The 57671-nt window shown below is 49.9% G+C and carries 46 protein-coding genes, 1 tRNA gene and 1 pseudogene (2 of these 48 running past the window's edge); 34 read left to right on the forward strand and 14 right to left on the reverse strand.

The genetic code is table 11. The annotated features are described in order from the left end of the window. A protein-coding gene (locus GILYN3_RS00415) for a TonB-dependent receptor domain-containing protein (protein ID WP_049721021.1) crosses the window boundary here: on the reverse strand, positions 1-873 show its 5' end (the start). The gene continues 2820 nt to the left of window position 1, outside the view; the window shows 873 of its 3693 coding nt (coding positions 1-873); the start codon lies at positions 871-873; its stop codon lies off the left edge, out of view. A gap of 450 nt (positions 874-1323) precedes the next feature. Here GILYN3_RS00415 and GILYN3_RS00420 point away from each other — a divergent pair, with 450 nt between their 5' ends. The 4 genes from GILYN3_RS00420 (at position 1324) to GILYN3_RS00435 (ending at position 8553) form a co-directional block, all read left to right on the forward strand. Beyond that, entirely contained in the window at positions 1324-4782 is a 3459-nt protein-coding gene (locus GILYN3_RS00420; protein WP_049721022.1) for a HEAT repeat domain-containing protein, read from the forward strand. Between the two features lie 84 nt (positions 4783-4866). Continuing rightward, a complete protein-coding gene (locus tag GILYN3_RS00425; protein WP_049721023.1) occupies positions 4867-5457 on the forward strand; it encodes a putative glycoside hydrolase in 591 nt (196 codons plus the stop codon). Between the two features lie 29 nt (positions 5458-5486). Further along, positions 5487-6185 carry a 3-keto-disaccharide hydrolase gene (locus GILYN3_RS00430; RefSeq protein WP_049721024.1) on the forward strand — a complete coding sequence of 233 codons (699 nt, stop codon included), beginning with the start codon at positions 5487-5489 and terminating at the stop codon, positions 6183-6185. A gap of 1 nt (position 6186) precedes the next feature. Then, positions 6187-8553, forward strand: coding sequence for a PVC-type heme-binding CxxCH protein (locus GILYN3_RS00435; RefSeq protein ID WP_049721025.1), 2367 nt, complete (start codon positions 6187-6189; stop codon positions 8551-8553). A 46-nt stretch (positions 8554-8599) separates the two neighbouring features. Here GILYN3_RS00435 and GILYN3_RS00440 read toward each other — a convergent pair whose 3' ends face one another. After that, complete coding sequence (locus GILYN3_RS00440) at positions 8600-10930, reverse strand: beta-galactosidase (RefSeq protein WP_049721026.1); 2331 nt, start codon at positions 10928-10930, stop codon at positions 8600-8602. A 406-nt stretch (positions 10931-11336) separates the two neighbouring features. On the opposite strand from GILYN3_RS00440, the gene GILYN3_RS00445 reads away from it, so the two are divergent. Continuing rightward, positions 11337-12863 (forward strand): carbohydrate-binding protein, encoded by a 1527-nt coding sequence (locus GILYN3_RS00445; RefSeq protein ID WP_084004971.1) that lies wholly within the window; start codon positions 11337-11339, stop codon positions 12861-12863. Positions 12864-13628: 765 nt separating this feature from the next. Here GILYN3_RS00445 and GILYN3_RS00450 read toward each other — a convergent pair. Next, the gene (locus GILYN3_RS00450; protein WP_049721028.1) at positions 13629-15383 is read right to left on the reverse strand and encodes a carbohydrate-binding protein; all 1755 of its coding nucleotides are present in this window, start codon (positions 15381-15383) and stop codon (positions 13629-13631) included. Between the two features lie 398 nt (positions 15384-15781). Between GILYN3_RS00450 and GILYN3_RS16410 the strand changes: the two genes are divergently transcribed. After that, positions 15782-15988: a helix-turn-helix domain-containing protein gene (locus GILYN3_RS16410; protein WP_084004972.1), complete on the forward strand. Its 207-nt coding sequence runs from the start codon at positions 15782-15784 to the stop codon at positions 15986-15988. A gap of 135 nt (positions 15989-16123) precedes the next feature. Here GILYN3_RS16410 and GILYN3_RS00455 read toward each other — a convergent pair. After that, a tRNA-Leu gene (locus GILYN3_RS00455) sits at positions 16124-16210 on the reverse strand. A 237-nt stretch (positions 16211-16447) separates the two neighbouring features. On the opposite strand from GILYN3_RS00455, the gene GILYN3_RS00460 reads away from it, so the two are divergent. The 6 genes from GILYN3_RS00460 (at position 16448) to GILYN3_RS00485 (ending at position 23522) form a co-directional block, all read left to right on the forward strand. Beyond that, positions 16448-17422: a hypothetical protein gene (locus GILYN3_RS00460; protein ID WP_049721029.1), complete on the forward strand. Its 975-nt coding sequence runs from the start codon at positions 16448-16450 to the stop codon at positions 17420-17422. 95 nt (positions 17423-17517) lie between these two features. Further along, positions 17518-18117, forward strand: coding sequence for an HAD-IA family hydrolase (locus tag GILYN3_RS00465; protein ID WP_049721030.1), 600 nt, complete (start codon positions 17518-17520; stop codon positions 18115-18117). Positions 18118-18447: 330 nt separating this feature from the next. Continuing rightward, the gene (locus GILYN3_RS00470; RefSeq protein WP_049721031.1) at positions 18448-19305 is read left to right on the forward strand and encodes an MOSC domain-containing protein; all 858 of its coding nucleotides are present in this window, start codon (positions 18448-18450) and stop codon (positions 19303-19305) included. A gap of 102 nt (positions 19306-19407) precedes the next feature. After that, positions 19408-19659 carry a DUF1244 domain-containing protein gene (locus GILYN3_RS00475; RefSeq protein ID WP_049721032.1) on the forward strand — a complete coding sequence of 84 codons (252 nt, stop codon included), beginning with the start codon at positions 19408-19410 and terminating at the stop codon, positions 19657-19659. A 752-nt stretch (positions 19660-20411) separates the two neighbouring features. Continuing rightward, positions 20412-21944, forward strand: a complete 1533-nt coding sequence (locus GILYN3_RS00480; protein ID WP_049721033.1) for an alpha-N-arabinofuranosidase — start codon at positions 20412-20414, stop codon at positions 21942-21944. 192 nt (positions 21945-22136) lie between these two features. Further along, positions 22137-23522 (forward strand): ADP-ribosylglycohydrolase family protein, encoded by a 1386-nt coding sequence (locus tag GILYN3_RS00485; RefSeq protein ID WP_049721034.1) that lies wholly within the window; start codon positions 22137-22139, stop codon positions 23520-23522. Positions 23523-23601: 79 nt separating this feature from the next. Here GILYN3_RS00485 and GILYN3_RS16785 read toward each other — a convergent pair whose 3' ends face one another. Then, positions 23602-25452 (reverse strand): lytic polysaccharide monooxygenase, encoded by a 1851-nt coding sequence (locus GILYN3_RS16785; RefSeq protein WP_049721035.1) that lies wholly within the window; start codon positions 25450-25452, stop codon positions 23602-23604. 651 nt (positions 25453-26103) lie between these two features. Here GILYN3_RS16785 and GILYN3_RS16580 point away from each other — a divergent pair. Further along, the gene (locus GILYN3_RS16580) at positions 26104-26280 is read left to right on the forward strand and encodes a hypothetical protein (protein WP_157484822.1); all 177 of its coding nucleotides are present in this window, start codon (positions 26104-26106) and stop codon (positions 26278-26280) included. A gap of 11 nt (positions 26281-26291) precedes the next feature. Here GILYN3_RS16580 and GILYN3_RS00495 read toward each other — a convergent pair whose 3' ends face one another. Next, positions 26292-27446 (reverse strand): MFS transporter, encoded by a 1155-nt coding sequence (locus tag GILYN3_RS00495; RefSeq protein WP_049721036.1) that lies wholly within the window; start codon positions 27444-27446, stop codon positions 26292-26294. 230 nt (positions 27447-27676) lie between these two features. Here GILYN3_RS00495 and GILYN3_RS00500 point away from each other — a divergent pair, with 230 nt between their 5' ends. After that, positions 27677-29473, forward strand: a complete 1797-nt coding sequence (locus GILYN3_RS00500; protein WP_232305484.1) for an adenylyl cyclase — start codon at positions 27677-27679, stop codon at positions 29471-29473. 199 nt (positions 29474-29672) lie between these two features. Here the strand turns inward: GILYN3_RS00500 and GILYN3_RS16965 are convergent. Further along, positions 29673-30803 (reverse strand): annotated as a pseudogene (locus GILYN3_RS16965) (methyl-accepting chemotaxis protein); the annotation flags it as partial. Between the two features lie 534 nt (positions 30804-31337). Here GILYN3_RS16965 and trhA point away from each other — a divergent pair. Further along, a complete protein-coding gene (gene trhA / locus GILYN3_RS00510) occupies positions 31338-31964 on the forward strand; it encodes a PAQR family membrane homeostasis protein TrhA (protein WP_049721038.1) in 627 nt (208 codons plus the stop codon). Positions 31965-32032: 68 nt separating this feature from the next. Here trhA and GILYN3_RS00515 read toward each other — a convergent pair whose 3' ends face one another. The 5 genes from GILYN3_RS00515 to GILYN3_RS00535 all read right to left on the reverse strand — a co-directional run bounded on the left by GILYN3_RS00515 (position 32033) and on the right by GILYN3_RS00535 (position 39012). Then, positions 32033-33208 (reverse strand): DUF6607 family protein, encoded by a 1176-nt coding sequence (locus GILYN3_RS00515; RefSeq protein WP_049721039.1) that lies wholly within the window; start codon positions 33206-33208, stop codon positions 32033-32035. A gap of 68 nt (positions 33209-33276) precedes the next feature. Further along, positions 33277-35682, reverse strand: a complete 2406-nt coding sequence (locus tag GILYN3_RS00520; RefSeq protein ID WP_049721040.1) for a TonB-dependent hemoglobin/transferrin/lactoferrin family receptor — start codon at positions 35680-35682, stop codon at positions 33277-33279. A 31-nt stretch (positions 35683-35713) separates the two neighbouring features. Continuing rightward, a complete protein-coding gene (locus GILYN3_RS00525; protein WP_198147250.1) occupies positions 35714-37120 on the reverse strand; it encodes a DUF2271 domain-containing protein in 1407 nt (468 codons plus the stop codon). A 134-nt stretch (positions 37121-37254) separates the two neighbouring features. Beyond that, positions 37255-38193 carry an EF-hand domain-containing protein gene (locus GILYN3_RS00530; RefSeq protein ID WP_049721042.1) on the reverse strand — a complete coding sequence of 313 codons (939 nt, stop codon included), beginning with the start codon at positions 38191-38193 and terminating at the stop codon, positions 37255-37257. A 27-nt stretch (positions 38194-38220) separates the two neighbouring features. Beyond that, positions 38221-39012 (reverse strand): DUF4198 domain-containing protein, encoded by a 792-nt coding sequence (locus tag GILYN3_RS00535; RefSeq protein ID WP_084004975.1) that lies wholly within the window; start codon positions 39010-39012, stop codon positions 38221-38223. 146 nt (positions 39013-39158) lie between these two features. On the opposite strand from GILYN3_RS00535, the gene GILYN3_RS00540 reads away from it, so the two are divergent. Genes GILYN3_RS00540 through GILYN3_RS00565 form a run of 6 tightly spaced genes read left to right on the forward strand, consistent with a single transcriptional unit; the run spans position 39159 to position 44033 of the window. Further along, a complete protein-coding gene (locus GILYN3_RS00540; protein WP_084004976.1) occupies positions 39159-39950 on the forward strand; it encodes a DUF3450 family protein in 792 nt (263 codons plus the stop codon). Then, positions 39950-41296: a MotA/TolQ/ExbB proton channel family protein gene (locus GILYN3_RS00545; RefSeq protein ID WP_049721044.1), complete on the forward strand. Its 1347-nt coding sequence runs from the start codon at positions 39950-39952 to the stop codon at positions 41294-41296. The genes GILYN3_RS00540 and GILYN3_RS00545 overlap by 1 nt, the downstream gene beginning before the upstream one ends. Further along, positions 41293-41667, forward strand: a complete 375-nt coding sequence (locus GILYN3_RS00550) for a MotA/TolQ/ExbB proton channel family protein (protein WP_049721045.1) — start codon at positions 41293-41295, stop codon at positions 41665-41667. The genes GILYN3_RS00545 and GILYN3_RS00550 overlap by 4 nt, the downstream gene beginning before the upstream one ends. Beyond that, positions 41664-42068 (forward strand): ExbD/TolR family protein, encoded by a 405-nt coding sequence (locus GILYN3_RS00555; RefSeq protein WP_049721046.1) that lies wholly within the window; start codon positions 41664-41666, stop codon positions 42066-42068. Before GILYN3_RS00550 ends, GILYN3_RS00555 begins: the two co-directional genes overlap by 4 nt. Then, complete coding sequence (locus GILYN3_RS00560; RefSeq protein WP_049721047.1) at positions 42043-42714, forward strand: energy transducer TonB family protein; 672 nt, start codon at positions 42043-42045, stop codon at positions 42712-42714. Before GILYN3_RS00555 ends, GILYN3_RS00560 begins: the two co-directional genes overlap by 26 nt. Continuing rightward, positions 42711-44033, forward strand: coding sequence for a tetratricopeptide repeat protein (locus GILYN3_RS00565; RefSeq protein ID WP_049721048.1), 1323 nt, complete (start codon positions 42711-42713; stop codon positions 44031-44033). The genes GILYN3_RS00560 and GILYN3_RS00565 overlap by 4 nt, the downstream gene beginning before the upstream one ends. 14 nt (positions 44034-44047) lie before the next feature. Here the strand turns inward: GILYN3_RS00565 and glpK are convergent, their stop codons facing one another. Next, positions 44048-45532 carry a glycerol kinase GlpK gene (gene glpK / locus GILYN3_RS00570; RefSeq protein ID WP_049721049.1) on the reverse strand — a complete coding sequence of 495 codons (1485 nt, stop codon included), beginning with the start codon at positions 45530-45532 and terminating at the stop codon, positions 44048-44050. 264 nt (positions 45533-45796) lie between these two features. Between glpK and rnr the strand changes: the two genes are divergently transcribed. The 13 genes from rnr to dapB all read left to right on the forward strand — a co-directional run bounded on the left by rnr (position 45797) and on the right by dapB (position 57415). Further along, on the forward strand, positions 45797-48397 hold the full coding sequence (rnr, locus tag GILYN3_RS00575; RefSeq protein ID WP_049722494.1) for a ribonuclease R: 2601 nt from the start codon (positions 45797-45799) through the stop codon (positions 48395-48397). Positions 48398-48469: 72 nt separating this feature from the next. Further along, positions 48470-49219, forward strand: coding sequence for a 23S rRNA (guanosine(2251)-2'-O)-methyltransferase RlmB (rlmB, locus tag GILYN3_RS00580; protein WP_049721050.1), 750 nt, complete (start codon positions 48470-48472; stop codon positions 49217-49219). A gap of 69 nt (positions 49220-49288) precedes the next feature. Then, positions 49289-49765 (forward strand): transcriptional regulator NrdR, encoded by a 477-nt coding sequence (nrdR, locus tag GILYN3_RS00585; protein WP_049721051.1) that lies wholly within the window; start codon positions 49289-49291, stop codon positions 49763-49765. A gap of 35 nt (positions 49766-49800) precedes the next feature. Continuing rightward, a complete protein-coding gene (ribD, locus tag GILYN3_RS00590) occupies positions 49801-50955 on the forward strand; it encodes a bifunctional diaminohydroxyphosphoribosylaminopyrimidine deaminase/5-amino-6-(5-phosphoribosylamino)uracil reductase RibD (protein WP_049722495.1) in 1155 nt (384 codons plus the stop codon). A 12-nt stretch (positions 50956-50967) separates the two neighbouring features. Continuing rightward, positions 50968-51627, forward strand: coding sequence for a riboflavin synthase (locus tag GILYN3_RS00595; protein ID WP_049721052.1), 660 nt, complete (start codon positions 50968-50970; stop codon positions 51625-51627). Next, positions 51627-52745 (forward strand): bifunctional 3,4-dihydroxy-2-butanone-4-phosphate synthase/GTP cyclohydrolase II, encoded by a 1119-nt coding sequence (gene ribBA / locus GILYN3_RS00600; protein ID WP_049721053.1) that lies wholly within the window; start codon positions 51627-51629, stop codon positions 52743-52745. The genes GILYN3_RS00595 and ribBA overlap by 1 nt, the downstream gene beginning before the upstream one ends. A gap of 30 nt (positions 52746-52775) precedes the next feature. Beyond that, on the forward strand, positions 52776-53243 hold the full coding sequence (gene ribH, locus GILYN3_RS00605) for a 6,7-dimethyl-8-ribityllumazine synthase (RefSeq protein WP_049721054.1): 468 nt from the start codon (positions 52776-52778) through the stop codon (positions 53241-53243). Further along, a complete protein-coding gene (gene nusB / locus GILYN3_RS00610) occupies positions 53243-53704 on the forward strand; it encodes a transcription antitermination factor NusB (RefSeq protein ID WP_049721055.1) in 462 nt (153 codons plus the stop codon). The genes ribH and nusB overlap by 1 nt, the downstream gene beginning before the upstream one ends. Before the next feature lie 23 nt (positions 53705-53727). Further along, positions 53728-54729, forward strand: coding sequence for a thiamine-phosphate kinase (gene thiL / locus GILYN3_RS00615; RefSeq protein ID WP_049721056.1), 1002 nt, complete (start codon positions 53728-53730; stop codon positions 54727-54729). Position 54730: 1 nt separating this feature from the next. Beyond that, positions 54731-55228 (forward strand): phosphatidylglycerophosphatase A family protein, encoded by a 498-nt coding sequence (locus GILYN3_RS00620; RefSeq protein WP_049721057.1) that lies wholly within the window; start codon positions 54731-54733, stop codon positions 55226-55228. Between the two features lie 35 nt (positions 55229-55263). Then, the gene (locus tag GILYN3_RS00625; protein WP_049721058.1) at positions 55264-55905 is read left to right on the forward strand and encodes a retropepsin-like aspartic protease family protein; all 642 of its coding nucleotides are present in this window, start codon (positions 55264-55266) and stop codon (positions 55903-55905) included. 79 nt (positions 55906-55984) lie between these two features. After that, entirely contained in the window at positions 55985-56590 is a 606-nt protein-coding gene (gene ribA / locus GILYN3_RS00630) for a GTP cyclohydrolase II (protein ID WP_084004977.1), read from the forward strand. Between the two features lie 18 nt (positions 56591-56608). Beyond that, positions 56609-57415 carry a 4-hydroxy-tetrahydrodipicolinate reductase gene (gene dapB, locus GILYN3_RS00635; protein WP_049721060.1) on the forward strand — a complete coding sequence of 269 codons (807 nt, stop codon included), beginning with the start codon at positions 56609-56611 and terminating at the stop codon, positions 57413-57415. 18 nt (positions 57416-57433) lie between these two features. Here the strand turns inward: dapB and GILYN3_RS00640 are convergent, their stop codons facing one another. Beyond that, a protein-coding gene (locus GILYN3_RS00640) for an LTA synthase family protein (protein ID WP_049721061.1) crosses the window boundary here: on the reverse strand, positions 57434-57671 show its end. It continues 1244 nt past the right edge of the window; the window shows 238 of its 1482 coding nt (coding positions 1245-1482); the start codon falls outside the window, past its right edge; the stop codon is at positions 57434-57436.

Raw genomic sequence — 57671 nt, forward strand, 5'->3', positions numbered from 1 at the left:
TTCGGTAGAATCGGTCGGTGCCCATTGTAAGCCAAGTGTTGCACCATATCGCTCGCTTGAGTTGTCAAACAGTTCGTAGTTGATACCCGCTTGTTCGATGGCTCGAATACCAGAGATGATATTGCCGTTTTGATCACGTGCAATATTGACATCTTTTGCCTCGAAGTTTTGTACTCGATATTGATCTTTACGGTAGTCGTTAGTCTCGGTGTAAGCCGTTAATGCTAGCCCTAAGGTGTCGTCTAGAAACTTTTTGGTGCCCGCAAGTTGTAGCTTGTAGTTGTCTTTTTCGCTGAAGTCATTGTAGCGACCTTGGATGGTCGCGCTGAACTCATCAGTGGGTTTATCTAAGGGGCGCACAGTTACCAGATTAATGGTGGCACCCAAAGAGCCTTCGTCTTGATCGGCGCTAGGCGTTTTAATAACTTCCAGTTTCGATAATATGTCCGATGAATAAGCGCTCAAGTCAACGGCTTGGCTGAAGTCAGTAGAGGTGAGCTGCTGACCGTTTAAAGTGATGTTGTTTTGGTTTGCGCCGGCACCACGTACGGTGATTGTAGAGCCTTCACCATCTCGACTGACTACCGATACGCCAGTAACTCGACCCAGAGCATCCGCGATATTCTGATCGGTGTTTTTACCCATATCCTCCGCGTTGATGGTGTCCATGATTTGCTGGGAATCACGTTTGTTCTCTAGCGACCTTTGTAGTGCCCCGCGAATACCGGTTACAACAATCTCTTCTAGCATGTCGGGGCTAACTGAATCTGGATCGACATCGGTTGATTGCTGCGCAAATGAGCTCATGCCCTGCGTCGCGAGTATCGCGGCGGTTAAGGCAGTTAACTTAAAGCGAGTATTGGTTCTCGACATTGTGAACTTCTCCGTATTTGTAAATATTATTTTTATCTCTTCCGGCGCTAGAGCGGCGACCGGCTGCTTGAAACAAGAAGGTCGAAACTGAGCGAAGGCCCTACTTCAATATCCTCTTAGCCTAATATTCGTGCAAACATCATTCATTGTCAATAGAAAATTGTATACAATACAGGGGGTCGAAACCCTTGTTTTTTGCCAATAGATCGGTCAATTACAAAGCCAAATAAGAATATGCTTGGATATGATTTTCTTTTCTTAAATTGATGATTGTTGACAATTGTGTGGCTGTGTGCAAATGTGGATGGGAGAGAGTTGTCGCTTAAAAACGGTCTGGTGTTGCTGGGCTTGAGCTTACCCATAAAGTCCTGTCGACTATTCAATCCTTGATTAAAAATATAACTATATAAGCACTTGCACTAAATCGAGAATAATAAAGAGATAAGTATTATGAATTTACCCTTAGTGCGGATCCCCCCGTCGCTATTATCATTGCTGGTTATTGGCGCTTTAGCCGGTTGCGCTGATGATGAGCCGTTAAGCTCAGAGCCTAGTGCAGTCGTATTGCCAGCGGTTCAGCCCGAAGTTAAACAATTGGTGGTAAGTTCAGCTCAAGCTGATGCGCGGGCTAGCCAGCTGGAGCGTGACCTTGCGCCTAAGTTGGCCGATGGTATTGGCATTCGCCTGTGGGCAAGTGAGGCCTTGTTAGAAGACCCGGTGGCGCTCAGTATGGATAATCAGGGTAATGCATGGGTGGCCGTTACCAATCGAAGTAATAACTCTGAGTTTGATATTCGCGGTTGGCCACATTGGCATAGCGACACGTTGTCTTTTACCAGTGTAGATGATCGACGCACTTTTTTGCGGGATTATTTTGCCACCGAGAAAAATCTTGATGCGGAGTCGATGCCGGACCGGAATGGTGATGGCAAGCATGACTGGCGCGACCTGACGGTTGCCAAAGAGGCGATATTTAAAGTCTTTGATGGCGACGGCGATGGGCTGGCGGATACTTCACAGGTAGTGCTAGAAGATTTCTCATCCCTTGTCAGTGATGTCCTAGGTGGCGTTTATTACGATAATACCAGCGACTCCGTGTACTTAACGGTGGCCCCGAACGCTTGGCATGCCCAAGATACCAGTGGCGATGGCTACCTAGATGAAAAAACCTCGTTAGCAGAAGGCTTTGGGGTGCATATCGGCTTTAGCGGCCACAATATGTCTGGCGTGACCAAAGGTCCAGATGGGCGTCTTTATTACGGTGTTGGCGATATAGGAGCAACCATTACCGACGCGGCCGGCAAGCAATACAATCATGCTCATGAAGGCGTGATTGTGCGCAGCGAGCCAGACGGCAGTAATTTTGAGATATTTGCGACCGGTCTGCGCAATACCCACGAGTTTACTTTTGATAAGTACGGCAACTTGATTAGCTCGGATAACGACGGTGACCACGCCGGTGAGTTTGAGCGCTTGGTGTATTTGATTGATGGTTCAGATACCGGCTGGCGAACCCACTGGCAGTTTGGCAAATACACCGATCCGCAAAATAACACTTACAAAGTTTGGACGGACGAGGGCTATCATAAAGCTCGTTTTGCCGAGCAATCGGCGCTGATATTGCCGCCGATCAAACCCTTTTATAGTGGCCCTACCGGTATGGTCTACAACCCCGGCACGGCCCTCAATGAAGCCTGGCAGGATTATTTCTTTCTCGTGCAGTTTACCGGTACGCCAGGTAACTCGGGCATTAACGCATTTACTCTTGAGCCAGATGGTGCCGGCTTTAAGCTGGGGCAGGACAAACCCTTTATGCGTGGCATTCAAGGTACGGGGCTGGATGTGGGCCCAGATGGTGCGCTCTATACCGCCGATTGGGTTGATGGTTGGCAAATTAACGATACGGGGCGTATCTGGAGGCTGGATACTGACTCGCCTCATGCCAAGCGAGCGGAAACCCAACAGTTATTGCAGCAATCATTTAATCGTTTGTCGGCCGAACAATTGCTTACCTTTTTATCTCATGCCGATCAGCGCGTGCGCACAAAGGCGCAGTTTGAGCTGGTAGCGCAAGGCGACAGCCAAAGCTTAATAACCGCGCTGAGCAGCAAGCATCAGTTGGGCCGCATCCACGGGGTTTGGGGGCTGGGACAATTGGCTCGACAGCGGCCGGAGGTTGCGGAGCATTTATTGCCTTTGCTGCAAGACGTTGATGCAGAGGTTCGGGTGCAGGCCGCTAAAGTGCTGGGTGATACTCCATACCCAGCAGCAGAGCGTGCCCTACGCAGTAACCTAAAGCATCCCAATGCGCGAGTGCAGATGTTTGCCGCGCAGGCGTTAGGGCGTATTGGCGCAGTTGAATCGTTTAGTGCGATCGTGGCGATGCTGCAGGAAAATAATGATAGGGATGTATATCTGCGTCAGGCTGGAGCCATAGCTCTGGCGCGTTTAGGGCAAGAGCAAAAATTGATCGAGCTGGCCGGTCATCCGTCGGTGGCGGTCCGAGTAGCCGCCGTTATTGCATTAAATCGGTTGGCAAGCCCTGGCCTTGCGACATTTTTGCAAGATAACAATGAGTACGTGGTAACCAACGCAGCTCGTGCTATTAATGACGATGCGCTGATCCTGCCAGCGTTGCCCGCTTTAGCCGGCTTACTGTCTAGCCCGCCATTTACTAACGAGCCATTACTGCGCAGAGCCATAAACGCTAATGCGTTTATGGCCGATACGCAAAGTGCCCAGCGTCTGGTGGCGTTTGCGGCCGATGTCAGTTACCCCGCGGTTGTACGCGCCGAAGCACTCAATGCGTTAAGCGTTTGGCAAGCACCCTCGGTGTACGATCGGGTCAGTGGTATTTATCGGGGCGAGCGCAGCTCAGATACGGCCGAGGCGATACAGGCACTGCGACCGGAATATGCCGCGCTGCTTGCGGCACAAGAGCCCCAAGTTCGTGAGGCAGCCGCCAACGCTGTGGGCCGCTTAGGGATCCGCGATGCAGGTCAAGCATTGAGCGTATTGATGCAGTCAGACAGTCAGGCCAGTGTGCGTCGCGCGGCACTTGAAAGCTTACACCGTTTAACGTTCGAAAAGTTAACGGCTGCGGTATTTTTAGCGTTAAAGGATGATGCGGAGATCGTGCGACGCGCGGCATTAGGGTTGATTCCCGAGCTGACAATTGCAGTATCCGAGAAGGTACAAATGTACAAAATGCTACTGCAAAAAGGCACCTTTGGTGAGCGACAAGAAACTTATAGCTCGTTGGCCAAAATACAGGCCCCCGAGGCTGATGAGTTGATTGTGCAACGATTGCAGTTGTTGCTGGCAGGGGATATTGATCCAGAAGTGCAGTTAGAGTTGGTACAAGCGGCAAGTATTAGTCAAAGCGCGCAGGTGCAAACACTGTTGCAAACGTATCAGCAAAGTAAACCCGCTGGTGATACAACGGCGCAGTATATTGAAACCCTAAAAGGCGGCGATGCTCATATGGGCCGACTGTTTTTCTTTTATAACACCACAGCTCAGTGTGTTCGCTGCCATGTGTTGGGTGAATCTGGTTCGCCGGTGGGCCCCGAGTTAACCGATATCGGCAGTCGTTTAACCCGTTACCAATTACTAGAGGCAATGGTAGCTCCAGGGGCTCGGGTTGCCCCAGGCTTTGGTCGTACTACCGTCACACTCAAAAATGGTGCGGTAATTGAAGGGCACTTTAGTGCCGAGGCTCACGCCACTGTAAGTGTGACTACCGATACCGGCCAAAAGAAAATTATTCCACGCGAGGATATTGCAACGCAAAGCTTTTCTGGCTCTGGCATGCCGCCCATGGGGCTAATGTTAGAGAAAGAGAATGTTAGGGATATCGTCGAGTTTTTGGCGAGTCAAAAAGGACAAGCAAAGACGGTAGGTCATTAACTAACAGGGGGTGCACCATGAAAAACATAAAGCTACGGATGATTGCACTGGGGGTGCTCTGTTTTGCGCTAAACGCTTCTGGCAATGAGCCGCTTAGCCCTAATATTTTTTATGTCGATCAGGGGGGAGGGCGTTGCTCCCTGGGAATTGAGCTTACAGTATGGTCAGGTGGTGCTTGAAAACAAAGCCGGCGCAACGGTTAAAAATAGTTTGGTGGCGGAGCCTGCCACGCGGGATAAAGAAGGTGATGCCGTACGCTTTACTTGGAATAAGAAAAAGGTGCTAACGGAGTGGGGCAGCCAGAATGAAGCGGTGTCTACCGTCACTGTGATTAATAAGGCGGGTGCCATTGATTTGTCCGATGTTAAAAATCAGGTTGCACTGGTTGTTGACTTAAGGGTACTTAAGCGTCCCAAGGACCATGTAACGCTGTCGCTGGAAAGCAACTGGGATTGGGAAAGCCGGGCTTCTATAGCGTTAAAAAATGTTTTGCGTAAACTCCCTAAAAAACAATGGGTGAGCCTACCTCTACCTTTACAATGCTTTAAAGATGGGGATATTGACTTCACCCGTTTGACCTCTATGATGTTGTTGCATACAGACGGTAATCTTGAGTTGGAAATATCCGGCGCTAGACTTGCCGTTTTTCCTCCCGAGCAGGTTACTTGTAACTAAATCGGCAAGCACAATAATAAGGGTCAACTATGCGCTACACGCTACTCGCCACCGCACTGATGGGGGTGGCTGTAAGCCTACCTGTATCGGCAGAACCTATCGATATCACGCACGATCAAAACCTCTGGATGAATGTTTCGTCTTTTGGTGAGGCTCACTGGCTGGGCAATGAAATCCATTTGTTATCTTCGGACAATTGGTTTTTGTTAACCAAAAAACGCTATGGAGATTTCTCTCTGGAGCTGGAGGTTATCGTGCCAGAGGTCGATGGCGAGTTTATTAACTCGGGTATTATCTTTCGTGCACAAACCGAGTATTTGGCCGATATTGACAGTCAATTTGCCTATGGTTATCAGGCCGAGGTAGACCCCTCGGAACGCCGCTGGAGCGGCGGGCTGTATGAACAGGCCACGCCCAGACAGTGGTTGTTTCCGGTGCATCCAGAGCGATCGGCTCCCGGCGAACACTTAAAAGAAAACTACTCCCCCGAGTGGAGCGAAGAAAAAGCTGCGGCTTTTAAGGCAGGGCAATGGAACCACTACAAAATTAGCGCTCATGGTTCAGAGATAAAAATATGGGTTAACGAGGTGTTAACTACCCACGTGAAAGATACGCACCTTAGTGAGGGTTTTATCGGTATCCAGCACCATGGTAGTAAAGGCTTCGAGCAATCCGGTGATACGGCCTACACGGTTAAATTTCGCAATATTACCATCGATGAGCAGTAATATGAGCAAGGTATATGTGTTCGCATTGAGCTTAGCGTGGTTGGGGGCTTTACCCGCGTGGGCCGAAGACACCGATGCAAGTTTTAGTGGCGATCGTGATGGCCATGAAATGCGAGATGTGATTCCCAAACACGAGATCCCCGAAGCACCGATTCTAACGGTTAAGCAAGCTTTAAAAGGTTTTAGTGTGCAGCCCGGCTTTGTGGTCGAGCCGGTAGTGGTCGAGCCTAACGTGTTTAACCCTGTTGCCATGAGCTTTGATGCCAAAGGCCGCATGTGGGTAGCGGAGATGACCACTTACATGCCCGATGTGCACGGTAATGGAGAGCTAAAACCCGAAGGCAATATTGTTGTGTTGGAAGATGCCGATGGCGATGGCGCGGTAGATAAACGCACGATTTTTCTAAGCGATATCATCTTGCCGCGTACGATATCCCAAGTTAAAGGTGGAATTTTTTACGCCGATCAAAACTCGCTTTATTTTACCGAAGTGTTAGAGCGCGATGGTGAGCTGACACCTGGTACCCGCGAAGTTGTGGACGCTGATTACGCTGAAGGCGGAAACGTAGAACACAAGCCGAACACTATGCTTTATGGCATGGATGGCTGGTACTACAACGCTAAGAGTAACCGTAAATACCAAATCTTAGCGCTAGCGGCGAAGCTTCCGCTCGGTAGTGAAGAGATTTACCGCAATCGATACTGGAAGTTAGTGCGCGCCATTACTGACTATCGCGGTCAGTGGGGGCTGAGCATGGACGATTATGGGCGGCTGTATCACAACGGAAATAGCTCACCCATTCACGGTGAGTACCTATTGCCCGGATCATTACTTAAAAACCCGGGCTTCTGGCCCAATATGCCGGCTCACTCTATAGGTGATATTTATGTCTACCCAAGCCGCATGAATCCTGGTGTAAACCGCGGCTATATGGACGGAATGCTGGTAGCGGATGGGCCGAATCGTGGCAAGTTGGTGGGTTTTACTGCCGCCAGTGGTAGTTTGGTGTATCGCGGGAGTAATTTTCCTCAAAAGTTTTACGGTATGGGGCTAACGCCCGAGCCTGCGGCTAACTTAATTAGTGCGCGTTACATTGTGGAAGGTGAGGGTGAGTTAACTGGAAAGCCGGTATATCCCCAGCAAGAATTGTTGACTTCGCAAGATGAGCGTTTTCGTCCTGTTAATTTGTACAATGCTCCCGATGGCACCGTATATCTATTGGATATGTATCACGGTATTTTGCAGCATAAAGATTTTTTAACCAGTTATTTGGCCTCGCAGATTAAAGATCGTGAGCTAGATAAAAACAACAATACGATGGGCCGTATTTATCGCTTGCGCTGGCAAGAAAATGCGGCGGCTAAAGTGCCGGATTTAAACGGTTTAACAAATGCTGATTTACTACCGCTGCTTGCTCACCCTAATGCTTGGCAGCGCGATACTGCACGCCGATTACTCATTGAGCGCGGTGCGCAATCCAGTGCCCCGGATATTCGCTCTCTCATTAAGCAGTCGAAAAACCCGGTAGCGATAATTAATGGATTATGGACACTGTATGGTTTGGGCCAAGTGGATTTGGCTACAGTGAAAGCGTTCATTCCTGATAGTAATGACCAGGTCGCTATGGCGGCTGCCGCTGTTGGTGAGGTTTTGCCGGAAAAAGATCATAAGGCTTACCATGGACTATTGATGCAGCTAGCGCAATCTGGGTATCCCCGTGCATTGCAGGCGGCTATTTCGGTGTCGGCCATTGAGGGCGGTACAGATGTATCTAAGTTTGTACTAGAAACCTACCTCGACAAACCCTATATCCGCGAAGCTGTGATCAGTGGCTTGGGGCGCGATGCGAATGAATTTATAGCGCGGATTAATGGTGATTACCCAGATGCCGATGTGATGTATGCTTTAAATAATTTGGGGAAAAAGCGTCAAGATGCTACTAACTTTGAGCAGCTCTCAGAGACGGGTAAAGCTTTGTATAGCATTGGCAAAAAACTTTACAATGGCCGTACCGCCTGTGCCGGCTGCCACGGTGAACACGGCAATGGCGTACCTGGTCTTGGGCCCACTTTTTGGGATAGTCAGTGGCTAAATAACAAAGAGACTTTGGCCAAAGTATTGCTACATGGTCTAAGTGGATCAATTTGGGTTGGGCCGCATTATTGGAATACTCAGGCAGTAATGCCGGGCTTTGCTGCCCGCGCGGATATTAGCGATAAGGATTTGGCAGCGGTCGCCACCTATATTCGCAACAGTTGGGGTAATACTCTCGACTCCGAAGGAGCTTACACCGAAGAAGAGTTTGCTAAAATTCGGGCAAAAACTGCAGGACGGGCTACTCCGTATAAAGCAGAAAATTTTGAATAAGAGATAAAAAGACCCCGCTCGAAGGCGGGGTAAAGGCTGCTTATAGTTACTGGCCGTAGCGCTGCGGATAAAGGTTGTAGTTCACCTCTTTGGCGGCTTTAATCATCTCGGGGTAGGGGATGTCGGTTACCGTGACAAAACCAATGTTGGCATTTTCGCCATCAAAGGCGCGTCCGGTCACTGGCTCGTCTACGTACTGAAACCAATGTGCTCCCACCATATAGTCTTTCTCTAAAACGCTTTGCATATAATCTTTGTACATCCTAGCGCGATCTTTTTGACTGGCGGCGCTGACGATTCCCGGGTGATAATTGTCGGAGTCGGTGGTGGCGCCAATATGAAACTCACCAATCACTACCGGCAAATCGACTTCGGTTAAAAAGTCCCACTGGTGAGTTTGCATACCCTCTTCGTAAATATTAAAGCTGAGTACGTCACTGTATTTAACGGATGCTTTAATTATCTCGTCGGGCATCCCCCAGTTGGCCATACGTGCGCCCATGTACAGGTGATGCGGTAAGTATTCTTTAAGGGTTCCGTGCACCACTTTAAAGTACTGCTCACCGAGCGCCTCTAACAACTTTGATAAGTCGACCACTTGCGCATCCGAGTGCTGCTCTGTGCTGGCATTTTCGGCAAACTCGCTCCAGCTACTAAAGTCGGTATTCCAGGCGCGGTTTAACGCTTTAATGCTGGAGTATTGCGCTTGTAAACGCTCGGTAAACGCTTGCTTGGCTGGGCTTTGGTTTGCATTTTTACTCAGAGCATTGAGAATCACCCCATAGCGCTGCTCGACGCTGCCTTCGCGCTCGCCCCAGCTTTTTTCATTGTCGATAAAAATACCCACACACCAGGGCGATGCCTGTACGTCTTTGGCGATCACTTCTATAGTGGCACGGGCGCGCTCGGCAAAGACAGGGTCAAAAAAGTCGGGCATTAAGCCCCAGTGGTTGGTATGGCCCGACAGTGTCTGGTAGTCGCCAATAATCCAGCCGTTGGCAAAGTAGGGCACCTGTTGGTTGGGGTAAAACGCCGGGTCCACCCAGTTGCCAAAAGAAGTAAAGCCCCAGCTATTCATGCGGTCCAGTGTGACTTCTTCCCACTTGCGAACATAAGACTCGGGCTCGGTTTCGCCATAGCGGCGCTCTAGGTTGGCACGGTAAAAGCTGTAGGTTTCACCGTGAGGCACAGGCCCTTTATGGGTCGAGCGGCGGTAGCTGTAGTGATCGGCCAGCGAGTCGTCGTAGCTGGGTAGCCATTCAAACATATCGTGGCGGGTTTCGTTAATCACGTAGCGGGTCTCGCGTACCTCATCCGAAACTGTAACAATGCCCATAGAGTCTTCCGGCGTGACTTCATCGGCCTGAACCACACGCACGGATGGGTCTTTAAAATCCACCCCGGTGAGAGTCGTGAGGTTAGACATGCGCACATTGGCCGGGCCATGGGAGAAAAATAAATAACCTTCTGGGTCTACCATCCACCATTTTCCGTCGACTTTTTCGGTGCGGAAATAACCGGTGGCCTCAAGTTTGGGGCCGTCTTTGTAACCGCCAAAGCGCGATCGATCGCTGGGCCCCGGCTGCTCGGTCAGCTGTTGTAATTCGCGTTCGGCAATCGCTTTTAATTCGGCCTCGGATAATACTTTTAACGGTGAGTTCTTTTTGGCCGCCTGGCCGAAGCGATCCACCAGATTGCTCGCCCACTCGGCGCCGGCATCCGGGTTGGGGCGCAGAACAATATCGCCGATTTCCAGCGTACGGTCTTGCAATACGCCAATGGTGTAAAAAGAGATCTTGGTGATTTGGCTCATGTCCAGAGTTTGGTGCCAGGAGCGCCACACCATCTTCATTTCGTCGGTAGGCCAGGGCATGGGGTTGGCCCACATACCTTTATCAGTGGCGGCTTTTTCCCCCGTCAGCGGGAAAAACACCTTGCCTTGATAACCTTTGGGAATGCTTAATTCGCGCGACTGACTGGTGCCGTTTGCGTCGAACAGTTCGACGTAAAAGTGCGTGGATACCGGCGACAGGTTGTTAACCTCAAAGGCCAGATTGTAATTATCGAGCCCAGATAAGTCCCAGGGGGTGTTCGGCTCAATATTAAGTTTTGGCATATGGACTGAGGAGGGAAAGCGTATATTGAGCGCTGTGGTAGAGATGCTGGCGGTTGGCTTTAGTTCAGCCTGTTGAGCGGTAAGCCAACCTTGCTGTTGAGCACTGGAAAAATCGACCAAGGTTGTCGGTAATTGTTGTGGTTCGAGTTGCTCATTTATCAAGCGATCAGCATCGGATAAGCTGACGCTGTTGTTGCTAGTACAGGCGCTACCGAGCGCTGCGCTTATGGCAACCGCCAGCGCTAATGGTTTTAAGGTCATTTTTATTTCCTTTATCGACGATCGATTGAGACTTGTTGGTCGTTACTCTAAAGCTCTACTATCTTGCATTGTATACAATATACGATTTGTTGAGGTGAGTGCAAGGCTCCGGTCATCAGGCCTGTTTCAGTCATGGTTGCCCCTGTACCCGCACAGAGCGTAGCGTCTTTTGGCAATGTTGGGTTTGCTGCTTTGTGGGTAAGATCGTAGAGCGTTTTTAGGAAAGGCTAAAGCTTATTGAGCGTCTTGGTTGGGTTCAGATTACTTGCGTCCGATCTTGGTTAAGTGCGTAAATGCTCTCAGGCATTGAAGATTGTTGACAATCGGCGGGGTTTCGGGAATTATTGAGAGTGATAAGGAGCCTGACAATCAAGGCTCTAAAGACAACAATGCAAGAGGTTCTATAATGCTCCGTACTTATTTTCGCCCGATACGACAACCACACTCGCTGTTTCTTGTCGCGCTTTTGAGTGCGGGGCTTTACGGTTGCGGAGGAAGTGGCACCTCTGGGGGCTCCTCCTCCAGTGTCCAATCTCAGCAAAGCAGTAGCTCAAGCTTAACGGTTAGCAGTGCTTCCTCATCCAGTAGCGAAGGGGTGGCATCTTCGTTTAGCTCCTCTTCTAGCCGCCAGTCCTCCAGCAGCAGCGATGCTACTGGTGTTGATTGGGCCGATCTGCCAGTGCCGGCCGATGCCGGTGCCGGCAACACCTGGGAGTTGGTTGACGCCTTGTCGGACGATTTTAACTACAGTGCCCCTGGCGATGGTAAAAGCCAAGTTTTTTACGAGCGCTGGTCAGAGGGCTTTATTAATGCGTGGCAAGGGCCAGGACTGACGGATTATCACGATCCGAATTCGTCAGTGGTCGATGGCAATCTCGTTATCGAGGCCACTCGTAAGCCCAACTCCGATGAGGTTTACACCGGTGCAATCCACTCTAAAGCGAGCGTTCGGTATCCAGTGTATGTCGAAACTCGGGTTAAAATTATGGATCAGGTACTGGCTAACGCCGTATGGATGCTGAGCAGCGACTCCACTGAGGAGATTGATATTGTCGAAGCTTACGGCAGTAGTCGATCAGACCAAGCTTGGTTTGCCGAGCGTATGCACTTATCGCATCATGTGTTTATTCGCGATCCGTTTCAGGACTACCAACCCAAAGACGACGCGTCTTGGTATGTGGATGGCCGCTTGTGGCGCGATCAATTTAGCCGGGTTGGCATTTACTGGCGCGACCCATGGCACCTAGAATACTACATTGACGGGGAGTTGGTTCGCACCGTCTCTGGTGAGGAAATTATCGATCCGAAAGGCTACACCAACGGCGCGGGCTTGAGTAAAGATATGCAGATTATTGTGGACGCCGAAGACCAGGGCTGGCGCTCTGATAACGGCATCAAAGCCTCTGATGAAGAGCTTTCAGATCCCGATAAAAACCGGTTTTATGTTGACTGGATTCGGGTTTACAAGCCAGCCTCGACGACCCCCGGTGATAGTGATAACACCGCCTCAGAAACGGGTATAAGTGTGACTACCGATTTCGGTGCCTTTTTTGCTACAGGCAAAGAGGGCGACACTGTCGTCGAGGACACTGTCGACGGTTTTAATGCCGCCGATGGTAATATCACCCATAACACTCTGGGTGATTGGGGGGAATACACCATCAACATTCCCGAAGACGGCGACTATCGGTTAGAGATTGATGTGGCATCCCCCACCGAATCGGGTCTGGCGGCGAATATTATGATCGACGATACCGATGTCGGACAGATTGCCATCAGCACCACTGGAAGCTGGGAGGTCTACGATACCTTCAGCCTTGATACTCCAGTCACACTCACCGCAGGCACCCACACTCTCAGGGTTCAGAGCGCCGGGATCGCTACTTGGCAATGGAATGGCGACGTTATTCGGTTTCTTCAACTCAGTGAATAGGCACACTCTTTTTTAGTACACACAAGTAAAAAGATACCAAGAAAAGGGCGCCATGCCCTGCGGGGCCAGCCTGAAAGCCTGAGTACGTATGGAAATTTTCAACAGCTTGCTAGGGTTTAAAGCGGCTCTCAATAAGACTGTTGTGTTAGCCTATCTGCAATGAACCTTCTGTCTACTGACTACCGCTACACATTCTTTGGGTAGGTACCCGCGGAACGCATTACTCGTGCCTTATATGGCGAACAATTTTGGTATGGCATTAAACACGAATGGAAATAAAGCGATCGCAACTATGGCGCCCTCGAGAGCTGGAAATAAAAAACGTTAGTATTATTGACAGTGGTACGCTGTATCGTTGAGCGATTGATAAAAACGCCAGGCGTTGAGGGCATTAGGCGAGGAAAAATAAAAGATGTGCTATCCCCAAAAGGACTTTGGCGTGGGCTTGATCACATTGAGAAGGTCGTATTAAGCTGAATGACATGGTTCAATAGGAAGCGATTGCTTATCCCATTGATGATTGGCCTTCAACAGAGCATAAATTGATGCATTATCAACCGTCCGAGTTCAGTAGAGCCGCATAGGTTAGATAAGGCTACCTACGATTAGCTCAGGACGATTCATTTAAAAACCGAATATTGATCAATGTTCTTTTTGGTGCCGCGTATCTTTCGCACAGCAAAACTCCGGGGCTTAAATGGATTTCGGTGTCCGCTTGCTGAATTTAGAATCGATGCGACCTTATCGGTCGCATCGATTGGTTAACTATTGCGGTGTAAAGGCAAAGCGGTCGGCGTTCCACTCCCAAGTGTTGGAGGTGTTGCCGGAGCTGGTTACTCTTAGGGTGTGAGTTCCTGCGGGTAAGACCACACCGCCGCTAGCGCTCACTTCGGCAAAAGTGTTCCAGCCACCGGTTGAGGGTACGTCTAAGCTTACCAACGCGCTGCCGTTTAGCGTTAGCGTCATAGCTGCACCACTTTCGGGGGTGGCGACAAAGGCGCTTACGTTGTAGTTGCCTGCCACAGGCACCGACAGAGAATACTCGGCGTAATCCCCACGCTGGTTGTAGTTGGTAGCCGTGATACCACTTTGGGTATAGGTTTGAAAACCGCCGTATGGGCCGCCAGTGTTGTTAAAGCTTTCGGCTTCCAGGCTGATCGCTTCGGTGGGAGTAGGCGCGGTTGTTTGATTGTTACTTGAGCCTTCGCCCATTTTAACCATGCGGATTGCCTCGCCGTTCCATTGCCACTGCGAGCTGCCTGCGCTTTGCACGCGCAGAGTGTGGGTGCCGGCACCTATGTTGATGGTATTGGCAAGGCTAAAGGTTTGATAGCTCTCCCAACCGCCAGTTTGCGAGATAGCAACCGTGCCGACAAACACACCATCGATGCTGATGTCGGCCCCGAGGCCTGAGCTCACGGTGGAGGCAGTGTCCAGCTCCAGGCGGTACTCACCGTCTTCGGGCAGATTAATGCTGTACTCGGCCCAATCGCCTACGGTGTTGTAGTTGATGTTGCCGTTACCCGACGGGTTAAAGCCATTAAAGCTGTCGCCGGCGACAGCGCTGCCGTCTTTGCCGGTGGCAAAAAAGTTATCAAAGTCGACACTACTGGTAATGTCGTTACCGCCGCCACCATTGCTGTTTGGCACCGGCTTATAAACGCGAATCCAATCCACATAAAACTGGTTTTTGCTGTTGTCGGCCAGCTCGGTATCGGTTGCGACAATACCGTTATCCGAGCGCCAGTCCTGATCTTCGGCGTCCACAATAATTTGCATGGGTTTACTTAAGCCGTTGCCGTTGGTGTAACCGTAGGGGTCAATCATGTCTACACCAGTAACAGTGCGTACCAATTCGCCATCGATGTAGTACTCCAAGTGCCACGGATCGCGCCAGTAAACCCCAACCCGACTGTACTGATCTCGCCACAGGCGGCCATCGGCGTACCAGGCACCCACGTCCTTGGGTTGGTAATCTTGAAAGGGGTCGCGAATAAACACGTGATGGGCCAAGTGCATGCGCTCGGCAAACCAGGTTTGATCGGGGCGACTGCTGCCGTAAGCCTCGACTATGTCGATCTCTTCGGTAGAGTCGCTGCTCAGCATCCATACAGCGTTAGCCAACACCTGATCCATAATTTTACTGCTGGTTTCGATGTACACAGGGTATTGGATACTGTCGTTGGTGTGCACGGCACCGGTGTACACCTGGTTGGTGCCGGGTTTACGAGTGGCTTGAATCACCAGTTCGCCATTTTCAACCCGTGAGTTGGGGTTGTGGTAGTCGGTAAGACCAGGGCCTTGCCACGCATTAATAAAGCCCTCTGACCAGCGATCGTAAAACGCTGAGCTTTTACCATTTGCCGGGGCCGAATAGTTAAAATCGTCAGATACGTTGCTTTGCAGCTGCCACGTGTTCCCGCTGCCGGCATTGGCGGGGACAGGCAAGTCGTCCCAATCGGCCGCTAACGATGAGCTGCTTAGCAACAGGGCGGCTAGAGTACTGATGGAGTGTTTCATATCGTGCCTCAAGTTAGATTATTTTTATGGGGGACAGGAATTTACCGTCTCTCGAATTGTATATCATAGATTGTATGCAATATGAGGGAGGTTGGTCGTTTTGTGCTCTGATACTCAAAATTAAACGTAAAGCCTGTGTCTATGCGATGTGGTTGATCACCAACCTCGTAAATGAAGAGGTATCTATAAGTTTTGTAGGCTAGCTAGAAGGATGAGGTGTTGGTGTATGCGTCTTTGGCAGCGCCAAAAGCAAATATGTCTGGTCTTTGTCGGCTGGAAATTAAACGACCAAAGGTGGTGGCAACTTTCGGTTTATAGAGCTCAAGTGCTGCTAAAAAGCCAGTGAGGAACATCTTCGTTTTTTTATCTGAAATCACTTGTGCCAATGATGCAGTGAGATTGGTTTTAATCGCAACGTAATAGCTTTGTTCTATAAAGAAACGGCTCAGCGTATTGAGTTGGACGCGACCGATAAGCTTTGCGATTTATTTGATTGTGATGTAGCTGGTTTATTGGGGCTGGGGAAGTTAAAACGCTGCAAGAGTTTGCGGTTATGTGTGGCAGTTATAGGGGCAGATATTTGTACATTTTTACGTCGTGTCTGAGTCTCATCGATAGACTAATGAAAGTGGGCGCCGTTTGGGAGTAAGTTGGGTGTCGGCACAAAAAAGGTGAAATACTTGCTATAAGTATTTCACCTTTTAATAAAGTTATTGTCAATAAAAACAATAACTTATATTTGGTGCCCAGAAGAGGACTTGAACCTCCACGCCCTTGCGAGCACTAGCACCTGAAGCTAGCGTGTCTACCAATTTCACCATCTGGGCAGAGCTTTATGACCTAGGTCAAAAGCTAAGGACGCGCATATTAGTAGGCGGTTGTTGGCTTGTCAATGCTGGGGCGAAGAAAATCCTTAAATTGTATAAAGCTTGCTCAGGTAGGGCTTTGGTCTATTATTGATGTTAGAGGGGGAAATACGCAGACTGCCGAAAGATGTCTTGGTTGGCGCCCCGTTGCTTGATAAAAGTCTGTTTGCGCTTTACATAAGCTAGGGTACGTCTCTAATGAAGCTTCATGCTGGCCTTGTAGTGATAAAGAGTATATTTAAAGTTAGTATCCCATATGTTGACCGCCGAAAATATATTTTTGCTGTGTTAGCTTTTGTCGCTGTATGGCTGGAGGGGGTTCAAGCCGTTGAAGTTGCTTCCGCCTCTACGTCATCATTGGCGCCAGCTGCCGATGTGTTGCGTATACGTCATCCTCACAATAAAGCTGCGGATGCGGTTTACGCTCATCGGCATGCTTATTTAGTGGCGCTGCTGGAGTTGGCGCTTGTACATTCCGGCCAGCGCTATGAGTTAGAGCCTGTGACGATTCAAACGTTAACAGGGACACGCAATGGCCGTAATTTACTATCGGGCTATTACGATGTGAATTGGCTGCATACCAATATATCGCGTGAACAAGATTTATTGCCTATTCGGATTCCATTGTTTAAGGGGATAACGGGTTGGCGTATTTTTTTGATTGACGGTGATGATCAGGCACGTTTTTCGGCCGTTGATGATGTGACACAGCTGAAGGCATTAAAGGCGGGTTTAGGGCACGACTGGCCCGATACATCGTTAATGGCATCATATGGTTTTACGATACAAACATCGGTCAGTCGTGACAGTTTAATGAATATGTTGGCTGCGCAGCGGGTTGATTATTTTCCGCGTTCGGTGACCGAAGCATTTGAAGAGCTCGACATGTATCAGTATGAAAATATTAGGGTCGAAAAGAGTTTGGCATTGATGTATCCAACGGCGTATTATTTTTTTGTTGCACCTAATAATCAACATTTGGCTGACGTTCTGACTGCTGGGCTTGAGTCTGCGATCGTTAATGGGGACTTTGATGATTTGTTTGAACGTTTTTATGGCGACTCGATTACACGGGCACAATTGTCCAGCCGGAGAGTTTTTACCTTAAATAACCCACTATTATCCCACGATACGCCGCTCGAACGAAAAGAATTATGGATTGCACCACCTTAATGTAATGCCTGTAGTGTGTTTAGATATAATTTCAAAGAGCGCAGAGGCAATTTTTTAGTATCTACGATTCACCTTCGAGCTAAGTAGGTAACCCATTGTACGATCAGTATCAGGCTATCATATTTGATATGGATGGCACCTTAATCGATAGTGGCCAGTTGCACGAAGTGGCATGGATAGAGACACTTAACAAGTTTTCTATTCCTATTGATCGGCCTTTCATGCGCTCGCTTGCCGGTGTACCAACAAAAGGGACGGTTGAGATCTTACTTAAGCAGTTTGATTGCTTGACCATGGCATCGGTAGATGCGATCAGTGATTTTAAAGAGGTGATAGTACGAGATAAAGTCAATCAGTACGTTAAGCCTACGGCTTTGGTCCAATTGGCCGAGCACTACTATGGCAAAAAGCCGATGTGCATCGGTACGGGTTCTGGCACAGATGAAGCTAAAAGTATTATCGAACAGTGTCAAATAAGTTATTTAATCGATCATGTGGTGGGCGCAGATTTAGTGTCGGCCCCTAAACCCGCACCAGATACGTTTTTACTGTGTGCTGAATTAATGGACGTTGCTCCAGAGCACTGCGTAGTATTTGAAGATGCGAAATTAGGATTTGAAGCCGCACGCCATGCGGGTATGGCTGTGGTCGATGTGCTGGATGTGTTCGGAATTGAGAACGACTATTTTTTATAGTTTCTGATGAGTGCAGGGCGCTTAAGTTAAATATTCAAAAAACCGGTGTGGTTGTTGCGTCTACTGAAGAATTATTCTTGAGCCAGCTTGGATGCCTCACCTTTCAGCTAATCTGCAGTGACCTTATGCCCCCTCCTGTTGTTATTAATGCGTCAAGACGCTCCATTTTGTTAAGGCTAACACGGAAAAATCATCGTTAATGGTTTGGCTGCGATAAGTTTATCGTCATTAAGCAAATTCAGGACTTATATGGGGTATTTAACCTATTTTCTTTTTTGACGTAACACGCTTGAATAGGAGTACAAGTTACCTACATATTGGGAGCAAGCTGTGCAGAAAGTAGGAACAGTTAAAGAAATTTGGCGTTACCCTGTAAAAGGTATGGCTGGTGAATTACTTGCTCAGTGCGAAATTGGCCCCAATGGTATTGTGGGTGATCGAGTGTGGGCGTTGCGTGATACAAAGCGTCAAGAGATACAAAGCTGTAAATTTAGGCCTGAATTACTACAGTGCACAGCAAAGCTTTTGCAAGACGGTAGTGTGAGTATGGCATTTCCCAATGGCGATGTTGTGACGAGTGATCATTTGCACGTTGCTTCGATATTGTCAGATTTAGTGGGGCACGAATCTACACTTGAAACACTCAGGCCTTTGAGTAAAGCGCCTGAAGATCTGGATTATTATCGTCGTTATAAGCCCAATAATCATAGTTGGCTTGAGGAGCTAAAAGATACATTTAGTCGTGAATCGGGCGAGCCGCTGCCAGATTTCAGTCAAATGCCGCAACAAATGCAGGATTTTGTCACTGTACCGGGTACTTTCTTTTTAGTTTCACCGTTTCATCTTATTACGACGGCTTCGTTGCGCTATTTAAAGAGCAAGCTACCCACAGCAGACTGGGACGTGCGTCGTTTTCGTCCCAATATTGTTATTCAGGCCGCGGAGGGTGAGGCAAGCTTACTGGAGCAGAGCTGGCTTGAGCGGCAGCTGATGATTGCAGACGTACCTATCGATTGTGCCGCTGCGGCTCCTCGTTGCGGCGCGATTACTCGAAAACAACAAGGGCTTATCTTTGATAAATCTATGCTACGCAGTGTTGTGAGCGAGGCCGAGCAAAACTTAGGGGTTTATGGCGCGGTTCGTGAGCAAGGTGAGATTAATGTTGGCGACACGGTGTACCTTAAATAACGGTTCGCCAGATAAGAGTTTGTGGGTTTATAGCAGTGCTTCACTATTTGTTGTACGGCGAATAGAATAAGCAGTTTAAATAAGCATTGTATTGGAGTTGTAATGAACCAACAGACGCAAACTGAAATAGAAGCTGCGGCCTTTCGCCGCTTAGTCGATCACTTGGATAGCCGTAAAGACGTCCAAAATATTGATTTAATGGATTTAGCCGGTTTTTGTCGTAACTGTTTGAGTCGCTGGTATCAAGAGGCTGCCGAAGCGCGTGGTGTAACCGTAGACAAAGAGAGCGCGCGTGAAGTTGTGTACAAAATGCCACACGAGCAATGGAAAGAAAAATACCAAACACCTCGTTAGTTTTCTCACGGTTATGGCTGGCATACTTAGGCGTGTATAGCGATAACCACCGTTATCTTCAAGAATACGTGAATTGCGTCTTTAATGTTCGCTCAGGTATCGTAATGAAAGATTCCCCCTAAGCAATCCGTCAAACTTAATAGCAGTCCAAACCTTACCTTGGTAAATGAAATAACCGTGGCAGATCTAAAGCTGCTGTCGATATAGTCCAGTAGTAAACTCTTGGCAATTCTCGCTGAAATCGTAGAAAAATAATGGACTAAGTCAGTCTGCTCATACCCATAAGTTACCTTGTGTTATGTGAATGGACTGTGAAAAATGCGTCTGCTCAAAGGCTGTAGTAAATACTCGGGTTTACTGAGCTTACACTAGCGGGTAGAGCGGGCTGGTAGCGCTATTCGGGGTGGCAGCTTGATGCAAGCTTGAATTCCTTAAGCTGTCTCGTGCTGACTGTTTAGTCGTGTTGGTGAGGGGTGTTATCGGTTACACTCTCACGTCGATAATCTGTATTTCTTGGCGGTAGGCTGGAAAACGGCTTGTCTCTGGTGTTGACGGTCGCCAGTGAGGGGGGAACGACGATTTGGGCAGTGCTTAGTGCATTCTCTAGGTTGAAGCGTCGTGTTTAAGTGCTTATAGCTGCGAGCTGAACAAGAGAGCTAATATTTTACAAGTATTCACTATGTTGTGTATTGCTATAGAGCGACAAAAGCACCTTTAAAAAGCGCCATAATTAAAAAAATAAGGAGAAAACAATGAAGTTAAAAACCCTAATAGCAATAGGTTTGCTGTGCACAGGCACTCAGTTGGGCGCAAAAACCTTAAATGTCGATATCGACATTCGTGCCGATCAAGCCGGGCCGATAATCAACAAAGATATCTACGGTCAGTTTGCCGAGCATTTAGGTCGCGGTATTTACGAGGGCGTGTGGGTGGGCGAGGATTCCAGTATCGCTAATACCCGTGGTTTTCGTACCGATGTGTTAGAGGCGTTGCGTGCGATTAAAGTACCATTGGTGCGTTGGCCCGGGGGCTGTTTTGCCGATGAGTATCACTGGCGTGAGGGCATTGGCCGCCGTGAAGATCGTCCGACTAAAGTTAATACTCATTGGGGCGGCGTCGAAGAGCCCAATTCATTTGGTACCCATGAATTTTTTGAATTTGTCGAACTGCTAGGTGCGGATGCCTACGTTAATGGCAATTTGGGAAGTGGAACGGTCAAAGAAATGGCCGAGTGGATGGAGTATATGACTGGCGATAAAGGCTCGACACTTGCCAGCGAGCGACGTGCTAATGGCCGTGAAGAGCCCTTTGATATCGCCTATTTTGGGATTGGTAACGAAGCCTGGGGTTGCGGCGGCAATATGCGTCCTGAGTACTACGCCGACTTGTACCGTCAATATGCCACTTTCTTAAAAACACCACATGGTAAACGCCCCAAATTTGTGGCTAGTGGTGGCCATACTGAAGATACCCGCTGGACTGATGTGTTGAGCAAAAACATTGAGTCCAATATCGATGGAATTAGTTATCATTTTTACACTTTGCCCAACAGTGATTGGGATAATAAAGGCAGGGCGATTAAGTTCAGTGAGCAAGAGTGGTTTAACACCATGGAACGTACTTACAGGATGGAAAAGTACATTCGCGCTAACGTTGCTAAGCTGGAAGAGAACGATCCCGAAGGTAATATCGGGCTGTATGTCGATGAGTGGGGCACTTGGTACGACCCAGAACCTGAGCGTGATCCTGGTTTTTTGTATCAGCAAAACACCTTGCGTGATGCGGTGGTAACGGCGGTGAATTTTAATATTTTTCACCAGCATGCCGAGCGGGTCACTATGACCAATATCGCGCAAATGGTTAACGTGTTACAGGCGATGATTTTAACCGACAAAGAAAAAATGGTACTCACGCCCACCTATCACACTTACGGTATGTACAAAGTGTTTCAGGACTCTACCAGTGTTAAGTTTAGTCTGAAAACCGATAAGTATAAAAAAGATGGAAAAACCGTTCCCAGTGTTACGGCCTCAGTAGCACGAGGAAAAGACGGCAAGCTGTATTTAGCCTTGGTTAATTTAGACCCACTGAATGATGCGGCAATTGATTTGAACGTAACTGGCGCTAAGGTGAGCCGGGCGATTGGTCAGATACTGACGGCGAAAGCGATGGATGCGCGCAACACTTTTGATAACCCAGAAGCAATTACACCAACAGCGTTTTCATCTGACTTAGACGATCTGACGATCCCAGCAAAATCAGTCGTGGTGGTGGAGTTAAAATAAGTTTGTTGTATTAGTAGACGTAAACCCCCGTACAGAGTTTGGTTGTGCGGGGGGCGCAATCGATTGGAAAATGTATGATGCGATCGGTTGGGTTTATAGGCAAGAACTGTAGCGCTTTTAAGGTTGATAAAATCGATACAGATAAACTTTTTATGTGCAATTATTTTTACCTTGTACGAGGCTAGCGGAATTATGAGGATCACCCTAATCACGGTAAAATTAATTGCATTTTGGGGGGTGTTATTTATCTGTTTAAACCCAGCCTACGGAGCAAAATCAAGCGAGCAGAGGGCGGCCGTTGCCACTATTTCTAAGGTTAATTACCAGCAACAGTTGTACGGATTTTGGTTGGGTCAGTGCATTGCCAATTGGACTGGGCTGGTAACCGAGATGGACAAAATAGGCAATATAGGTGAGATTAAAACCGGCGCTTTTTATACTCGCAATGACTGGGGTAGGCTCGATCAACCCAGTATTTGGGGGCAGGGCGTTCCCAGTGATTTGTCGGCAACTATTAATTTTGTATTTGAGGCGCCAGAGGGCATTTGGGGCTCGGATGATGATACGGATATCGAATATATCTACCAGTATTTATTGGCAACCGAAAAAAACAGTGTATTAACCGCCGAGCAGATACGTCGTGGCTGGCTTACGCATATTTATTCCAGCGCCGAGAAAACCCCATTTGGAAAAGACCCCGACGACAATTATGAAAACTATCTGTGGGTGTCTAATCAGCGCGCCTACGATTTAATGGCGCAAGGCATGCTGCCGCCAGAGACCAGCTCGCCCGATAACAACGAACACTTCGACATGATTGATGCGCAACTAACCACAGAGATCTTTGGTTTGTTTGCGCCGGCGCGGCCGGATATTGCTCTCGCTATGGCGTATTTGCCCATACGCACGACGGCCAGTGGTGCTGCGGCCGAGATTGCAGAGTTTTACGTAACTATGTATTCGTTGGGCGCTGGATTTGCAGCGGGACAACCTTCGGCTGAAGCCACTTGGTGGTTGGCGCAGCAGGCGCGAGCTGGGTTAACTGACGGCGAATACCCTGCCGCCATGTATGATTTTGTCTGGCGCCAGTATCAAAGTGGTGCGAGTTGGGAGGCGGCGCGCGATGCGGTTTATCAACGCTATCAAGTAGATCAGGCCGATGGCTACGATATCACCTCGCGCGAGCTGTACTGTAACGGTTGCTTCGCCGCCGGCATTAACTTTGCGGCGAGTTTAATCAGCTGGTTTTACGGTGAGGGCGACTTTAAAAATACACTTAAAATTGCCGCACTTAGCGGTTGGGACTCTGATAACCCCGCCGCGACTTGGGGCGGGCTGTTAGGTTTTATGTTGGGTCGCGAGGGGATTGAAAAAACCTTTGGGCGCACTTTTTCGGAACGTTTTAATATCCACAGAACTCGTCGAAACTTTCCCGCTGACGGCATCGATAACTTTAACGCCATGGCGCAGGTGGGAGTAAGTATTGTTGATCGTACAGTGAGGGAGCTGATGGCGAGCGAGCCGGAGCAAAACCGTTGGGTGATCCCCAAGCCGATTTTGCATTCAAATGAGTTATAAAGTAAGCCCACCGGTTTATCACCGATGGGCTTAACTTGTTACCCGCATCTAACCTTGTTGGGTACGGGTTACACTTTTTCTACTGACAAATATCCCCGGTTACATTCGCGGTCTCGGCGCTGCCTGAACCCTGAAATCCAAAGCTTACTGACTGCCCTGGGTTTATTGCGCTGTTACGACCAATATCGCTGGCGCTAAAAGGGTTGTTGCCTGTCACATCGGCCTCCCAGCTGTTCACGATGCTTACGGGGTTGCTGTATTGCCACTGCACCTCCCAACCGTTAACGGTAGTATTGCCCTCGTTGGTTAGTGTGATGCTCGCGGTAAAGCCCGACCCCCACGCGTTTTCGGTCTCGTACTCACAGCTTACATCCCCCGACCCTGCTGGTGTGCTGGATGAACTGGATGAATCGCTCGAAGATGAGCCGCCGATAATGCCGTAAGGTGCCGGTTGCGCGGCACAGGTGTCGGCACCGACACAGCTTTGGTTATCCTCATAGCCCCAGCCATCGTTGCTGTTGTTGCACACAGGTGTGGTGGTGCCGTACCAATTGCATTGGCTGCCCGCGGGCACAGAGCTGTCTGAGCTGCTAGAGGAGGAGCTACTGGACGACGAGCTGGATGAACTGCTGGCGCTGACGACTTGTAAGAACGCACTGGTGTAGTTGGCGGGTGCTTGTGCATAAACGCGGTTTGCCGTTGCGCTTTGCGCCGCCACAATGTCGCCTTCACTGTTTAGCACTCCCACTTGAACATCAGTGTTTTGGCCGTTGATCGCCTGTGCTAAAGCATATGGCCAGGCATTGGCGGCGGCGTTATTGGTGTTCAGTACCAGTGCTTGCTCGGGCAAATAAATATCGGTGCCGTTAGTTTCGACCAGACGTAAACTTACCTGATCGCCTGCTGCTAGGTTTTGTGCGGTTTCGCTCAGTGGACCAAAGTCCTCCCAGTTGGCGCCAGCGGCCGGTACGTGAACAATATCCACCGAGGTGGTACTGGTGGCGTCGGCATTGCTTACCTGTAAGTTAACCGTCACAGTTTGTTGCGCGTCGGGCTCCGATAACGTGAGTACGGTATTGCTGCTGCTAGTGTTACTTAAGCTATACAGTGAGTCATTGTCGGCACTTAGGCTCCAGCTATAGCTTAGGTTGTCACCCTGTGAGCTTGAGCCGTCTAGACTAATGCTGCCGGCACCGGCAAAGGTGCCACTGGCGGGGGTGGTTTGAATATCAGCCACTACGGGTATATTGCCGCTGTCGCCATCAAAGCTGACATCGACACAGCCGTGAAAACGCTCGTAGGTGTATTCATTGCGGCCCCATTCGCCATAGATTACGTGTCGACCAGTGCGCTCGGGGACGTCGCAACTGGTGTGAAACAAGGCATTGCCTTTATCGGGCACAATGTTGGGATTGGCGTTAGGGTTGCTGTCATCGTACTCAAGCACACAAAATGCATCGGTTTCAAAATCGTTCCATGTAAGCGGCTGGCCTACCTGAAAATCAAAGCCGGGTTTGGTGATCCAGTATCGAAATTCTTCGGTGTCATCAAAGTGCGGCCCCCAGGAGATGTCCCAAGTAATGGTTTGTTCTCCAGCACTCATGGGGTTAGTGGGCCAATCGACGGCTTTGTCCCAAGGTGTGGCGCCACCTTGCCAGGTTTCGCTGTCAAAGCCGCAAACGTTGTTGGGTAGCGGCGTTACGCCCGCGCGACCCACATCGTGAGTGAGGACACTCATAAATGAATAGCCGCCGGTAAAGTCGTCGGCAAATGCCTGAGCGCAGGCACTACCGGGTTCGGCTGTGTCGGGTTTTGTGCTGGCGCCGCATAACCAGTTGCGTGCTGGCGGGTCAGACATTAAGCCGTGACCTGCAGCACCGCTGCTAATAAGTAAAATCAGTGAGCTGAGAAGCAGTTTGTTGTTACGCATAAAAAATCCTTCTAGTATTTATGTTTAGCCGTTAATAATGAGGTTGTTAACGACATGGGCTGCCACACTTGTGGATATCAGGTTTTTTTCTTTCTGTGTTATTGATGTGGTTTGGCTCTCCTTACTTTCTTGGTTTACGGTTGGCGGTAGTTTTTAAATTGTCGTTATAATTTGTTTTTTGGTGTGCACGAAGCTCTAAAATATCTATTTTTAGCTCGCCATTTTTAATCCGTACCACTGATTAGTTTTGTTTTAGATAAAATTCAAACGACGTTCGCTTGAAACGAGAACCCCCGCACGCCAACGACGAAATTTGACTTCAGAATCATCACGTAATTAAAACGTGATGGGCGAACGGAATATTATTTTTACTTTGTAATACTGCGATGGCTGTGTCGTTTGGTTGGAGTGGTTGGCGCTAAAAGTTATTTTTAAGTGAGGTGGGCACGCTTGCACAGACAACCATGCAAGCCAAAAGCCTAGATAAAAATGTGTCTTGACCCGCCATTCGCTAAATGGTCTTATTGAAAGCTAAATTTGAGGGGGATTAAGGTGAAAAACTGCAATAATTGTCACGCATCAATAGCTTATAGCGATGTGCTTAAATCGGTAAATCCGGTTCGCCTTACATGCTCTAATTGCAAGGCGCGTATGCCGGTTAAATTATTGCCGGTGTTGGCATTGATGGCTGTGGTCTCACTGGTATCAATAGCCGCGGTGGTGGCGTTTATATCGAACACTGCGGTGATGTTGCTGGTGTTGGTCGGTATCGCTTTTGCTGGCGAATACGTCTACTACATATTGCTGCGAGCTGGGCACTTGGATTAACATTTCAAGCGTCACTCCGCGTTAGGCAGTGCTCGTTTTAGTCCAGGCCCGGTTAGCGCAACAGTGAGCAAAAGTGCCGCGATAATTAAAAACGCGGCGGTAAGCCCCGTCACATAGGCGACAAAGCCAATCATCGCCGGCCCCACTAAAATGCCAGCGTAACCCAAAGTGGTAAGTGCGGGTACTGCCAGCGCTTCAGGCATCGCCGTTTGTTTGCCTACCAAAGAGTACATAATGGGAGCGATATTGGCAGCGCCTATCCCTACCAGCGCATAGCCTATTAGTGCGAATGGCCAGTTGGGTGCTAGGGCGGTCAAAGTGACTCCAGCGGCGGCGAGTGTCGCGCCACTTACCAGTACCCGAATTAATCCCGCACGATAAATTAGCCAGTCACCGGTGAGCCTGCCAATGGTCATGGTGAATGCAAATACGCCGTAGCCTAAGCCCGACTGGGCGGTTGCCATATCCTGCATGTGGGTTAGGTAAACGGCGCTCCAGTCAAGCATAGCGCCCTCGGCTAAAAAAGCGATAAAACATAAAGCTCCCAACGTTAGTACGATACCGTTGGGGAAGGCGAATAACGGACCTCTTGGTGGGTTATTGCTGGGGTTTAACAGGTGGCGCCAAGTGATACTTAGCGTTAGTAAGATAAGCCCGGCGATAATTAAGGTGGCGTACAAAGGTGCCAGTCCCATACTTAATAGCGCGCTAACACCAATAGCGCCGATGATACCGCCTAAACTGAACAAGCCATGAAACCCAGACATGAGCGGTCGGTTACTGGCTTTCTCGACACTAACGGCCTGTATGTTGGCGATGCAATCAGCGCTGCCAAGAGCCGCGCCAAATACAAACAGTGCAAGTGCCAGCAAGCCGCTGGATTGGCTGCTGGCAAGTACTGGTAGTACCAGACATAAAATAATAGTAGCCCAAGTAAACACACGTCGACAGCCAAAGCGCGTCGCTAAAAGGCCCGATAGTGGCATGGCACACAGTGAGCCGATGCCAAGGCAGAGCAACAACAGCCCCAGTTGTGCCTCGTTTAATGAAGCCCTCGCTTGAACATAGGGCACTAGTGGTGCCCAAGCGGCCAGTGAGCATCCAGCGATAAAAAAGGCGGCCCGAGTGGCGTGTTGGGCTTGATGGCTGGCAAGGTGCAGAGTCATAAAGTAACGCGGATTATGGCAGGGGCTACAGCATACCTAATTTTTGGTCAGTGCTGGACAAATAGTGTAAAAGGCTCGTTGTTATGCGTATACTGCGGCTATAGATAAGGCGTTTACTAAGATTGTCGCCAGATACAAATATATAACTTAATAACAATAATACTGACTGCCCTGTCGGTTTAATCACATGAAGCATACTCAAACTCAAATAAACAAGTGAGTAGTGTTTTATGCTTCGGAAATTTTTATTTACCCCTGCAGCGGGGGTGAAAATACTGGCTATTACCATATTAGCGGCGTTTTTTATAAGCTGTTATCACGATAATACCGTTCCCCATCTAGATGCCTCCCCCTATACCTCGGTATTTGGTGATCATGTTTTGGTGTTTGATGACACCATGGATCAACGCGCTATCCAAAATACTTTAGACGCCTTACACCATCAGCAAAAGCACAATGAGTTTGGCTTGGAGCGTTATGCGCTTCTGTTTAAACCTGGCACTTATGGCCTTAATGTTACGGTGGATTATTACGTACAAGCGTTGGGGCTGGGTCGAGTTCCTGGTGACGTAAGTATTAATGGTACCGTGCAATCGGTAGCCGCCACCGAAGACAATAAAGTGACCACCATGTTTTGGCGTGGCGCTGAGAATTTTAAAGTTAAGCCGCACCATGGCAACACCCTGTTATGGGCTGTATCTCAGGCGGCTCCCTATCGCCGAATGCACGTCGAGGGCAGTATTAATTTTGATAAAGGCGGCTGGGCCAGTGGCGGCGTGTTGGCAAATTCTATTGTCGAGGGGCGCGCGGGTCTAACGACCGGTCAGCAGTGGTTTACCCGTAACTCCGAGATCGGTCGCTGGGCTGGGGGTAACTGGAATCGTGTATTTGTTGGCGTAAAAGGTGCGCCTGTCGATCAGTGGCCGGTAGAGCCCACCACCATCATAGAGCAAACCCCGGTGGTGCGTGAAAAGCCCTTTTTAACCTTGGATGATAACGGCTCTTACGCCGTATTTGTGCCTGCGCTAAGGTACAGCTCCACAGGTGTGAGTTGGCAGGGTGATCCCGAGGCCGGCGAACTGATTGGCCTTAGCGATTTTTATCTGGCATCGCCTCATGATACCGCAGTGAACTTAAATCAAGCATTGGCGGCCGGTAAACACTTGCTGCTGACTCCCGGGATTTATTCGCTTGATGATACGCTTGAAATAACACATGCCAATACTTTGGTGCTGGGCTTGGGGTTGCCAACACTGGTGCCACAACAAGGAACCGCTGCAATTACGGTAGCGGACGTTGATGGCGTGAAGCTAGCAGGTGTAATGGTCGATGCAGGGCCGGTAAATTCCAAGGTTTTAATTGATGTGGGCAAGCCGGCTGCAACGATAAAATCGGGCGCCGATCATCATAAAAACCCCAGTAGTTTGCATGATGTTTATTGCCGAGTAGGAGGGGCAATTTCTGGTTTGGCCGAAATCTGTCTGCGCATTAATAGCCATCATGTATTGGTAGACCATGTGTGGTTGTGGCGTGCTGATCACGGTGCCGGTGCCGACTGGAATGTGAACAAAAGCCGCAATGGGTTAGTAGTGAACGGCGATGATGTCACTATTTATGGCTTATTTAATGAGCACTTTCAGGGTTACCAAACCTTGTGGAATGGTGAACGTGGGCGCACTTATTTTTATCAATCCGAGATTCCCTACACGCCACCGAGTATCGCAGCCTGGAATGATAACGGCAAAGCCGGTTTTGCCTCGTACAAAGTGGCCGATCATGTGCAAACACACAATGGCTGGGGCTTTGGCATTTACAGCTTTTTTCGTGGTGAACCTACCGTTAGCAATAATGTACGGTTAGAAAACTCTATGGAGACGCCTAATAAATCGGGTATTGCAATTCGACATGTTGCTAACTTTGCTGGATTAAATGGCGGCATTAACCATGTGATAAACGGTGAGGGGCCGGCCACCGAGGTTGGTGAGCTAACGTTGTACACGGGCTTTGAGGGCGCAGCTGATCAATAGCAGTAACGGTTTTAGTGGTGTAAAAAATTAATAAATAAAAGCCACACAAACTTAGGGCTGATAGCGGCGCACACGCGAGAGCGCAATAAGCAAGCGTTTGTTATTGTCGCGTGTAGCGCTGTTAACGATTCTCTAAAGAAAGTCCAGCGACGGTTTGCGATACCTGCTCGGCGCTGATAGTGATGTTATTAATCGCTTCTGCGACTTGCAGGTTTAGCTCACCACCGGCGGAGACAGAGCTTGAAACTGCGTCGATTTGGTTGGTGATAGTCGCCGTTAAGCCCTGATTTTGTTTTACCACGTTTTCAATTTCTTGTGTCGACTGCGATGTCCTTGCTGCAAGTTGCCGTACTTCGTCCGCGACGACCGCGAAACCTCTGCCCGAGTCACCGGCACGGGCGGCTTCGATCGCGGCGTTAAGTGCGAGTAAGTTGGTTTGCTCAGCAATAGCGCTGATGGTCGAGACAATCGCCGTAATATGAGACGACTGCTCGTTGAGTTTATCGATTAAGTTAACCGCATCGGCTACATGCTGATTGATTGCGCCGAAGTTGCCTACAGCCTGTTCTAGGATTTTTGCTCCGTTGGCCGCATTGTGGGTGGTTTGTAAGGCGCTGTCGTGGGCGATGTGAGCAGCTTGCGATACCTGACGGGCGTGCTCGACTCGCTCGCTAATATCCGTGGCAAACTTAACGACTTTATACACTTTACCTTCGCCGTCGACGATTGGGTTATAGGTGGCCTCAAGCCATAGGGTCTCGCCGCTAGCGCTGCGCCGCTCAAACCGGCCTGTCTTGAACTCACCTTGCGCCAGCTCACGCCAAAAGTTGGGTTGTTGGCGATAAAACTCTGGTGTACAGAATAGCTCGTGGTGTTTGCCTTGAATGTCGACCAAGCGGAAACCCAATGTGTGTAAAAAATTATCGTTAGCGGTGAGAATGGTGCCGTCTGGGCTAAACTCAATCACCGCCGATGATCGATTCAGGGCAGTGGTGATGTCGGCTTGGGCGCTTAGACGCAAGTGCTCGCGGGTAACGTCGGCGGCAATTTTGGCCACCTTAGTGACTTTGCCGTCGTGCACGATGGGAAAGTAGGTGGCCTCAAGCCATATTTGTTCGCCGCTTGCGGTAAAGCGTTCGAAGGTACCACTGGTACTTTCACCCGAGGCCCGATTGCGCCAAAACTCTCGGTAGGAGGCGCTACTCGCGTAATTTTTACCGCAAAAAAGGCTGTGGTGCTTACCTACGATACGGGCATGTGAGTAGCCGATTGTCTTAAGAAACAGCTCGTTAGCATCAATAATGGTGCCGTCAGGCGTGAATTCGATGTAAGCCATATGGCTCTTTAACGCGTTCACCACTGCTTGGGCTTGCTCGGCATTATGCTGGGTTTCTTGCAGTTGTCTTTTGAGGGCTCGGTTTAGCATTGGGCATTTACCTGGTCAGTTAATCGCCGTCTTAGGCGAGTTCATAGCCTGTATACGCAGGTGGTGTTGAAATGGATGCCATAAATGGAAGGTTTTGTTGCGAGGAGGTTAGTGTTGGCGGATTGCGCGTACCCTCGCGGTCATTCAAAGCACTAGTCTCTTTGTGCCCATATCTATAGCATCGGGTCGCCAGAGATTAAGCCCGAGGCTCATTATTAAAAATGCTTTTAATGCAAAGTATTTGGATCACACCCTATGTGCAGGTTTTACCTGTACTTCACGTTATGTCGACATTGTTGGTTGCTCGGCCTCTGGTCGCAATGTGCGCCTGAGTCAGGTTAGTATCTGCTCGCGCTCTCTACTAATTGTTAAAATCGCGTATCTTGGTGGCTGTAAAACACAGCTTTTGTACTGTGAAGTTAAGGATAAGGGTTAGTTATGTACGACGGCGAGCGAATTAATAGTATTACCCATCTAGTAGGCGCGGTGTTGGCACTGGTCGGGTTTGGGGCGCTGTTAACCATTGGTATTCAGCAGCTAGATGCGGCGATCATCGTTAGTTTTATTGTATTTGGGGTGACTTTGGTTTTGCTGTACACCATGTCTACCCTTTATCACAGCTTTCGCTCACCGCGGTTAAAGGCAGTGTTCCAAAAGCTTGACCATGTGTGTATTTATTTATTAATTGCCGGCACTTACACACCGTTTATGTTGGTGACTATTGGCGGTAAAACCGGCTGGATTATGCTGGCGGTTATTTGGGGGCTCGCGGTGGCTGGTTTGTTGATCGATATCTTGCCTAAAAAACGTATCGAGTGGCTGCAAGTTGTTATTTATTTGGTGATGGGCTGGGTGTGTATGGTGGTCTACCAAGACCTTGCCGAAGGCTTTCCCACTACAGGGCTTTATTGGTTGGTGGCGGGCGGTATTGCTTACACTGTGGGGGTGGTTTTTTACGTGCTCGACGGTTTAAATAAGTTGCGTCACGCCCACGGTATTTGGCATTTGTTTGTATTGGCCGGTTCTTTTTGCCACTTTGTGTCGATTGTGGCTTATGTTCGTTAGATTGCGCATGTTCGGCATGATTTCTATCTTCTGACACATAGTTTTCTGTGTCAGAAGATAGAATATATTTAATTATGGCTGTATTTTTCTAGGGTTTCGCGGGCAAAGTCTTGGGCTTTCTCTTTTATGAGTACATCGCCTTTGTTTAGTGTTTGTGCGTAGTCAAATAGCGGCATAAACAGGGGTTGTCCATCAATGTGCGATTTGAGTTTAATTCCACCGTTAATTTTAACCATCTCGTTTAATGTATTGCGCACCAGCGCCCAGTAATCTGCCGTATTCTTCCAATAGTCGTCGCCTGCGGAAAAATCAAAATCCTTGATTCGTCGATAGCGATTAAATCCAAGTTCTTTGGCTTGGTAGTGAGCCGATGTTGTTTGGTCTGAAGAAATACGTTTTTGGTTTTCTTGTTCATGCACCCAGCCAGTAGCGGTGATAGTTTGTGTATTGCTGCCTTCCAGTATTTGGTAGTCATCACGTACACTGTGCTCGCGACGGGGCAGTGGTCGCCATGCGGTACCGCCTTGCCAGCGAGAAAAATCTTCGCTGTGTTGCCAGTTACCGAATGATGCGTAGCGGGGTGTGTCGTCTACTTGATAGACTGTTTGCGCCCATTGTCCTTGAACCGTGTTGGCGGGGTAATCTACTAACTTCCAGTGCCGGTCGCCTTGATACTCCAATAGTGACGTTTGTTCGTATTGCCAGTCTTGGCGCCAGTGCTTCATCACCATTGGGCCTTGAATTTCGCCTGTATTATTAACAAAGTACATGACCATAATATGCTGCAGGCTAATAAATTTTGGTTCGTCAGTAATCACATACACATACTCGGTGGCCCAGCTTTGATAGGGCTTTGCGGGTTTGTAGCCGGGGGTAAAGCCTAGTACCTCGATAAATTCAAAGGTTGTTTTAAAATCACCAGCCATTGCTAATATGGCACGACGGTCGCGTTCTATACTGGATAGTCCAGGCTTTTGCAGTTCTCGCCAACGCGGATCTGGTGACGTGGTTTTTACTACCTGTGGCCCCTGAGTTGTGCCTCCTCGGGTGGGGTTGCAACCTTCATTTACGGGCCAACTAAAGGTCCATTGGTTAAGAGATTTACAATTGACTTGCTCTTTGGAAATTTGAGGTGTTGATCTGTACATGCTCGAACTTTTTTGCTCCGAGTCTGATGCGCTTGAGGCTTCTGCAATGTAGGCACTTAGATTAAAAATAAAAAAAGCGCTGAAGATATATTTCATAGTAAGTCCAGTGTGAAAATCATCCTTGATTAAACTTAAATTATTTAAGTGTCCTTGAAGCTTGAAAATTAAAATTGATAATTTAAACTGACCTGAAATTCACGCCCGCTAACGGTAAAACGGTCGATGCCATCCTCGCTAACGCCGCCGAAGAATCCGCCGCCCCCTTCGCGTACATTACGTACGCGCTCCCATGGAAAGTACTCCTCGTCAAACAGGTTGGTAATGCCAGCGCGCACGGTCAAATCTTTAGTGATGTTAAAGTAAGACTGTAAATCAACCAGAGTTACTTTGTTGCTGTAGTAGATTGCGTTGAAGCTTTCTTCCTCTGCTTTTGCGTCAATCCACCGAGCATAGGCATTCAGCCCCCAGCGGTCACCGCCATGGTAGTTCACACCAAATACAGCGGAATCTGGAGCAACGCTTTCCAGCGGGTCGCCGGCGGTTTGAATCTCCTCTACAACCGAGCCATCCTCTGCAAGTGCAGTGATGGTGTTTTCATATTCACCATCAGCATGCGAGTAGGCAAAAGTTAATGTTAGGTTGTCGGTAGCACGATAAGCCGCCTCCAGTTCAATCCCGCTAACGGAGACTTCGCCAGCATTGGTTGGCACGTAGTACTCATCAGAGGTAATCGTGGTGACATTCCAGCAGTCATCCCCGACAACTGCTGCCGAGCAAGCGGGGTTGACAAATGAGCTAACACGCGAAGCTGATAATAACGCTGTATCGAGTGGGCGGTTGCGCACTTCGTTGACGATAAAATCACTGAAGTCAGAGAGAAATCCGCGTACTTCAACGTAGCCTCGGGCACCCTCAAAACGATAGGCCAGCTCGTAGTTGATAGCTTTTTCTGCCTTCAGGTCAGAGCTGCTGACTGTATCCCAGTCGGGCGCTGTAACCCCAGTTCCAGCGTAGGTGACTCCACCGGTAATTGAATCTTCAACTCGCACTGAATCGGTAAACTCTCCGCTCTCATTAGTGCCTAAATATAGCTGTTGGGTGGTCGGTGCTTTATAGCCTTGGCCCACGCTAGCGATCAATGAATGGTTGTCAATAAATTCATATTCCACCGCGATATTACTCGCAAAGGCGCTGAACTCTGAGTCTCCAACCACGCCGGCAGAGTCGGTAAAGTTTTCATCGACCTTGGGCGAGTACTCGGTGTCGTCGTAGCGTAGTCCTAGCAAAATATCAAACCGTTTTCCTAGCGAGATGCGGTCTGCTACATAAGCGGTTAATTGGGTGGTCTCTGTAACCGGAACCCAGTTGGCATCACGAATGGGGTAGCCGTCCAATAACGGGGCGCTATCATTAGTGCCGTCGTAGCGAATATCGAAAAGCGTATTTTTTACTTCACGCTCTTCAATGGCGAGGCCGTACACAAGGTTATGTGTTGTGTTATCACCTTTTATCTCTTTATCAAAATCAATCGAGAATTTAGTGAGATCTTGTGTGTAGTCGCGATTTTCTTCACGCATAATGGTAGCGCCGTTGCTGGTGTACAAAAACTGAGTGACACCCTTGGTGTAAATTTCTTGTGTGTCCAAGCTCGCGCTTAGCGAGTCGAATAAGGCGGTGTCAGCTTGCCACTCATAAGAAATACCAATACGTTCACGAGCACTTTCATCATCTGTGATGAAGTCGTGATAGGTTGAACTATCGCGTGATTCTGGAGTGCCTTGCGCTTCTTTGGTGTAATCCTCAAAGACTACACCAAAGTTATGCGCACCGCTCTGGTAGCCTAGTTTTACTAGAAGATTATTTTGCTCACGATTTTGAGAGTCTGCTTGGCCGCGAGTTGGACCATTAATGTCGGCGCCATCAGGGTAGGCTTTGGTTTCTGATCCGTCTCGATGGGTTATCACGACCAAGCTTTCAAAGTTACCGCTGCGATTTGCCAATGCGGCATTAACCAGCCACTCGTCGGAGCGACCGTCGTAACCAGTTTTTATGGCTCCTCCGGTATCATTGCCCTCGGGCTTTAAGTAATCATCAGCATCTTTTGTGGTGTACACTACAGCCCCGCCCAGTGCACCACTACCAGCCAGTACAGAGTTGGCGCCTTTAAAAACCTGCACCGACTTTACGCTCTCCACTTCTATAGAGTTACGAGTTGAGCTGTACATTCCGTAGCGTGAAAAAGACAGCGGGTTAAGAGATTCACCCTGAGATAAGCCGTCGATAGTAATGGCAACCGAGTCACCATCCATGCCACGAATGTTAAAGCCGTTATCGCCAAAACGATTGCCAGTATCACTGACTTGAACCCCTGGTACATAGCGTACGGTGTCTTGTATGTCTTGAACCATTTGGGTGTCAATAGTGTTGGCATCCAACGAGAATACATCAAGTAAATCGGTACTTTTGTCACTGGATTCAATTTTAGTTTCTTGCAAGCTTGCTTGCTGAGCCTGAGCCTGCATTGCCGCACAAATGGCAACTGCAAGCAGTAGGGGCTTAGATTTTTTCATTAATACTCCGTCACTGTCATAATTGTTAATATTAATGGTTGCGGATTTCAGCGAGTTTATTCTCACCTGTTATTTTTAAAATAATTTCCCCTAGCTCTTCTTGTGCTAAAAAGGTTTTCTTTTGCGTTACTAAAGGCAGGCTAAAAGGAATTGTTTGGTAGTTTCGTCCAGCGTGTTCACGCGCCGCCTCTAGGTGCAGAATATAGTCGCCAGGCGATAAAAAATTACCAAAGTCATCACGCCCATCCCAGCTTAGGTAGTAGCTCCCTGGGCGGCGAGTAGGGCGAGCGTAACCGTCTATAGGGTTGTCTTGCTTGCGGCCGCTTAGACGCCACCAGCGTGATAGTTCTGTTGCCCAACGCTCGGATTCTCCTAAAAGGAGTAATGTGCGTAGAGTTTTGCGTTTCTTGTCTGAAATCCAAACCGCCACATAAGGGTTTTGATAATCGACAGCGTTGATGTCAGGGATTTGATATTGCAGTTGAAAGTCAAAGTTTCGAGCCATATTGTCGTCGTTTGATTGGCTGCGGTACTGCGCAAATTTTTCTGAGGTGAGTTGGCGGCCATCGGATAAAATCAGAAGCGCTTCAAGGTCTTCTTGGGTGTTTATCCAATCGATTGCATCCGCTGGTGCTTGCGCGGCCAGGGCGGTGGCTGCGGCATCGGCATCGGTTGCGGTGTTAGCAATCACCACGCTTGATGCGGCAATCTCTACCGGCCAGCCATCGCGCGGGGCCAAAATGTGGCTGTAGTGGTGTCTGTCGATGTTGCGTTGACGATGTTTGTGGCCACTCATAGTGACGGCTTTTTCGCCCAATATTAAATGCAGCAGCGCTGCTGCATTGTCGTCTGTACGATTAGGGTCGCTTACTGCTACCTGCCAATGTTTACCTTTGGTAGGCTTACCCCAGTAACGGGCATCCCCACCAATATCGACTTTAATGCCTTGAGCTGCAGGTAAGGCTTGACGCAGGTAGGCCATCGCTTGGTCGATAATATAACCTTTGCCGATGCCGCCGATATCCAGATCAATGTCTTCGCCCAGGTGGATACTGCCGTCGGTATGAATGTTTGGCTCGGCCAGCATGGCCTTGCGGGCGACGATACGTACTGCGGGGCGTTCGGGGCGGCGGTTATGTTCTTCTGCATTGTCCCAGTGTCGGATTACCTGACCCATACGACAGCTGAAGGTTTTGCCCGAGCGCACAAACCATTGTTCGCACAGTTGCGTAACCTCGCGTAACTCACGCGGAGCTTGGAGTATGTAGTTGTCCCGATTTAACTGGCTGATAGCGCTGTTTGCTTGATACGTCGATAATACAGACTCCATACTACTAACGTGCTCAAGCATTGATTCCAATGCTGTGTGTGCGAGTTGCTCCGAGGGGTGGTTGATCGTCACATCTAAACTTGTGCCCAACACGTTGTCACGGTGCATTGTGATCAACTCCGCTCGGCTGGCGGCGCTGCAGGTAACTGCTAGCAATATGGTTGCAAAGTGCATGCGTGTGCTGCACCACAGGGCGCGGCCCCTAGGGGCTGCGCTGTTACGAGACGGTAGAGTAGGATGCATTAGTAAGCGGTGTCTTCTTTAGTGTTTTTTTCGCTATCGGTGTTTTTTTTCTTGTGCGGTTTTGGCGCTGCATCGTTCATGTTGACGACGTCGTCTTGGTTGGTGTCCCAGCGCGTAAAGCTACGATGTCCCGACGCCTGAAATTCGTCGAAAGTCATTTCGCCATTCTCGTCTTGATCTAGTACACCAAAGCGCACATAGGTTTGCTTTATTTGGGCACGACGAGTGCTGGAAATTTCTGCATCCAGTCGATCTTCATACTCTAAAGTGTACTCATCCTCACTGACCCAGCCGTCGTGATTCTCGTCGCTTAGGCGGAATGTGGCCCGACGCTGAAGGTCAAACTCTTTGCGTGTCACAACCTCATCACTGCCAACATCATAACGCTCATAAATACCTTCGATGCCATGTGTAGAGCTCATTTTAATGACGCGATTCTGCCATTTTTGTTTCATGTCTTCGCGTTTTTGTTTTTCTTCGTCACTCAACTCTTGCTCGGCTTGGTAGGCTTTGGGCTTGGGGTCGCTAGAATCTATCTGGCCGTCTTTGTTGGTGTCATAGCGAGAAAAAATCCGGCTTCCCGACGCGGCGTATTCGTCCCACGCCATCTTTTTATCTTCGTTTTTATCCAGCGAGCTAAAGCGAATTCCAGTTTGTTTAATATGAGATTCTCGCTCGTCGGCGATTTTTTTATCTAGGCGATTTTCGTATTCGTAGGTGTACTCTTCTACATCCACTACACCGTTGTTGTTGCTGTCAGTCGCATCAAATCGTGCGCGGCGGGCTTGATCGAACTCTTTTTTTTCTAAGGAGCCGTTTTCGTTCAAATCATATTGACGTATGTACTCTGCTTTATGATGAGACGCAGCGCTTGCCAAGCTGCTAACCAGCAATAGGGCACTGCTGGTGATAAGAATGTTCGTTTTTAGTCGTTTCATTGTTACTGTCCTTGCGGGGTTAGTGGGTTATTCAAAAGCTTCTAGCACCAAGGTATAGGTGTGACTATAACTAGGGGCCTTGGCGTTGGATGGGGCATCGGCGCGGTGGCGAGCACGCAGCAAGTAAGTGCCGGGCTTGTCTAGCGTTACTACCGCTTTGCCTTCGGCGTCTGTGATGATCGTTTGGTCGGCACTTTCGCTTGATTGTTGATAGCGAGAATAGAAAACATCGACTACTTGTTTTGCCAGAGGGCTGCCATCGAATTGCACGTTAAAAGTAAATGCGTCGCCGGTGAACAGTTCGTTGGGGTGTGTTTTGGCGATAAATTCTATGCCTTCGTCGCGTGATGTCAGTGCGGTATTACTTGGCTCGCCTTTACTGACGTAGGTTTCTGCTAAGGTCACGGATTGAAAAAAAGACAGTAGCTTACCGCCTTCGGGTACAGGTTCTTTAGGGTCTTCTAAAGTGTGGCGTTCGCCTTCCAGCTCGTACATTTTGAATACACGGCCAAAGCGACGACCAGTGCTAAAGCGATAAGTACCTTCTTCCAACAATTGGTGTTCTATTACTGTGCGGGTTTTCAGCTCAACTTGCTGATCTGGTTTTTGCCACTCACCTGCCGGAGTCATGACGGCAAAAGAGTCGTTGTTAAACGCCGCTTCAGGCAAGAGAAATTTTTCTGTGAAAGAGGCGTCCAGGGTAACCATATCGCCGCGCACAGGTTCAAAATTAAATGGATTTAAGTAGGGGGTATGGGCTTGAACGTTGAGGCCGAAAGCCAAGCCGGTGACAGCTAATAAACGGTACAGGTGTCGCATGGGATAAATTGCTCCGAAACGGTCGAAAATTAAGTAGGGTGAGAATCTGCCTATCACTCACGAATGGTTATGGTAATCGTTATCATTTGCATTATCAAGCGTGGGTGTTACTATGGCGACTTATTCGGAGTTGATGGAAATGTGCTATGGGGATGAATTTACAGCGGTGTCATAAGCTTTGCCTTGCCACTATTGCGTTTTTCTTCGGCTGTTCTTCGGCCGTTGCCACAGCGGCAGAAAGTATCGAAAAGTTAGTGGCGCAATGGACTCAAATTGAGCGTCAGGGTGAGCACTTGAAAAGCCAGTGGCGCGAACGCGAGCCCCTTATAAAGTTGCAACTGGCGCTACTCAACGAAGAGCGCCAGAGCTTAAAAGCATTGCTCGGCCGTGCCGAGGGCGAGGTCGGTAGTGCCGTAGCTGAGCGCGAAGAGCTCTTACAACGCCAAAACCTGTTAGAGCAAGACCAGCAAAAAACCAGTGAAAGCCTCGATCGTTTGCCGCGACAGTTGCAGGCTTATCAGCAGCGTTTGCCGCCACCGCTAGCGCGCGACTGGGAAAAGCAAGGTGCTTGCGATAGCGCTGACAACAGTGAGGTGCTGGGGTGCGTGCTGGGTAAGTTAAAGCAGTTGGATGAGTTTGATCAGCGTATTGCGGTAAACCACGCGACCATTGAGGTGAATGGTCAGCGTGTGGCTGTGCGCGAATTTTATATGGGGCTGGCTCGTGGCTGGTATGTAAGCGGTGATGGCCGTCATTATGGCGCCGGTTATTCTGGTGCCCAAGGCTGGGTTTGGCAAGATGAAGCCGAGCTTACAGGTACGGAGCCCGAGCTCAATCCTCAGCGGTTATTGGCAGTATTAGCGCAGCTAGAAAAAACGGCCGAGTACCAAATGGTGTCGATTGCGCTGAGCGTTAAGCCGTCAGAAGGTGCTCATTAATGTGTGCATTATTAAAACGTTTATCTGTGGTTTTTACTTTTTCGTTTTTGTTGTTGACCTTGCCAATTGCGGTGGTGGCCGCTGATATCGAACAGCAATTGATTAACGATATTCAGGCGTCAGAACGGCGCTTGGGGCAGACGGAAGAAAATATTGCTTCGCAGTCGGCCCGTTTAACGCGCGCGCTCACAGAGCGACAAGCAGAGGTGCAGCAGTTGCGCCGCGAGGCGGCCGCGATTCAGCGTGCTGCCGATGAGCAGACCTTAAGTTTAGATACGTTGCGCACTCGCTTGCAGCGTTGGAACGATCAGGCTAATTATCAGCAGAACCTTCTGATGGATTATTTTCGTCGCAGTAGGTTGGTTAATGACGCCGATCACTCCAGCATTTCGCAGCAGCTCGATGTATTAGCTGGTCGAGTTGAGTCGCTTAATAATGTGCTGCAGCCGCAGTGGCGCGACGGTACGCTAACCCGTGACTCTGGGTATGTCGAATCGACAAAACTACTCACCCTAGGGCCAATTACTTGGTATTGGCAGGAGCACAGCGAAGCTGCTGGTTTGGCAAAGATCCAGAGTGACGGGGTTGAGAAAAATGCTGCGACAGTCGCGTTGGCTTTTAAGGGTGATCGGGCTGATAGTGTTGCGAGTTTATATCGCGATGGTAGTGCGCAGGTTGCATTTGATCCGAGCTTAGATCGTGCGGCACTTATGGCCAGCGTTGAAGAAAGCCCATGGCAACATATTGCTAAAGGCGGTATTTGGGCGTTGCCAATTTTATTTTTTGGTTTGCTATCGCTGACTATCGCGATATTTAAAACAGTGCAGTTTGTGCGGCTACCCAAAATGAGCGCGATCTCTGTTAGTCGTTTAATGTTGTATTTGCAAAAGTGCCATCAAGCTAAAAAAGCCCCAGGCGAAGCCTTGACGGAATTACGCAGCAAGGTGCGAGGCGCGGCCGCCGAAATGCTCGATATCGCGCTGACGACGCCAGTCTCGCAGTATCGTGATGATCGTTTGTTTGCTCGTTTGTTACAAAGCCGACAGTATTTGGAGCGTTTTTTGGGTGCTATTGCCATTACTGCAGCGGTGGCGCCGTTGCTCGGTTTGTTGGGCACAGTGTCGGGAATGATTGAAACCTTTAAGTTAATGACTATCTTTGGCGCAGGCGATCCGGCCGCGGTATCTGGTGGTATTTCTGAGGCGCTGGTAACGACCGAGCTGGGCTTAATTGTCGCCATCCCTGCGCTGGTGCTGCATGCCTTGCTTAGCCGCCGTGCTCGTCATTATGAAGCCGAGCTAGAAAAGTGCGCTATTGAACTGAGTAAACTGGAGGTAGCCGCATGAATCCCTTTGCGAACGTATTAGTGTGGATAATTATTGTCATGGCGCTGTGTCTTTACGCCATGATGTTTGAGCGTATGTTGGCTGAGCGTGACATCGTCTGGCAAGACTCAGTGCGGCAGTGGTTGTCCACATTTGCGGCATTACTTGCGGCATTACCTCTGTTGGGTTTGTTGGGCACTATTGTTGGTTTGCTGGATGTTTTTTCTTCTATGGCAAGCAGTGTGCACGATACTCAAAGCTTGTTAAGCGGCGGTATTGCCGATGCTATGTTGACCACCAAAACCGGTTTGCTAGCGGTGATCCCCGGTTGGCTGTTGCTGGGCGCGCTGCGTTCGCAGGTAAATCGTGCTGAGGCTTGGGCTGCCGTATGAATCCCAGTCTGCGCCAGCGTATAGAGGCCGAACAAGATCAGCATATTGATTTGTCGCCACTGATTGATGTGGTGTTTATTTTGTTGATTTTCTTTATTGTTACTACCGTTTTTGTGCGGGAAACCGGAGTGGAAGTGGATAAGCCTCAAGCGGTTAGTGCCTCGCAGCTGGACAAGAATCTTATACTGTTGGCGATTACCGCCGATGGTTCAGTCTACTACGATAGCAGTAATATCGGTGTGACCGGTATTCGTCCCACGCTCAGCCCGCTGCTTAAAAATTCTGAAAAACCCGTGGTGATTCAAACCGATAAATCCGTCAGCGCCGAACGTTTGTTGCAGGTGTTGGATGAAGCCAAGCTTGCCGGTGCCAGTAATGTCAGTATTGCCAGTGAACCTTAATCGACCTATTAATCAACGCTGGTATCAAGCGATCGGTTACGCCTTGTTACTGGGTGCGATGCTGTTGGTGTTGTTGCATTTATCCGGCGCGCCGCCTATGCAGGCGGCGGATAAGATCATCCTGCGTAAAGCTCAAGTGGTTGCTTTGCCACCACCCCCGCCACCCCCGCAGGTTGTAAACCAGGCCCAGGCCAGTACACCTCAAACGCTGCAGTTATCAGCGCTTGATTCAGTGGTGCAAATGCCGTTAGAGATTAGCCAGTCTTTGGTAAGCGCCGAGCCTCTGATGTTAGAAGCGCCACCGGTGCAATTTGATGGGCCGAGCTGGAACCAAACTCTAGATGTAGATTGGCAAGCTTATGGCCTCTCCGATTTAGATGAAGTTCCACGTTTATTGACAGACTTAGATGTAGATTTCCCTGCGTCTTTACGTCAGCGTGGGGTTAAGCGCGTAAATGTCGAGTTGGATGTCATGATCAACGAAAATGGCCGGGTGACATTACGTTCGATAGTTAATAACCCTTACCCAGAATTGCGTCCGGTGATTCATCAGCTGGTTAAACAGGCGCGTTTTAGCGCGCCACAAAAATCCGGGGCGGCCGTGCGCGCGACCTTTAACTGGCCGATAGAGTTGAGTCAATCATGAAAAAATTATTTATGTTTACGCTTTTTTTGAGTGCCTCCGCTATGGCTTCAGAGCTTGAACTGTACATAGAGCTGGCTCCAATTTCTGTGCAGGTCCCCAATGCCCAGGTGCTGTACAGTCGCGAGGCAAAATTAAAGCCGGAAGAGGCGGTGTTGGCGCAGCAGTTGCGGCCACTGTTAGAGGCCGGTAATTATCAACAGGCATTGAAGTTGGTGAGCGATGTTGATGAGCCAGGTCCGGCACTTTTGTTGTTGAGCGGACAAATTTATTTGCAACAAGAACAGCTCGGGCCGGCGCAAGCATTACTGCAAAAGGCGCTGCAGGAAATGCCAGATTTGGTGCGTGCACATTATTATTTGGCACTGATATATTTGCAGCAAGACGAGGCTGAAAAAGCCGAGTCTCATCTTACCCGCGTGGTGCTGCTGGGTGGGGCTGATGCACAAACATATGGGCAGTTAGGTTTTTTAAAGTTGCAGAGCGGCGACGCGTGGGCTGCGGTTTCGGCTTTTGGGCAGGCCATTGCGCTAGATGGTAATGCGCGCGCTTGGCGTCAGGGGTTATTAAACGCACTGATTGAAACACGACAGTTTCAGCCGGCACTGGCGGCGCTGGATTATTTGTTAATACAAGAACCTGAAGATCGTAGCTTGTGGTTGCAGCGGGCTAATGTGGGGTTACGAGCTAAAGATAATACCGTGGCGCTGGCGGCTTTAGAGGTGGCCATCCGTTTGGGGGATCGTGCGCCGCAGAATCTAAATGCCGCTGCGCAGTTGCATTTTAAACAGGGGCAGGCACGTCGCGCCAGTGAGCTGGCTCTTATGGCAGTTCAAGAAGGCGGCGCCGATGTCGGCACGGCCAGTCAAATGGTCAATTGGTTGATTCAATCAGGTGACATCGAAAAAGCTGAAGCTTTGTTAAAGCAGTTGCAGCAATGGGCTAAAACCGATAGCGAGAAAAGCCAGTTGGCGTTGCACCGCGCGGAGCTTTATTACCGAGTGGACAATCTCAAGCACGCGACACCGTTATTGCGTGATGCCGTTGCAAGTGATCCTACCAATGGTCGCGCCTTGTTGCTGCTGGCCGAGTGCGAACGCAAAGCGGGTGATTATACCCGTGCCGAGCTGTTATATGAGCGCGCGGTGACCTTGCCCAGCAGTCGCTTAGGGGCGCTGCTGGGCAAGGCTCAGCTGTTGTTAGGGCGGCATGATTATCAGCAGGCACTAGATACGCTGGTGCAAGCTCGAAACGAGTTTCCCCATAAACATGAGTTGCAGGCATCCATCTCCTCGTTGCGGATGGTCATTAGTCATCCGTAGTTAGCTCGCAGGGCTTAATCGGCTGACAGGCTTTTCTTTAATGCAGCCTGCCAGCCGATAAGCATTTGTTGGCGTTTGTTGTTTTCTATCGTCGGCTCGCTGCGTTTTTCTAGCACCCAGTTGGCGGCTACTTCGTCTAGGCTTTTAAAAATACCCAGTTGTAACCCTGCCAGCCGAGCTGCACCTAGCGCGGTGGTTTCGATCATCTCGGGGCGCTCGGTGGGGACTTCGGTAATGTCGGCAAGCATCTGCAAGAGCCAGTTGTTGGCGATCATGCCACCGTCAACCCTGAGCGTCGCAGGGTGTTGGCCGGCGTCCATACTCATTGCGGCGAGCAGGTCGCGAGTTTGATAACACACAGCTTCTAGTGCTGCTCGTGCGATTTCGGCGCGGCCAGTGTCGCGCGTCATACCGCAAATTAACGCCCGAGCATCTGGCTCCCAGTGGGGTGCTCCTAAGCCGGTAAAGGCTGGCACCAAATAAACACCGTTATTGCCTTTTAGCGATTGGGCGAGTGCTTCGGTTTCGTCGGCGTGCTGAATAATACCGAGTTTATCGCGCAACCATTGCACGGCGGCGCCGGCAATAAAAATCGAGCCTTCTAGTGCGTACTGTGGCTTGCCGTTTAAGCGGTAGGCGAGGGTGGTGAGCAATCGGTTGTTGGAGGTGATAGGTGTGTCGCCGGTGTGTAGTAAGGCAAAGCAACCGGTGCCGTAAGTGCTTTTGATCATACCGGCGCTAAAACAGGCTTGGCCGATCATGGCGGCGTGTTGATCGCCTGCGACACCGGCAATGGGTAGCGTGACACCGTCGAAGCCCTCAGTCGCGGTGCCAAAGTCGGCGGCGCAATCGAGCACCTCGGGCAGCATGGTTTTAGGGATCTTAAACAGTTCGAGCAAATCGTCGTCCCAACACTGCTGGTGAATATTAAACAGCGAGGTGCGAGCGGCATTGGTGGCGTCGGTGGCGTGAACTTTGCCGCCGGTAAAGTTCCAGATTAGCCAGCTATCGATAGTGCCAAAGGCGAGTTCGCCTTGCTCGGCGCGCTGTCGCGCACCTTGTACGTTATCCAAAATCCAAGCAATTTTGCTGGCCGAAAAGTAGGGGTCGAGCAGCAGGCCGGTGCGCTGGCGCAGGAGGTCTTCGTGGCCTGCGGCTTTAAGGGTTCGGCAGGCTTCGGCAGTGCGCCGGTCTTGCCAGACAATGGCGTGGTGGATGGGTTTGCCGGTGGCGCGATCCCAGACAACGGTGGTTTCGCGTTGGTTGGTGATGCCAATGCCGATAACGCTGCGCGGATCATCGAGTTTGGCTAGCGCTTCGCGGCAGACTTTGGCGGTGACCTGCCAAATCTCGTCGGCATTATGCTCTACCCAGCCATCGTTGGGAAAATGTTGCTCGAATTCACATTGGGCGCTGGCGAGTGCGTGGCCCTCGGCCGAAAAAATAATGGCGCGACTGCTGGTAGTGCCCTGATCGATCGCCAGAATGTGGTTTGCCATGATGGCCTCCGAGGTTTTATTAAATGTATTAACGACCGATTATGCCTTGTTGGCGTTTCGGGAGTCTATTGGCGATTAAATTGGTGTAGCACAAAGGGGCCGCTCTGCTTAAATATGGCGATGTTGGGTGCTGTAGATGAGACTTGATTTGGGGTAAAACCCCTGGCGCATAGGTTTAACCTTCTATATACCCTATAATGTCCTATATCAGGCCATCCGCAGCGGGTGGCTGTTTTGTTTTTGTTAATTTATGAGGCACGTCATTTGAGTAAACGCCAAGGTCCACCCGTGGACCCTTTCGCCGAGCGAGAGGCGCAGAAGTACGATAACCCTATCCCTAGCCGTGAAGTCATCCTAGAGTTGTTGGATCGACAGGATGGACCCGCCACTCACCCCGAGGTTTGTGACTTATTAGGCATGGTCACTGAAGACGATATCGAGGCGCTGCGTCGTCGGCTTATCGCTATGGCCCGTGATGGTCAGCTAATCAGTAACCGCCGCGGTGCATTTGCACGGGTCGACCGCATGGATATGGTACGCGCCCGCGTACAAGGCCATCGCGATGGTTACGGCTTTGCTGTACCCGCCGAAGGAGGTGAAGATATTTACCTGCACAACCGCCAAATGCGTAAAGTGTTTGATGGCGATGAAGTGTTGGTTAGGTTGCAGGGCGAGAATTACCGTGGCCGTGAAGAGGGTGCTATTGTCGAGGTGCTATCACACAACACCACCTCGTTGGCTGGCCGCTTTATTAAAGAAGATGGGGTGCAATTTTTGCGCCCCGAGAACCGCCGCGTAACGCAAGATGTCATGGTCGCTCAAGGCGCCGAAATGGGCGCAAGCTCGGGTCAGATTGTTGTGGTAGAAATTACCCGCCAGCCCGATAAGCAGCGTCCCCCGCAGGGTAAAGTCATTCAAGTGTTGGGTGATCATATGGCGCCGGGTATGGAGATCGAGCTTTCCATCGAGGCGCATTCGATTCCCAATCAGTGGAGTTACGAGGCGCTTGCCGAGGCCGAAGCGTTACCTGTTGAGGTTGATGATAATGATAAGGGCGGGCGTATCGATTTACGTGATTTGCCGTTCGTTACTATTGATGGTGAAGATGCGCGCGATTTTGATGATGCCGTTTTATGCCAGCCTCGCAAAGGTGGTTGGCGCTTGCTGGTTGCGATCGCCGATGTTTCGCATTATGTGCGCCCCAATAGCGGTTTGGACGAAGACGCCAAGCGCCGTGCCACTAGCGTTTACTTTCCAGATCATGTAGTTCCTATGCTGCCGGAGAAAATCTCTAACGGCTTGTGCTCGCTTAATCCGCACGTCGACCGTTTGGTGATGGTGTGCGATATGACACTTAACACTCACGGTAAAGTCACCGGTTATAAATTTTACGAAGGCATTATTAATTCACATGCGCGTATGACCTACAACCAAGTGGGCGCTATTATTGCCGGCGATGAAGCTATGCGAGCCGAGTATGCCGATCGCTTGGGCGACATCGAGGCGTTGCATAATTTGTATAAAGTGTTGCGCGAATCACGCAGCGAGCGTGGTGCGATTGATTTCGAAACCGTTGAAACTCGAATTTTGTTTAACGATGAGCGTAAAATCGAAGACATCGTACCGGTTAAACGTAACGATGCGCACAAGCTTATAGAAGAGTGCATGCTGTGTGCTAACGTTTGTGCTGCGCGCTTTTTAGAGCAGCATAACCTTGCCTGCCTGTACCGTGTCCACCAGGGCCCAACGGCTGAAAAACTAGAAAACTTGCGTGAGTTTTTAGGTGAGTTAGGCCTAGGTTTAGGTGGTGGAGACGAGCCTACTTCAGCTGATTATCAGGTGTTGATGGAGGCGATTAAAGGCCGCGCCGATGCCAACATGATCCAGACCGTTATGCTACGCAGCTTGCGTCAAGCCGTGTATCAGGCTGAAAACGAAGGTCATTTTGGCTTGGGCTATGACGCCTACGCGCATTTCACCTCACCCATTCGTCGCTATCCCGATTTATTAGTCCACCGTGCTATTCGCTCGGTAGTGCGCTCATCGCAAGTGTCATCGCACGTCACTCGGGTTGACGGTGTTGATGATATTCCACGCGGTAAAATTTATCCCTACGAAGTCGCCGATGTGGTTGCCCTAGGGGAGCATTGCTCACTGGCCGAGCGCCGTGCCGATGAAGCCACGCGCGATGTGGTGAGTTGGCTGAAGTGTGAGTACCTAGAAGACAAAGTCGGTGACGTGTTTGAAGGCATTATTAGTGCTGTCACCGGCTTTGGGGTGTTTGTCGAGTTAAAAGATATTTACGTCGATGGCTTGGTGCACATAACGGCCTTGCCTCAAGACTACTATCGCTTTGATCCGGCTAAGCACCGTTTGGTTGGTGATCGCACTCGCCAAGTATTTGGTTTGGGTGACGAGCTTACGGTTAAAGTTGTGCGCGTAAGCTTGGAGGAACGCAAAATTGATTTTGAGCTCGACTCGGTAAAATCCGGCCGCCGAGCAGCCGCTAAAGACAGTCGTGGCTCGGGCAAGGGCGCTGGTAAAGCTGGCGGCAAAGGCAAAAAAACCTCTAACAAGCCGGGCCAAAAATCGGGCTCGCGTAATGGCGGCAAAACCGATGAGCGCCAAGGTAAGCGCGGCGGTGGGGGCGGTCAAAAGTCTTACTCGGGCTCCGAAGGTAATCGTAAACCACGTAAGAGGAAGCGCTCTAATGGCTCTCAATCCGACTCGTCGGTTCGTAAATCGTCGAAGGCTTCAGCAGTTCGATCGTCGCAAAGTAGTCCAGCAAAAAAGAGCGAATCTATATTTGCGAAGGCAGCAGCTGGATTTAAGAAGACGCTGGCGAAGTTTAAAAAGAAGTCTTAGGCGCACCAATGCCATGCTGTTCTGGTGTGATAAGTACAGCGGCGGCGCGCCTCCATTGGAGAGCGAAGATTCGTGAGTAAAACAGAAACCCTATACGGGCTGCATGCAGTCACTACGGTACTAAAAAGCGCCCCCGAGCGGGTGCTGAGTTTAATGGCACTGCAAGGGCGCCAAGATCAGCGAGTGCAAAAAGTGCTGCAGCTGGCTGCGCAAAATGGCATAGCTGTAGAGCAGGTGGCGCGTAAAAAACTGGATGCGTTGGTAGGCGATGGTAATCATCAGGGCATTGTTGCTCACTGCCGACCGGGTCAGGTTCACGATGAAAACTATTTGTACCATTTGCTGGATGCCCTCGATGAAGCGCCGTTTTTGTTGGTGCTGGATGGGGTAACCGACCCGCATAATTTGGGTGCCTGTTTGCGCTCGGCTGATGCGGCAGGTGTACATGCGGTTATTGCCCCTAAAGATAACGCCGCTGGGCTTAATCCCACAGTGCGCAAAGTGGCTTGTGGCGCGGCTGAGTCAGTGCCGTTTATTCCGGTGACTAACCTTGCTCGGACCTTAACCCAGCTGCAAGAGCGTGGCATGTGGTTGCGCGGTGCTGCGGGCGAGGCCAGTCTGACGGTGTATCAATCTGACCTGACTGGTCCTATGGTGTTGGTGATGGGGGCCGAGGGCACCGGTTTACGGCGCCTGACGCGAGAAACCTGTGACGAGCTGATTAAAATTCCAATGGCCGGCAGTGTTAGCAGTTTGAATGTATCGGTGGCCACTGGTATCTGTCTGTTTGAGGCCGTACGTCAGCGTGCCGGCAAGCGCTAAGCAGGCGTCCTTTGTGTCGCCTTTTTGTGCTAATATGCGCGCAAATTACGCCAAGCGAGGCTAACAGCCATGCATTGTCCCTTTTGCAGTGCCGATGATACCAAGGTGATTGATTCGCGCTTGGTCGCCGAGGGCAACCAAGTGCGTCGGCGCCGTGAGTGCCTAGCGTGCCACGAGCGTTTTACCACTTATGAGGTGTCTGAGCTGGTGATGCCACGTATTATTAAGCAAGATGGCACCCGCGAGCCCTTTGACGAGGCCAAGTTGCGAGCCGGTTTACAGCGTGCGCTTGAAAAACGTCCAGTATCGGTAGAGTCCATCGAGAGCTCGATCAACAATATCAAACACTTTTTACAAGCTACCGGTGAGCGCGAAGTTGGCTCGCGTCGTTTGGGTGAAAAAGTGATGGATGAGTTGCAGAAGCTAGACGAGGTGGCGTATGTACGCTTCGCTTCGGTGTATCGTAGTTTTAAAGATCTGCATGAATTTCGTCAAGAAATCGACCGTCTAGAAGCCCACGAGGGTGATCATGCGGCGGAGCAGTAGCCGTTTTTGCCCTATTCGGGCCCGTTTTAACGATGTTGAATATGACTATCTCTGATCGCGCCTTTATGGCTGAGGCGCTCGGCCTTGCGCGCCGTGGCCTTACCACAACAACGCCTAACCCGATGGTTGGCTGTGTGCTAGTACGCGACGGTAACGTAATCGGACGCGGTTGGCACCAGCGCGCTGGTGGCCCGCATGCCGAGATCTGCGCGCTGCGAGATGCGGCAGAACGCATTGGCGAATCGGCTGATGATACCGCTGCGTGGCGCCGCGCCGTAACGGGTGCAACTTGCTATGTCACGCTCGAGCCCTGTAGCCACACTGGTCGCACCGGTCCTTGCGCCCAGGCCTTAGTGGAAGCTGGAGTTGCGCGGGTTGTGTACGCGATGGAAGACCCTAATCCAGCAGTCGCCGGTGGCGGCATTATGCATTTGCGCGACGCTGGCATCGAAGTGTCCGGGCCGCTGCTAGAGGAAGATGCGTTAGAGTTAAACGCAGGCTTTATTCGCCGCATGACCCGTGGCCGCCCTTGGGTGCGCTGCAAATTAGCCATGAGTTTGGATGGCCGTACCGCCATGCAAAGCGGCGAGAGCCGTTGGGTGACCAGTCGCCGCGCGCGCGAAGACGTACAGCGTTTGCGCGCTGCCAGCTGCGCCTTAATTACCGGTGTCGATACAGTTTTGATCGATAACGCCACCTTAACAGTGCGGCGAGAAGACTGGCCCGAAGCTCCTGTCGATGGTGAATTACGCCAGCCGTTACGGGTGATATTAGATTCTAACCAGCGCCTGCACCCCGATTGCGAGTTGGTCAAAAGCCGTTCGCCAATATTGGTGGTTCACATTGGCGGCGAGCTGCAACATAACTGGCCCGATCATGTCGAACATCTCGCACTGCCGGCGCTTAAAGGCCGGGTTCGATTAGAGGCACTGCTTGATGAGTTGGGCCGGCGCGGTTGTAATACTGTATTAGTCGAGACCGGCGCGACTTTGGCTGGTGGTTTTTTACGTCGCGCCCTGTTAGATGAAATCATTATTTATATGGCTCCCAAGCTGTTGGGTAATAATGCGCGTGGTTTGTTTGATTTGCCCGTGGATAAAATGTCGGGCCAACTGCCATTACACATTAATGATATTCGCGCGGTAGGGCATGACTGGCGTATCACTGCCGTACCCGATTTAGACAGTTAACAAGAGGCTGCGATGTTTACCGGAATCATAGCTGCTATCGGCGATGTAGTAGAGTTGACCCCGCGCAACGGCGATATTAGTTTGCGTATTCGCACGAACAAATTAGATCTAACCGATGTTGCATTGGGTGATTCGATTGCCACTAACGGCGTGTGTTTAACCGTGGTGGATTTGCCCGGTGATGGCTTTCGGGCTGATGTGTCGCGTGAAAGCTTAGCGCTAACCACCATTGGGCACTGGCGCTGCGGACAAAAAGTGAATTTAGAAAAGGCCTTAACGCCGACCACTCGTTTGGGCGGGCATATTGTCAGCGGCCACGTCGATGGTGTGGGTGAGGTGGTTAGCCGTACCGCCGATGCACGTTCAGAGCGATTTCGTTTGCGCGCGCCCCAAGCATTGGCGCGTTATATTGCTCACAAAGGGTCGATTACGGTTGATGGCACGAGCCTAACGGTGAACAAAGTGGAGGGCGCAGAGTTTGAATTAAATATCGTGCCGCACACCTTGGCCGAAACTATTATGGATGGCTATGGCGCGGGTACTAAACTCAACTTAGAGGTTGATGTCTTGGCCCGTTACTTAGAGCGCCTGTTGCAAGGCGATAAAGCCGCAACCCCCGATAGCGATAATATTACGCTGGAATTTTTGACAGAGAACGGTTTTAACCGATGATGGAATTAAATACAGTTGAAGAGCTGATTGACGACTTGCGTCAGGGCAAAATGATTATCCTGATGGATGACGAAGATCGTGAAAATGAGGGCGACCTCATTATGGTTGCCGAACAAGTGCGCGCCGAAGACATTAACTTTATGGCGAGCCATGCACGCGGTTTAATCTGTCTCACTATCACCCCCGAGCGAGGCCAGCAGTTGGGCCTGCCACTGATGGTGCAAGACAACAAAGCTAAGCACTCGACCAACTTTACCGCCTCTATTGAAGCGGCTGAAGGCGTTACCACGGGTATATCGGCCGCCGATCGTGCGCGCACCGTACGCGTTGCCGTTGCCGCCGATGCTAAGCCGCGAGACATTGTGCAGCCAGGGCATATTTTTCCGATTATTGCCCAGCCAGGCGGCGTAATGAGTCGCGCCGGCCACACCGAAGCCGGTTGTGATATGGCGCGCATGGCAGGCTTTGATCCATCCGCAGTCATTGTTGAGGTGATGAATCCCGACGGCTCTATGGCGCGTCGAGCCGAGCTGGAAGAGTTTGCCAAAACCCACAATTTAAAAATAGGCACTATTGCCGATTTAATTCATTACCGTGCGACCAAAGAGCAAACGGTTGAATGCATTAATAAGCGCGCTGTGGCTACTGAGTACGGTAACTTTGAGCTGCATACCTATCGTGATTTAGCTCGTGGCGATTTGCACTTTGCAATGGTGAAAGGCGAGTTAGCGGCCGACGACGAAACCTTAGTGCGGGTTCATGTGATGGATACCGCTCGCGACTTATTGGGGGTAAAACGTCCGTTAGTTGATGGTGTGGGCTCTTGGACTTACGCCGAAGCGCTCAAGCGGATTGAGCATGAAGGCCGTGGGGTATTGGTGCTGATTTGTCACGATGAAACCACCACCGATATGGAAGAGTCCATTGACTGGTTGTTATCTGGCCGGCCACAGCGGCGCAGTGCCGATGTGGTGTACAAACAAGTTGGCACCGGCTCGCAAATTTTACGTGATTTAGGCGTGCGCAAAATGCGCGTTATGTCGGTTCCTATGCGTTTTTCGGCGCTGTCGGGTTTTGATTTGGAAGTGGTAGGTTATGTCGGCCCTGATGCCGATTAAACAAATATTACACAGTAAGAGATAGTCATTATGAACAACACAATTGTGGAAGGTGATTTTTCTGCGGCAAGAGGCAAATACGCCCTGATTGTTAGCCGTTGGAACAGCTTTGTGGTTGAAAGCTTAAAAGACGGAGCGTTGGATACCTTGCGTCGCCATGGCATTAGTGACGAGAACGTCACTGTTTATTACGCGCCGGGTGCATTTGAGTTTCCGTTGGTTGCGCAAAAAATTGCCGCCAAAGGTGAGTTCGATGCAATTATTGCGTTAGGCGCGGTGATTCGTGGTGGTACGCCACATTTTGAATATGTGGCTGGCGAGTGTACTAAAGGCTTGTCACAGGTGTCTTTGAATGCCGGTGTCCCCATCACTTTTGGTGTGCTTACAGTGGATTCTATCGAGCAAGCGATTGAGCGCTCGGGCACTAAAGCCGGTAACAAAGGTGTCGAGGCGGCAGCAACTGCACTCGAAATGGTTTCATTGCTAGGTAAGATTTAATGAGCACAACCGATAAGCAAGGCCCGTCGCCATCGGCGCGCCGTAAGGCACGACACTATGCACTGCAAGGTTTGTATCAGTGGAAGATGTCTGGCAATAGCGTCAACATCATTGAGGCATCTTTTCGTGCTGAGTACGACATGAAAAACGTCGACGTAGCTTACTTTCACGAAATATTACACGAAGTGCCGGCACGCCTAGACGAAGTGCAGGCGATAATTGAACCGCACTTGCAGGGCCGCTCAATCACCGAGTTAGATCCGGTCACTGAAGCGCTGTTACGTCTGTCTGGCTACGAGTTGAAGTTTCGTGTTGATGTACCTTATAAGGTAGTGATCAACGAAGCGGTTGGCTTGGCTAAAAAGTTTGGCGCAACGGATAGCCACAAGTTTGTTAACGGTGTGCTCGACCGAGCTGCGCTTGAAGTACGCGCGTTGGAAGTTAAAGCGCAGAACCGCTAACGCTTTGTTTTAAGGAAGTAATCGTGAGTGCTGGCGAGTTTGAGCTAATCAATCACTATTTTAAAGCGGCCCCCGATGCGCTAAGCCCGGCATCAGTGTTGCTGGGTATTGGTGACGACGCGGCGCTGGTAAAAACCGATGCGAACCAAGCTTTGGTCGTGGCGGCTGATACTTTGGTCAGTGGCGTGCACTTTTTTGCCGATGCTCCAGCTGAAGAAATCGGTCAGCGTGCATTGCGGGTTAATCTAAGCGATATGGCCGCGATGGGCGCCGAGCCGCATTGGTTTACGCTGGCGTTAACACTACCCCAGCATTGGAGTGAAGCAGCGCGAAGCGGATGGGTGGCCGATTTTAGTCGTGGCTTAAAGGCCTGCGCCGATCAGTACGATTGCAATTTAATTGGCGGCGATACCACCAGCGGCCCGCTCACGATCAGTATACAGATGCTTGGCCAAGTGCCGGCTGCTCGCGCGTTGCGACGCGATGGTGCAAATCTTGATGATTTTGTGTTGGTGACTCATACCTTGGGCGACAGTGCCGCGGCGCTCGGGTTGATGAATAAAGATGTCGCAGCGGGCAGTGCCTTAATGCATTGCACTGCGGCAGATCGCGCGTATTTGCAAGCGCGCTTCTACCGCCCAGAGCCGCGTATTAAAGAGGGGATATTATTGCGTGATATTGCCAGTAGTGCGCAGGATATCTCCGATGGCTTGTTGGCCGATCTCGGACACTTGTGCGAGGCGAGCGATGTGGCGGCCGAAATTGATGTCGCGCAATTACCGTTCAGTGAGGCACTGCAAAAATCTGATCCAGAACAAGTTCGCCATTGGGCATTAACCGGTGGTGACGATTACGAATTAGTGTTTACCGTGTCGGAGCAAAATATGCCGCTGCTGGCAATGGCGCAAGCGCAAGGCAATATACAGGCGAGCGTCATCGGCCGTATTGTCAGCGGCGCTGGGGTGCACTGTGAACTCGATGGCGCGATCTACAGCGTCGACCAGACAGGTTACCGACATTTCTAATATGAGCCAATCAAACTCTTTACCTATGCCTAGCCGACGTGAACTGTTTAGCAACAGCAACCATTTATTTGCCTTTGGTTTTGGCTCGGGCTTTGCGCCTAAAGCACCGGGCACGGCTGGTACTTTGGCCGCGATTCCGGCGTACTGGCTGATCAGCGATTTAAGTTTATCTTTGTACTTGCTCTGGTTGTTGGTGACCTTTGCCCTTGGGGTTTACTGGTGCGAGAAAAGCTCGCGTGCGTTGGGCGTGCACGATCACCCCGGTATTGTTTGGGATGAAATGGTGGGCTACTGGATCACCATGCTGCTGGCACCGCCCGATTGGTATTGGATGTTAGCCGGTTTTGTGTTGTTTCGGATATTTGATATCGCCAAGCCTTGGCCGGTGTCGCTGGCCGACCGAAAAATATCGGGCGGGTTTGGCATTATGATTGATGATGTTTTAGCGGCGGTGTATGCCTGGTTTGTTATGCAATTCTTAATTTGGTGGTTGGTGTAAACCACTCACTTAAAAGAAACCCCTAGGAGGCAACTATGTGGCTGCTTAGATTGGTAATAATTGCCACTGCTTGGATGCTAAGTGGCACAGTTGCTGCAGCCGATCTGTCGGCAAAAATGTTGGCAAAGGATACGGCGTTAATCAGTCTCGATGGCAAGCAACGGATGTTACGAGCGGGCCAAACTAGCCCCGAGGGCGTGACACTGATTAGCTCATCACGCACTGGTGCCGAGGTGGAATACGACGGAGTGCAATATAGCTTAACGCTGTCGAGCCGTATTGCCACTAGCTTTGTACAGGCCGAGTCGATAGAGGTTCGGCTTAATCAATCTAGCGGCGGACACTACCGTTCATCGGGAATGATCAATGGTCAAAGCGTTAAGTTTTTGGTCGATACCGGTGCAACTTCGGTTGCCATGGGCGTTGGTCATGCCGAGCGCTTAGGTCTGGATTATAAAAACGGTGATCAAGGTGTGGTGACTACCGCCAATGGCCAGACTCACGCTTACGCGGTTTGGCTGCGCAGTGTTGCGGTAGGTGGTATTACTCTCAGTAATGTCCAAGCTGTGGTGATTGCTAATTTTGGCAGCCAAGATATTTTATTGGGTAACAGTTTTCTGAGTAACGTCGATATGTCTACCGATAATGGCGTGTTAGTGCTGCGTGTTGCGCAATAGTCACGCTGCGCTGGCCACTCCGTTGTATTTTTAGACACTATTGCTGTAACTGTATTTAGCACTTTATAGAGAGACATCAGTGACCATACGATTTGTTGAGTCATCCAAACTGCCAACCCCATGGGGAATGTTCGTCATGCACGGTTTTGCCGATGACGGCATGGACAAAGAGCACTTAGTGCTGACTATGGGCGATATGTCCGATCCGGAAGCGGTACTGACCCGTGTGCATTCTGAATGTTTAACCGGTGACGCGCTATTTAGTATGCGTTGTGATTGTGGTCCGCAACTGCAAGCGGCGATGCATAAAATCTCTATTGTCGGTCGGGGTGCCATTTTTTACTTGCGCCAAGAGGGGCGCGGCATTGGTTTGCTGAACAAAATTAAAGCCTACCATTTGCAAGATTGTGGAGCCGATACGGTTGAGGCCAATGAGCAATTGGGCTTTGGTGCCGATATGCGCGATTACAGTATCTTAAAGCCGATGATGGATCATTTAAATATTCATTCCTTAAAATTAATGACCAATAACCCGCGCAAAATAAAAGCGCTAGAGGATATGGGGATTACTGTAACTGAGCGTATTCCTCATCAGACGGGGCGTAACCCGCACAATGCTAAATACCTTGAAACTAAAAAAGGTAAGCTTGGGCATTTGTTTGACGATGCCAATAACGAAATTTAATTTGTAATAGGTTAATTCATGACAGTACGTATTGCCATAACCGGTGCCGCAGGGCGCATGGGAAAGATTTTAATTGAGGCGGCCGTTGCTGCCGCCGGTGCTGAATTGACAGCCGCCATTGTCCGCCCAGGCAGCTCGTTAGTTGGAGCCGATGCCGGTGAATTGGCCGGTATTGGCAAGCAAGACGTTGCATTAGTAACGGATCTAGCTGACGTCATCGATAGCTTTGATGCACTGATCGACTTTACTTCGCCCGCCACAACTCTCGCTAACGCAGAGTTGTGTGCCAAGCACGGCAAAGCTATGGTGATTGGTACGACTGGTTTTAGTGACACAGAAAAACAACAGTTGCTAGATTACCAAAGCCAAATTCCTTTATGCCTAGCGGCTAATTTCAGTACCGGCGTAAACTTGTGTTTCAAATTACTGGAAACCGCTGCCCGAGTAATGGCCGCCGAATCGGATATTGAGATCGTGGAAGCCCATCACCGCCATAAAGTAGACGCCCCCTCAGGCACTGCCTTACGTATGGGGGAGGTGATTGCCGATAGTACCGGTCGCGATTTAAACAAAGTGGCAGTATACGGCCGTGAGGGCCAAACAGGTGCTCGCGATCACGACACTATTGGCTTTGCCACCGTGCGCGGCGGCGATGTTGTGGGCGAGCACACCGTTATGTTTTTAGCCGATGGTGAACGCGTCGAGATTACTCATAAAGCCTCTAGTCGGTTAGCCTTTGGTAATGGCGCGGTACGCGCAGCCGGTTGGCTTTTAAGCCAAGAGCCTGGTCTTTACGATATGCAAGATGTGTTGGGTTTAAAATAAATTTTGAGGGACTAGATGTCATGGTGCAGGCGAGCTGATTTGTCTGGCTTGCATGGCTTTTACTACGTCTTTAAACACCAGGTTGTCGTTATCACTATAGGCCATCGAGGTCGCTTGCCCGAGCTCTTGCAATTGCGATGGAGTGTTATTTCCTGCTAGTTCTAACGTCCATAATCCTACCTCGTAACTAAACTGTGGCAGCCAATTACTGGCAATTGGGTAGTTGGCCAGTGCAAGTACTGGAGTGCTTTGTTGG

Source organism: Gilvimarinus polysaccharolyticus, from assembly GCF_001187555.1.
Lineage (GTDB): Bacteria > Pseudomonadota > Gammaproteobacteria > Pseudomonadales > Cellvibrionaceae > Gilvimarinus > Gilvimarinus polysaccharolyticus.

Coding starts and splice junctions, on each gene's coding strand:
- GILYN3_RS00420 (WP_049721022.1), top strand. CDS start 1,324: ATGAATTTACCCTTAGTGCGGATCCCCCCGTCGCTATTATCATTGCTG.
- GILYN3_RS00425 (WP_049721023.1), top strand. CDS start 4,867: ATGAGCCGCTTAGCCCTAATATTTTTTATGTCGATCAGGGGGGAGGGC.
- GILYN3_RS00430 (WP_049721024.1), top strand. CDS start 5,487: ATGCGCTACACGCTACTCGCCACCGCACTGATGGGGGTGGCTGTAAGC.
- GILYN3_RS00435 (WP_049721025.1), top strand. CDS start 6,187: ATGAGCAAGGTATATGTGTTCGCATTGAGCTTAGCGTGGTTGGGGGCT.
- GILYN3_RS00440 (WP_049721026.1), bottom strand. CDS start 10,930: ATGACCTTAAAACCATTAGCGCTGGCGGTTGCCATAAGCGCAGCGCTC.
- GILYN3_RS00445 (WP_084004971.1), top strand. CDS start 11,337: ATGCTCCGTACTTATTTTCGCCCGATACGACAACCACACTCGCTGTTT.
- GILYN3_RS00450 (WP_049721028.1), bottom strand. CDS start 15,383: ATGAAACACTCCATCAGTACTCTAGCCGCCCTGTTGCTAAGCAGCTCA.
- GILYN3_RS00460 (WP_049721029.1), top strand. CDS start 16,448: ATGAAGCTTCATGCTGGCCTTGTAGTGATAAAGAGTATATTTAAAGTT.
- GILYN3_RS00475 (WP_049721032.1), top strand. CDS start 19,408: ATGAACCAACAGACGCAAACTGAAATAGAAGCTGCGGCCTTTCGCCGC.
- GILYN3_RS00480 (WP_049721033.1), top strand. CDS start 20,412: ATGAAGTTAAAAACCCTAATAGCAATAGGTTTGCTGTGCACAGGCACT.
- GILYN3_RS00485 (WP_049721034.1), top strand. CDS start 22,137: ATGAGGATCACCCTAATCACGGTAAAATTAATTGCATTTTGGGGGGTG.
- GILYN3_RS16785 (WP_049721035.1), bottom strand. CDS start 25,452: ATGCGTAACAACAAACTGCTTCTCAGCTCACTGATTTTACTTATTAGC.
- GILYN3_RS16580 (WP_157484822.1), top strand. CDS start 26,104: ATGCCGGTTAAATTATTGCCGGTGTTGGCATTGATGGCTGTGGTCTCA.
- GILYN3_RS00495 (WP_049721036.1), bottom strand. CDS start 27,446: ATGACTCTGCACCTTGCCAGCCATCAAGCCCAACACGCCACTCGGGCC.
- GILYN3_RS00500 (WP_232305484.1), top strand. CDS start 27,677: ATGCTTCGGAAATTTTTATTTACCCCTGCAGCGGGGGTGAAAATACTG.
- trhA (WP_049721038.1), top strand. CDS start 31,338: ATGTACGACGGCGAGCGAATTAATAGTATTACCCATCTAGTAGGCGCG.
- GILYN3_RS00515 (WP_049721039.1), bottom strand. CDS start 33,208: ATGAAATATATCTTCAGCGCTTTTTTTATTTTTAATCTAAGTGCCTAC.
- GILYN3_RS00520 (WP_049721040.1), bottom strand. CDS start 35,682: ATGAAAAAATCTAAGCCCCTACTGCTTGCAGTTGCCATTTGTGCGGCA.
- GILYN3_RS00525 (WP_198147250.1), bottom strand. CDS start 37,120: ATGCACCGTGACAACGTGTTGGGCACAAGTTTAGATGTGACGATCAAC.
- GILYN3_RS00530 (WP_049721042.1), bottom strand. CDS start 38,193: ATGAAACGACTAAAAACGAACATTCTTATCACCAGCAGTGCCCTATTG.
- GILYN3_RS00535 (WP_084004975.1), bottom strand. CDS start 39,012: ATGCGACACCTGTACCGTTTATTAGCTGTCACCGGCTTGGCTTTCGGC.
- GILYN3_RS00540 (WP_084004976.1), top strand. CDS start 39,159: ATGGGGATGAATTTACAGCGGTGTCATAAGCTTTGCCTTGCCACTATT.
- GILYN3_RS00545 (WP_049721044.1), top strand. CDS start 39,950: ATGTGTGCATTATTAAAACGTTTATCTGTGGTTTTTACTTTTTCGTTT.
- GILYN3_RS00550 (WP_049721045.1), top strand. CDS start 41,293: ATGAATCCCTTTGCGAACGTATTAGTGTGGATAATTATTGTCATGGCG.
- GILYN3_RS00555 (WP_049721046.1), top strand. CDS start 41,664: ATGAATCCCAGTCTGCGCCAGCGTATAGAGGCCGAACAAGATCAGCAT.
- GILYN3_RS00560 (WP_049721047.1), top strand. CDS start 42,043: ATGTCAGTATTGCCAGTGAACCTTAATCGACCTATTAATCAACGCTGG.
- GILYN3_RS00565 (WP_049721048.1), top strand. CDS start 42,711: ATGAAAAAATTATTTATGTTTACGCTTTTTTTGAGTGCCTCCGCTATG.
- glpK (WP_049721049.1), bottom strand. CDS start 45,532: ATGGCAAACCACATTCTGGCGATCGATCAGGGCACTACCAGCAGTCGC.
- nrdR (WP_049721051.1), top strand. CDS start 49,289: ATGCATTGTCCCTTTTGCAGTGCCGATGATACCAAGGTGATTGATTCG.
- GILYN3_RS00595 (WP_049721052.1), top strand. CDS start 50,968: ATGTTTACCGGAATCATAGCTGCTATCGGCGATGTAGTAGAGTTGACC.
- ribBA (WP_049721053.1), top strand. CDS start 51,627: ATGGAATTAAATACAGTTGAAGAGCTGATTGACGACTTGCGTCAGGGC.
- ribH (WP_049721054.1), top strand. CDS start 52,776: ATGAACAACACAATTGTGGAAGGTGATTTTTCTGCGGCAAGAGGCAAA.
- nusB (WP_049721055.1), top strand. CDS start 53,243: ATGAGCACAACCGATAAGCAAGGCCCGTCGCCATCGGCGCGCCGTAAG.
- GILYN3_RS00620 (WP_049721057.1), top strand. CDS start 54,731: ATGAGCCAATCAAACTCTTTACCTATGCCTAGCCGACGTGAACTGTTT.
- GILYN3_RS00625 (WP_049721058.1), top strand. CDS start 55,264: ATGTGGCTGCTTAGATTGGTAATAATTGCCACTGCTTGGATGCTAAGT.
- dapB (WP_049721060.1), top strand. CDS start 56,609: ATGACAGTACGTATTGCCATAACCGGTGCCGCAGGGCGCATGGGAAAG.